The organism is Pseudovibrio sp. WM33 (genome assembly GCF_001623165.1).
In the GTDB taxonomy this organism is placed as follows: Bacteria; Pseudomonadota; Alphaproteobacteria; order Rhizobiales; family Stappiaceae; genus Pseudovibrio.
This window is the reverse complement of the sequence record NZ_LMCK01000009.1, coordinates 1-57,537: the sequence shown is the minus strand read 5'-3', so window position 1 is coordinate 57,537 and position 57,537 is coordinate 1. Positions and strand designations below refer to the sequence as shown.

Below are 57,537 nucleotides of genomic sequence, written 5' to 3'. Positions count from 1 at the left end.
ATCTTGTCTCGCCCTTCCATGCCGGAGATGTGATCGTCACCGTCGAGACCTTTGATCAGCTCGCTGGTTTGCGTCCCTGTCAGCACATCATCCCCGGATGTGCCAAGTATGGGCGATGCTGCCTGCTTGATGGAAATGAGATGGCTGTCCGTATCTGTATCGCCATCCCCATCTTCAACTGAAATGAAAAACTGCAGTGTTTGGTTTTGGGGAAAGTCCAGCCCCGTGTCGGCTGTAAACTCCCATGTGCCATCGGAATGGATGGTAAGTTCACCTTGCTGCGTGTTCAGCGTGGTTTGTGTGTTAGGAGCCAGATTGACGATGTGTTGGTCGTTTACGTCCGTGTAGACAGTCACTTGCGCGTATCCATCAGCACCAGAGCTGAGTGAGAAGGTATCGTTGATTGTCTCTCCCTCAGTTACGACGTTCTGTGTGTCTGAGATGTCGATGTCTGGATTGTCATCTTTGATTGAGATGTTGGTGATGCCCAGAGCAGTGCTGCCGTCTGTATCCGTTGCGACAATCGGGACACCTAATATTGTGAAATCGCTGGTTCCGTTGGTCACATGCGGAAAATCTGCAAGCAGTGTGGCAGTTACTTGAACTGAACCCGTGGTTCCTGCAGCAATGGATGCGCTTATCAGGGCCAATTGAATAATGTTTTGGCCATTAATTGAGCCTGTGAATGTCTGTTTATCAGCTGAAAGCGCCCAGTTGATGGAGGTGACGACAGCGCCGCTGTCATCACGGACCTCGATACTGGATGTGTCTCCAATCGTGAAGCTTATGATATTATCAGAACCAGCTGTGAAACTCAGTGTATCACTTTGTGTTTCTGCTGTGCTTGCTGGTTTTGATCCAATTACATCTCCTGTCGGCTCATTGTTACCGACCTGATCTCCCAAAGCACTCTCATCAAGACTTAAGGCGATAATGTCGCCACCGAACGGATTTGTGCCATCGGTGATCTTGATAGTCTGGGTGTCTGACGTGGTGTCTCCATCAGCATCCGTTGCGGTGATGGTGAAGGTTTGCTCTTGCGGACCGTTGTTGTCCAGATTGGTAGCAGCTTCAAAGGAGTAAGTGCCATCCGGGTTGACGGTGAGGATACCCTTAGGCATGTCAAAGATAGCAGGGGTGTTTCCAGATAGAGAGACGGTCTGGTCGATCTCACCAGAAATGGAAACGGTGACGTCAGTAACGCCATCAGCTCCGGAAGTGAGCGACCACGTACCGTTGAGTGTGTTGCCTTCTGCGACTGAGGCTGGTGTTTCTGCAATGTCCAGCTGTGGTGCATCGTCAATGATGTTGATCTGAATGTCAGCTGTGACCATGTCTCCGTCATGGTCTGAGGCGTCTATGGTGATGCCGTTGATGTTGATAGGATCTCCGCTTGCATCATGGGGAAAGGCATCTGTCAGCGTTGCTGTGACCTTTACCGAGCCTTGTTGACCTGCTGGGATGGCTGAAGCATCCAATGCCAAAATGATAGCAGGGGTGCCGTTTATTGAACCAATAAGTTGACCATTCGAGATTGCCCAACTGATATTGAGGGCCGCATCTCCATTGGTGATAGTGATGCCTGAAGGATCACCAAATATGAATGTAGATAGGTCATCAGAGCCCGCAGTGAACGTCAGAGTGTTGGAGGTGTCTGTCTCAGCAGTGCTGGTTGGATTTGAGCCAGTGATGTTGCTTGCTGCCAGATCAGTTTGATCCTGCGTTGTATCGAGTGCTGCTTCGTTGACGATGAGGATCAGATCTACTGCTTCACCGGGCAAGTTGTCTGGTGGTGTTGGTGATGTGCCGTCGATGATGGTGATGGTCTGTGTGTCTGACGTGGTGTCTCCATCAGCATCTGTTGCGGTGATGGTGAAGGTTTGCTCTTGTGGATCGTCGTGGTCAAGATTGGTCGCTGCTTCAAAGGAGTAAGTGCCATCCGAGTTGATGGTGAGTATGCCTTTGGGCAGCGTGAACGTGGCAGAGGTGTTGCTGGAAAGGGAGATGGTCTGGTTGGCTTCTCTGGGCACTGAAATAGTGACATGGTTGACGCCATCAGCACCTGAGGCAAGGGACCAGGTGCTAGCGAGCGTGTTGCCCTCTGCGACGGTGGCTGGTGCGTCCGCAATATCAATCAGAGGAGTGTCATCGAGGATATTGATGGTGATGTCACCAGTTGCCTGATTGCCTTCTTCATTGGTCACACGGACCTTCAGGAGGTCTTGCTGCGCACTGTTGCTGTGATCACCTGAGGTGCTGAGAGTGTAGGTCCAGTTGTAGGTTCCATCTGGATTAACCGTAATAGCGTAGGTCCCATGGGAGGTTGTGATCTGGCCGCCATTGGTGACATCTACCCAGACATTTTGAATGGGATCGCAAACTTCGAGCGTCTGGAGCGGGGAGGAACCGCTTTGGATGTTCATCGGCCCAGCAGTTTGAGTGGCGGCCTGTCCTGCTGCAGTACCAGACGCGAGGCCGGACTCGTACACATCATCAGTGTTGCCTGCGAAAAAGGCAGGTGTCACTCGCGGATTGGATAGGTCTGGCGTGGATGTGGTTTGCTGGTCAGGTTCGAATGTGCCATCTCCAAATTCACGTTCGAGAACCTCTTCATTGAGCTCTGAGGGCAACAGAAGTGGGGTGATTGGGAAAGCTGGCTGGACGACGATTGAGATTGGCTCGAAGTCATTTCCGCTGCCAATGAGTTCATCGTTGGCAGGTAACGGAGACTGAGGCTCATGGTTGTCGCTTGAGGGCTCAGAAGCGCTTGGTGCACCCGATGAGGTCTCTGGACCAGCACTTGGTTCTGCGTTTCGCGCAGCTGTAAATGCTGTTTGAATTTCCTGCGCGGTGAGGAGTTGATTTTCAATCTCAATGGAAGGCGGATTGTTGCTGTGACCTTCAATGATCAGACGTGTGCCATCTGACAGGGTGATCTCGGTGGTGCCATTGGCGGTCTGGATGTCTGCAAGCTCCAAACCTGATGGCAACAGCAGAATTTCTCTGACAGGATCCCATTCCACTTCGTTAAGAAGCAGGTTCATGCCACGTGGTTGGCCATCTAACTGCGTTTCTGACGTTGTTTCAATGTTATCAGGAAGTTGGATAATGAGCTGGCTGACATTTGACGTTGTTGAACTGGCCTCTTGTTGAGATGCATTCTTCAGCCCTGGGGCCTGTTCAGGCGTTGTTTGATTGCTTGGAAGCGCTTGAGGTTCACCGGTTCTGGTATTCGGCATGCAAGGCTCCCTTTGCAAACTGGAACAGGACGTTAGCGCGCCTTTTCTGAGTGAGAAGACAACGTCTCGCTGAAATTGTGCTGCCGAATTCTAAATCAAATGGAGTTCAAATTTATATATACATTATACAATACGCATAACTGACAATATTAGAGGCCGCGTCTGTTGAGTTGAGGTTGCTATTACTTTTTGAGTTATTGATATTTATTACACTTAATTGCGTGAGGAATGACATTATATTAAAATAAAGTAAATTAAAGCTTCAGTTGCCCGGTTGTCTCAAGTATTGCGTAGAGGGCGTGTGTATGAAGTTGTTTGCGCCACTTATTCTTGGCGTTGCTGCCGTTGGCTTGTTGAGCGGAGCAGGCCACGCGATGTCTCTCAGAGATGCAGTTAACCTTACTGTCTATAGCAATCCTGAAATCGGAGAAGCGGTTTTTGACCGCAATGCGATTGGCTTTGAGCTGAAACAAGCTAAAGGCGAATGGTTGCCGCGTCTTGATCTTGAGTTTCGCGGGGGTGCCGAATGGGCTGATCGCAGTTTTACCCGTCAGCGGGATCAGTTCTTTTATGGCCCTTATGAAGTGAGAGCGACAGGTCGGCAAAAGCTTTTTGATGGATTTGCGACGACCTATGAGATTGAGCGTCAGAGAGCTCGTCTGGATGCCACGTCTTTCAGAGTTTGGGAGCGGTCTGAGTTTATCGGTCTGAGTGCGGTGCGTGCCTATGTGGAAGTTTCCCGTCTTTTTGAAGTGAAACAGTTTGCTCAACGCAATATTGCTTATCACTCCAAAGTTGCCTCGGATATGCGGGCAGGTTTGTCTCGCGGGGTTGTCTCCGTTGCAGATGTTCAGCAGGCAAGTGAAAGGGTGTTTGCTGCACGGCTTGCATTACAGGAGGTTGTTGAAGAGCTTGAACTTGCTGAAGCCACATTTATTGAGGTGGTGGGCAAGCCTGTAGGACGCTTGGGGGGCGTCCCCAGTGTTTCACGACGCATTCCTGGCACGCTTCCTGATGTTTTGAATGTAGCACGGCGGAACAATCCACTGATCGCGTTGCGCAAAGCCGATGTAGATGCTGCAAATGCGCAGATTAAGATTGCAGAGGCAGATTATTATCCAAGATTGGATCTGGAGCTTTCCTCGCGTGTTGGTGAAAACCTGAACGGATTTCCTGGCGTCAATAATCAGGCTACAGCGCTGGTTGTCATGCGTTGGAACCTCTTTAATGGCAATATCACGAAGAACAGGCGTGCTGAGCAGGTTGAGCGGGCGGGTGAGGCACGGATGAGAACGGCGCGGGCTTTTCGTGAAGTTGAGCGGGAAACGCGTGCTTCCTGGATCCGGCGTGTTGAGCTTTCCAAGCAGCTTGCAATCATCAAAAAACAGCTTTCAGCATCACAACAGCTTCTCATTTCATATGAAGGCCAGTTCACCGTTGGACAACGAACTCTGCTGGATGTTTTGGATACACAAAACACAGTCTTTTTTACTGAAGTCTCCGAGATTTCTGCCCGCTATGCGCAAACCTTTGCCAACTACCGATTGCTGGCAGCAATGGGCGGTTTGCTGGAATCGTTTGATGTTCAACCTCCTGCCCAAGCCGAAGCGGGCTATCGTAAAGTACGGGATGATGAGGAAACAGAGGGCTGGCTGCCGGGGAAAGTGTTGCCAGGCGTTTCAGCTCAGTGGGCGCGTGGGACACCTGTTGCCATGCCTAAACCGAAACAATGAGGGAGGGGATTTTGGGCAGACTTAAATTTGCAACGGGCATGAGCGGTCCTGCACTCCTCATCTGGGGGGCTGCCATGTCTCTTTCGGTATGGGCAGGAGATGCTGTCAGCGCGGACCTTGCCGTTGCGACCTCTGATTATTATCGCGGTGGTGTGTGCTACAATTTCAACCTGCGACACCCCGAGGAGCTGCACAGCGAAATTTCTGTTCGGGTACGTGATTATTTTGAGGAGGCAAATACCGTTGTTGTCTCTGCGCAGCGCAGCTCAATCGTGCAGTTGCGATTTGATTGGGCGTTGGAAACAAGAGACTGGTGTGGAGTTGCCATTGGCTACATGAAAGATGCGGTTTGGGATGATGAAGCTGTCAATCGCTGTCTTTGTTTTCGCGAATACATGAGAGAGTACTAGAGAGTATCTCCGAAAAGTGGAAACCGGTTTTCGGATAAAGATACGCAAAAACAAAGACTAAAACAGTTCATGTGTTTCAGCTTAAATGCGAACTGCTTTAGTTCAGCGGCTCATCGCCGTTCTTCTTCTCGTGTTCCAGATCAATCACACCGCGTTCAAGCGGGCCGTTGTAAAGGATGTTTTTGTTTTTATCGATCCAGACGAGAATTTCGGCAACAGCTGCAAACATGTCTTGCGGAACGAGCTCTTCAATCTCCACTTCCGCATGCAGCATACGAGCAAGCTTTACATTGGCAAAAATTGGCACGCCTGCCGCCTCAGCTTCTGTACGCATCTTAAGCGCAGTCAGATCAAGCCCTTTTGCCACCACCAATGGTACAGCAACCTCGTCGGGGCGATAGGATATGGCAACCGCGTAGTGCGTCGGATTAACCACAACAGCACTGGCTTTACGGGTGTTCTCAAGATTGTCGCTCATGAGAATTTCCTGAGAAATCCGCTTACGTTGCCCTTTAATTTCAGGACTGCCCTCAGACTCCTTGTGTTCCCGCTTCACTTCATCCTTCGTCATCTTCAGACTCTTGATGTGAGTGTGCTTCTGGAACATGAAATCAAGGATCGCCACGCCAACAAAGGCCAGAAACGATATCCCGAGGATCAGTTTCATAATCGCACCACTGATATTAGCGATGCAGGGAATGCCGCAGGAGAGCGAGTTGATGTAAGCACCAATCGCGTACTTCACGGTGAAGTAGAGCATGGTGCTGAGCAGGGCGATCTTCAGGATGGATTTGAGAACCTGCACCACCTGCTTCATGGAAAAGATGCGCTTAAACCCTTCGCCTGGACTGATCTTGCTCAGCTTGGGCATGATACTGTCAACGGCCCAGAGAAAGCCAAACTGTACAAAATTCCCAAAGATCCCTGCCGCAATAGCAACACCAATCAGCGGCAGCACAATGTCCATGAAGGTCGAAAAAACACCAAATACCCCCTCTCCGGCGGAAGAAGAAAAGTCTCGCCGTGCCGCCAGACTGGCCATGTCATCCATCAGGCCAACCAACTTGGAGAAATTTCGGTCCCACGCAAACCAGAGATAAGCAATCACCGCGAACAGCGAGATGGTGGTTGTGACCTCAGTACTCTTGGCCACCTGCCCTTTTTCACGAGATTCACGTTCTCGTTTGGGGGTGGGAAGTTCGGTTTTTTCACCAGAAGTCTCCCCACTCATGGACGGACCTCAAGCTTTTGATCCTGATAGATGTCCTTGCCTTTTTCAAAGATCCCGAAGATCTCGTCCGTAAACAGCTTCAGCTCAATCTGGTGCTCGGCAGCTTCTGGCAGCAGGAATGATAGATAGAACGTCAGCAGAATGACGGCCACGCCACTCTTGATCGGCATGGCAAGAATGAACACCTGAATTTGCGGATCAAACCGGCTGATAATCGCCAGTGCAAACTCTGCAAGGAACATCAGGATCACCAATGGTGCAGCCATAACAAACATCAGGCGCATCGCATTGTCGAAGATCGACAGGATCAGCTCCGGGAAATCCTCTGGCAGAACAGGAATAAACTCTGTCACCGGAAAGATCATGTAGGAGTTATAAACCAGTGTCAGGATGAAGAAGAACCCTGGCGTCAGGAAGAGATAGAGAATGAACGCACGGGAGAACAAATCCCCGACGGGCGAGCTCTCGTTCCCCAGCATGGGATCAATACTGGAGGCAACCGCAGCACCGCGCTGGTTGTCAATCAACGTCCCGGCGGACTGGACGGCCCAAAGCAGACAAGAGATCGTATAGCCAATCAGAAACCCGATGGCATACTCCTTGAAGAAGTAGACAACAAACATCGATCCAGTTGGCGAAAATCCGTCCACATACTGCAGGTTATAGGGGTACAGCGGGATCGCAATCACCATCACAACCACATTACGCGCCATGCGCGACATCAACGTGGCATTGAAGATCTGTGATGTTGCAAACACCGCAAAAATGCGCGGAAACGTCAGCAACAAAACAAGAAATGCATCACGATGAACTGTGGTGATCTCCGCAAGCAGGTTCATTGGCGTTACCTGACCAAGGTCGGGAAATCATCAAACAAGGCCTGCGTAAAGCCAATGGTCTCCGAGCCAAGAAAGCTGGACATCATGAACAGCGTCAGCGCCACGGCGATCAGCTTGACCCCAAACTGGATTGTCTGCTCCTGCATCTGCGTCAAAGCCTGCAACAGCGACACGGCAAGGCCGACAAGCGAGGCAACAATGATTGGCGGCAAAGACAGCATCATCACAAGGATCATCGCCTCGGAAATGCGGTAGACGGCGTCTTCAGGGGACATAAGCTACTCCTCTCACATTTCCGGCTAAACGTAGGTCTTGATGAGGCCAAGGATCAGACGCGACCACCCATCCACCGCCACAAACAGGAAGAGTTTAAACGGCAGGGAAATCGTCAGCGGCGACACCATCATCATACCCATCGCAAGCAGGATGTTGGAAACAACAAGATCAATCGCAAGGAACGGCAGATACAGCAGGAACCCGATCTCGAAGGCCTCACGCAACTGCGAAACCGTATAGGCTGGCAGTAGGATCGCAATGCTGTCCTCTGTCATGCTTGCAGAGATATCCGCAGGCCACAGCTGACGCGAGGCCTCAAGGAAAAACGCCTTTTCCTTACTGTCCGCATGCTTGGCCAGAAAATCCTCAAGCGGCCCCTTCGCGGCAACAAAGGTCCTCTTCATCTCCTCCACCGTGGTGATGGAGTAGTTCCCTTGCTCTACGATCTCAAATGTCTGCAAAAAGACCGGCAGCATGATGTAGCCGGACAAAATGATAGCCAGCGCATTCAACGCCATATTAGGCGGAATCTGTTGCACGCCAAGCGCGTTACGCACCAGCAGCAGCACCACCGAAAGCTTGATAAAGGATGTGGCGACGATGGCCAGAAACGGAACAAGGGCCACAACCACAAGCACTAATATGAGCGAGAATGGATCAGACGTCATCAGCAAATCTCAGATTGGGCGCCTTTGGGCACCTCTGGTTATGTTAGGCTTTGGCGTGACCGAAAGCAGCTTTAAAGGCCGGTGCCCCGGTCAGTTTTAGAAATGCGCAGCGCGACCCGTTCATCAATCTGCACCAGATGCCCCTTGGCAATGCGCTTGCCCGCAGCACGCACATAAACCGGTGTCTCTTCATTAAGTGCAGGCACATCAATGTTCACCAGAGATCCCGCCACCCAGCTTTCCAGCTCAGCAATAGAGATCTCGCGCTCATCAACTTCAAACCGCACAGGCACTGTCATCTGCGACAGATCAATGGAGCCAATCTCCTCAGCAACACTCGCCTGCTCTGCATTCGCTTCTTCGGTTAACTCACTCATACCGTTCACACTCTCAATTCGTTCGCAGCCCCATCCCTGCTCAACCAGCACCAGATGATGGCGGCTCAGCGGCCCGTCCACGGTGATGCGTTGCCCCAGCGCAGGCGCATCCAGCACCACCAGATCTCCAATGCGCAGACTGGAAACTTCAGCGGTTGACAAAGGTGCTTCACACAGCGTCAGGCAGATGGAGGTGTTCAACTGTTCACGCACCGCGCGCCACGCAGGCTGCGCAGTCAATGGTAAATCTCCAAGGAAACTGGAGAGCGCATCAGGCCGCACACCAACTTTGGCCAGCACAGGCGCACCGCCAATTTCGCCATACCGGACAGCAAACCAACTCAGTTGCTCCAGTTCACGCGCTGGCAACAAGGCAGAAACAGGCTGCAACGGCAGCTCACTCTGGATCTTCCTAAAGTCAGCAGGCAACTCATTGCGCAAGTTAGAAACAATGCCTTCAACCAGAGCATTGCGAAGTCCGTCTTCCAGCTCAAGAACATCCGCATAAGCGAGCGGCACATTCAGCTGTGCAGCAAACGGAAAGTCCTCAAGCACCAGCAGAGCTGTTGCACCAGATGCACTGCGCAGCACACTCCCTTGCGCAAACGAGGACGGCGCATCGCTCACCTGAAAGTTTAGCGTATGTGTGCTCTCAACCGTAATGTCCTGCTCCGCATAGCTCAAAGCTGCGTTCCAGTAGGCCAACGGGTCTGTTTTGGATTGATAATTCAAGGATGTCATGAGCTCGTGCTGTTCCCCGCAAAGATGGAGGACAGACCTCCCATTGAAGACGAACCAGCATCAACACTTTCAATCTCCTGCTGTTCCAGTCGATCAAGAATGCGGATTTTCCGGTCAGGAAACCGTTGCTGCAAGGTGCTCATAAGCCCCTGCGCTGCGGCTTGAACTTCACCAGCAACCCGGTCACCACTCGCGCGCTCCAGCACAACAGCCAGACCGCCTTGCGTTGTCATCAGTTTCAGTCCGGCAAGACCAAACCTGTTTGCATCAAGGGTCAGGCTCAAGACGCGCCCGTCGCTTTTGTCTGCCATGGCCTCTGTGCGCATAGCCTGTTCAATCTGGTTCGCAATCGCACTCATCGCCTTATCAACCCGCGCCTCAGTACTAACCTGACGCACGGAGCTGAACAGCTCGGACGGATTGGAAACGGAAATACTGCGGGCTTCAGCGGGATCAGAGGCTGCTAGCAACCGCGCGTGGCTCAAATCAAGCGGATCAGTCTGTCCCTGCTCGGAACCTTCACCGTCTTCCTGAAAAGCGCCCTTTCCTTGGACCGGAACAGACTTGCCTTCAGCGCTGCGCAGCTGTTCCTGAAACAGGCTGACATCCTGCCGGTTCAACCCATCAGAGAACCTGTTGCCCTGCTGTTTGCCAGACATTTTGCCATGTTCACGAGGTTGCTTGCCACGTATATTTTCAAGATTTTGCTGCTGCTCAAGTGGCTGCGAACCCTGAGAAACTTTCATAATTCCACTTGCCTTCGCCCGGAAAACTGCTCCTCGATCTCCTGCTCCTCCGCAGCCTCCATCAAGGCATTGGTCTCAACCCGAAGATCATCCGCAACCTTTCCATACTTATCTTTGATGCGAAGTGCTTTTTGATACTCAAGGCGGGCAGCATCCGCATTTTTAAGCGCGCGATCATAAACATAGGCCGCGCGTTCCGCTGCGTCCTCCAGCTTTTTGACCGCGCTTTCAAGAATCTGCGCCTGCTCTTTCACTTTATCGAGATCATCCGTTGAAATGACCTTCTTGATGATCTCCAGATAAAGCGCATCCTGCTTGGCTGGCAGCGCGGCACGTTCATCTGCCGCAACTTGCCGCTTTTGCTCCAGCTGCTCTTTGGCACGCCGAACTTTCTCCAACTCAGCGTTGAGCGTCCGTTGAGCTTTCTGCTCCTTAAGAGTTTTGACGAGATGAAGTTTTTTGATTTGGTTGATCACGCAACAGTGCTCTTCAATTTGCTCAAGGCCTCATCAAAGCCATTGAACTCATCAGTACGCTGCTGCAGAAACTCTTTGATCGGCTTGTTCTTAGCAATCGCCAGATCAGCCTCAGCATCAGCCCCCTTTTGGTACTCACCAATCTGCACCAGAAGCTCAACCTCCTCATACTTCGCCAGCAACGAGTTCACCTTGCCGGACATCTCACGATGTTCAGGCGTGGTAACCGCCGTCATCACACGGCTTTTGGAATTCAGAATATCAATGGCAGGATAATGGTTGGCCGCCGCCAGCTTGCGCGACAGCACAATATGCCCATCCAGAATGGAGCGAGTCTCATCCGAAACCGGCTCGTTCATATCATCGCCTTCCATCAAGACTGTATAGAACGCAGTGATCGAGCCTTTATCATTCATCCCTGCACGCTCCATCAGGCGCGGCAGCGTGGCAAAAACAGAAGGCGGGAAACCACGACGGGTCGGCGGCTCACCAACAGCGAGGCCAATCTCACGCTGCGCACGCGCAAAGCGGGTCACGGAATCCATCAGCAACAGCACGCGCTTGCCCTGATCGCGGAAGTACTCTGCAATTGAGGTTGCAACAAACGCTGCTTTCGAGCGTTCCAAAGAACTCTTGTCAGAAGTGGCAACAACCACAACGGACTTCTTCATCCCCTCAGGACCAAGATCATGCTCGATGAATTCGCGCACCTCTCGGCCACGTTCACCAATCAGCGCCAGCACGGTCACATCAACAGCAGCGCCCTTCACCAGCATCGCCATCAACGTGGACTTACCACCACCAGCAGAAGCAAAAATGCCCATACGCTGGCCTTCGCCGGTGGTCAGCATGCCATCAATGGCACGCACACCCATTGGCAGCGGCTTGTCGATAATCCGGCGCTGCATAGGATCCGGCGGCTCCTGATTGACCGGATAATGCGTTGCAGGCGTAAACTCCCGGTCCAGCCCATCAATAAAGTTGCCCATGCCATCCAGAACCCGGCCAAGCAACCCGTCACCCACAGGAACAGATTGCACATGCCCGGTCGGACGAACTTCGGTGTCCGGCCCTACGCCATAAAGCTCGCCAATGGGAGACAGCAGTGCTTCATCATCATGAAACCCAACCACTTCTGCCATGAGTTTGCGACCTGTTGAGCGCGTGTAAAGCTCGGCAATTTCGCCAATCTCCACCTTTGGCACCACGGCATGGATGAGTGTACCCACCACTTTGCGGACACGGCCCGTCAGCGGATAAGGATCAACATCAGTTGCAGCTTTGACAAGGGCACGACCAAGCCCTGACACTCCAGACCCAATTTGATTACGACGATCTTCAACGTGTTCGGCAGGTTCAATGAGAGATGTCATGACACCTCCAAAGACCGCTTGGAAGGTGCCTGAGCAGACGAAGTACGACGCAGGATCTCTTCAATTTCTTCCAACCGAACCTGCAAGTTGCCATCAACGCGGCCAACAGGTGCGTCCAGTACAATGTGAGCCCCCTGCAAGTCACCATCCTCGACAATCTCAAGAAACTCGACCTGCTTGAAACCATCAGTGATCGCACCACTCATGGCCATCGCTTGGGAATACATTTCCGGAGCAACATGCAACCGCACACGCTTTTCAGCGCGTAGTGATTTCAGCATACTGCGAGCCATCAGGCGAACGCGCTCAGCATCATCAAACTCATCCAGCAAACGACGCAACAGCGTGATGGTCACCGTGACAACATCATGCTCCACGTCACGCAAGCGCGTGTCGAGCAGTTCTTGCTCACCAAGGATGCGTTCACAGGCTTCAGATTGCGCTTTACGCACACCATCTTCATAGCCCTGCTTTTGCTGTTCTTCATAAACGCGCGTCGCATCCTGCAGAATTTCCTCTGCCTTGCGCTGCGCATTTGCAATGATCTGGTCAGCCGTTTCAACGGAAGCAAATTCAGCTTCCTTAATGATGTGCGTGCCAGGCGTCAGGTTTGCGCCCAGCTCTTTCAGTCTATAAATGCTCGCCATTGTGGCAATCTCCGACGCAAATACTGGACAAAATGCTCTTGCTGCTCTGCTCGCATCACCTGCAAACGAGCGCTAAGTTTTTCGTTGAGTTCATTGGAAAAGCGAAGACGAACAAGCGGCTCAAGTTTCGCATCAACAGCACTGACGAAAGCCAAAATGCCCTCGGCACCAACAAGTGTCAGCGCCTGCAAAGCCTCTTCATCACTTCCACTGCATAGATGATGGAATGCTTCATCATTCTCGCTTTCATAGCCAAGTGAGCTGAAGAAGAACGCCACATCGCGAATGGCAATATCAAAGACCTCTTCACCAAACAGGGCTTCCATACGCTGGCAATCATTCTTCAGCACAAGGCGCCCGATCATCTCATGAAGTCTGGCAATCGCAATGATGCGCATGACGCCGCCAAAATCTTCAGCACCCAAACTGCACAACATCAACGCGAGCCGGGCCAGTTCTGAGACTGCCAGAGTTGGCGTGACCGCCACATCAACAGCAAGCGCAGTAAGCCCAAGCTTATGCGAGACATGCGTGTTCAAAGGCCTCTGAAAATCTTCCTGCCCAGCCAGACCACGCAGCACGTTCAACTCAAGGCCAGCAGCGGTCAGGTGGTCATCATGCGCAAAGGAAAGAGGGTTCAGTAAAGACGCAGCAAGTCTGGCCTGAAGCGGCCAGACCGCGGAGTGATGTGGAGTGCCTGTCATCATGCCAGTCCCCTGCTACTAAGCAAGTTCTTCAGGCAGAAGCTCGTCGTCGTCTCCACCCTTGGCTTTTTTTCCGCCGGAGCTGATCTGCTTGAACAGCAAATAGCCAACGCCACCAATCAACAGCAGCAGCACGACGCCCACAGCGCCAAGGATCTGCCAGAACATACCGGCGTCATCACGCGCAATGCGCAAGCCCGGGAACACGGCCTCATACTCTTGCGCTGAGCGCTGTGAGATTGGCTTCAGCTCACGTGCTGGAACAAGCGCAACAGAAACGCTGGCATATTCAACACCCTCAATCGCATTACTGACCAAGCGCTTGATCTGAGGGATCAGAAATTCAATATCAAACTCTGGGCGATGCTTGATGAAGATCGCGGCAGAAGAAGGCTTCACCTCTTCGCCAAGATCCGCTTTTTCCGGCAAAACGATGTGAACGCGGGCAGAAACAATACCATCGATTTCGGTAATGGTCTCAGCCACTTCCTCACTCAACGCGTAGATAAAGCGAATACGCTCCTCAAATGGTGAGGAGATAATGCCGGATTTCTGGAAGACCTGACCGAGCGTGTCACGCGTACGTTTCGGCAAACCATTCGCATTCAAAATTGTGACGGCACGCTGAATATCGTCGTCATCCACCTGCAAGGTGACAAGACCATCGCCCAGACCAACTTTCTGAGCAGACACACCATTTTCCAGCAGCAGGCTGAGCATGGTGTTTGCCTCCTGCTCAGAAAGGTTGGTGTAAAGATCTGTGTTGCAGGCGGCCAAACCAATCACCATGCCCACAATTGTAATAAAACGCCGAATATTCATTTAGACTTTCACTATACCTACTGAATGCGCAGTCTTAATCAACGCATCAAAGCGTCCAAACCTTGCGTGGTTTTGCCTGCAATCTTCGAGCTCACATCAACCAGCAAAGAGTAGTTCGCCACTTCGATCTGCATGTTGATCAGTTTGTCAAAATGACTAAGTTGGCCACCTTCAGAAATTGCATTGATGTTGGAACTGGTCTCAGAAAAAACACCCCTGACCTTGGCCAACCCGTCAATAACGAAGTTGCTGCCCGTCGGATTGACGGAAGCGATTTGTGTGGGTGCTGATACCGCTGCCACATTCTGGGTAGCATTAACTTGCTCCACTCCGCCAATGACCACATTGCCATTCACGATTTGCCCGGTCACTGGCGGCTGTACACCTCCAGCTGCGCTAAGCGCTGTTTGGAACTGATCCTCGAGCCCGGTAACATCGCCTGTAGAACCACCGGCTGATGGAGCTCCCAACTGCAGCGCCTGCTGCAGTTGGGAGGTGAGTGCGCTGTCCAATACTGTTGCCATGAATGCTCCTCACGTACTGCTGAAACTAAGGTAACCTGAGCTAAACGTCCTTAACGGGACATCATCGCGCTCACTGGATTAGCAAGGTCATCTCTGGAAGACAAAGCCTGCGCAGCAATCTCGGCACACGGCGTACCAGCTGCCATCTCACAAACTTCACTCAGGATTTCGCAGGCCGTATCAACCTCACCCTTACGAAGTAGCGCCAGTCCGCGATACGTCTGGATGGTATCTGTCGGCGGCGCATTCTCCAGACAGAGCAAGGCCTCATCCACATTGCCGCGCGTCATCGCAGCAAGGCTCCGCCCCAGAGGTCCAGCCTCCTGGTCCGGACGCATCACCTGAAACGCTTTGAAAATGGAGTCAGCATGCTCTGCAAGACCATAAGAGACAGCAATAAAGCCGAGCTCCGCGATCACCTTTACGGTTTCGCTATCAAAATCTTCTGCGTTCATTCCACCCTCATTCCAAAGCCTGCATGCGACCCGCTACCTTCAAAGAGCAAGCCGCATACGTATTCTTGCTGTCAGTCGATCGAATAGATTTCGCTACTCAAACCTAACGACCTTCCCAGCGAGTCCCCTGATGAGGTGGAACTGGTGGAGGAGTGTTACCGCCCTTCAAATTGCTCGGTTTAGGCAATGGGACTGGCTTTCCATCCGTCGTAAAGTTTTCGTAAATCGCCTGATCATCACCAAGAAGCACATCAGAATAGTCACTGCTGTTCTCTACAGCACTCTCTACCCCTGAATTTACGTAGAGTGGCTCATTGTTCACAGCGCCGACCATCTCCCCCCACTGAGAATTCACCTGAGACTGATCGATAGTCGCGTAAGTCTCATCAAGCAGGAAACTGCCCGACTCTTCCAACGGTCCGCCATTAAAGTTCAGCTTGTTGTAAGGGTTCTCATTATCGATGACCTGACGGTCGATGTCAGCCAACACGCGAGCAGATTCCTTAAGCTGATTAGCGGTAAAACGCTCAACAACTGGTGCCCCCTCTTTCGTGCCAGCACCCTTATTGATTGCAGTATAGAGCTGATTGCCAAGAGCATGTTTTCGCTGCCCTACTTCGTAACGAGGACCGGTCTGCACTTCAGCATATAGCTCTTCTTCAACCACCCCATCAGCGCCAGACAGACTGCCGCCCACACCCGACACATCGGCATAAGGAGCTCCATAGAACGAATTCGGCAAAACAAGCGAACCAACAGTATCAATAAAATGACCAGACCCACTGTTCACGGAGATCTGTTCATAGGCACTGGCATCCGACAAAGCCTCGCTAACCAGCGTATTGATCGTCGTGCTCAATTCTTTCAGAGCACTAAAACGCACGTCATTGCTGTGATATGTCGGATTGCTTTGAACCTTGTCAAAGGCCGCGGTCAGAATATCACCTGTCTTCGCCTGATGGTTTTGAAGCCCACCTTTTTCCAAACCCGCAGAGATCTCATTCTTTGCCAACTGTGTAAAGACATGCCAGTTGTTCAGCTTTTTGTCGTGGGTTTGCAAAGCATTCCCAAACAGTTTGCCACCAGTCAGTTTGGCCAAAATCGCCTTGGAAACCTTACTACTTCCATCCTTTGTGTCTGCGCTGTAGATGGTGTCACCATCTTTGATATCACCGCCAGTAACGCGAACCTGCGCATTCTCTTTAACGAACTCCTTGTTCGCCGGGTGATCGATCTGCGCCAAAACATCAGATAATTGGCTACTACTGGAAAAGTTAACTCCGGTCATTATTGCCTCCGCATTCCATAAGCCTCTAACGGCTCGTTACCTGTAAATTCTTGAGTTTAGAATGCACTTTTGAGACACGCAGCTGAGTGCCGTTGGTCACAGCCAACGGTATTTCCTGCAGAAAAAGCACTAAAACACGACTTGGTTATTCCTCGTTATCTCAATAACTTAGCGTTAAGTGCCAAACAGCACAAAGGCCGATCCATTCGGAACCAGCCTCTCAGAACTAGACAGCATGTAAGGAGCAGGAGTTAAGCAACTACCATCTGGCGGGCAATTGCTCTCTTCTCAAGCTCTTCCCAGACCCGTATTTGCTCATTAAAGTTGCGCATCTGATCGTTAGAGGCCGAAATACTCTCCCTATCTGCAGATCCAAACGCTTTGATCATGATTTCAGCCAGAACCTCATCAGAGATTTCTTCCTGAATGCAGCCACTTGTCCGCACGAGATACGCCAGATCAAGCTCGATCTTCTCCTCCGCTTCATCAAATATTTTCGCTGCAATGGAAAAGACCGGAGCCGATGGAAGTACGTCCATAAAGATCCTATTAATGCGCGTGAGTTCACCAAAACTCAAAGCAGCTTCTGAAAGGCCCTCTATCACCAAACGCCTGCTGAATGATCGCCATCATATACTCAAACACATCGCAATCATGCGCTTTGATCTGGTTTTCAATCAGGACTTCAAAGTCATACCAGGTCCCGGCATCTTCAACATCATGCACTTGCTGCTCAAATGCCTCTGCTTTTGCAGTCAAAAACCTGCCTCTGATGCCAAGCTTTCCTACCACCTTCCAGAGAGGCTGAGAGAGACTGAAAGCGCGCGGCTTCACCAGCTTGGTTTGAAAGACAAGCTCATCTTCAGTTCGCCCCCGTGCCTTTTTCAGCGGAGGAATAACAAGATCAGACTTTCGGATTTTCAGATCATGCTCACTACTGAGAAGCGCATTCAGCAGGTCGTTAAGTGTTGGCCTTGAAGGAAGAACAAGGTCAATCATAAAGCATCATTCCAGTTTTGTTGTTATTGTGTTGGTGCAGTTGAAGCACTGCGAACCGTGCGAATTGCATGTGAGTTTTTCGTCTGGTAATCCCGATCAAACGACAGCACTTTAATCCGGCGTTCTGCGACTTTGGCTTCCTGCACTTCGCGTTCAACGGCATCATCTTCAGCGCCAGCAAACGCATCCTCAACACGAATTTCGTGCCCGCCTTCATCGGCAACGTCACTCTCTTCACCAACCGGTGTAATCTTGGCAGCCTTGGTCTTCAGCTTGTCGCGGCTATAGGCTTTCTCGCGCACAGCTTCATCCTCATCAGGTCCACCCGTCTCCACTTCCCCCTTCTCATCAAGCAATTCACGCGATTGCTGGAGGGATAGTTCAGTGGCTGAAGCCTCATTCATGCTGTTGAAGCTGGACTCAAACGCAGGCTGATCATCATGCGGCACCTCTGCAGGCGGCTGAACATCTTCCGTTGGACAAACACCTTCTCCGTGATGAGGGATGTCACCATGCGGGCCGTCGTTACTATTCGTCGGCGATGAAGGCTGTTGCTCCAGATAATCGTCCAGATTACGCCGCCCCAACCCGGCATAAGAAAATCGGAAGTCATCATCACTGACATATCGCATCTGATTAACCGCCAGTTGAAAGCCGAGAGACGACATCAGCAACGCGCTGGAAACACCAACGGTCGCCTTTGGCTCTTCCTTGAAATTCTCGGGCAGAACAGTCACAGCGCCCTGGTTCTTCAAATAGGAACTCAGTGTCTTGAGGGAGGAGAATTTCAGCCCCTTTGGATTGTTCTTCTCTTCCTCATAAACAAACTGGGAGATATAGCTGATGGCCTCATCAAACAGGTCCTGACGTTGATCCACGGAATCTTCATAGAGGCTCTGCGCAGCCTCATTCCTCAACAACTGATAAAACACATTCCAGTTGGAGACCTTCTGCTCTGGCCGGTCTGCTTTATTCTGAAGAAAGCGAGTATGGCGCGTCACAGCGCGGCACAGTCCAAGCACTTTATCACTTAGCCCGTCCCCGTTTTCACGAGAGACTGTGGCCTTGTAAAGCACCTCACCATTTTTGCTCGCGCTTCGGGTCAGGCTCACGCGGGCATCCTGAACCGACTTGCCCGAAATAGCAGCCTCAAGGCGTGCGACTACATTGGTGTAACGATCATTTTGAGAAAAGAGGATTTCAGTCATTGTGGCCCGCCAGATACCGACAGCCGCCAAACCACCCTCCTCAGGATCAGTCACAGAATACTGTCTTAAATTTTTGGAGAAAGAAACGTTTAAGCCCCATGGAAGGAGCTAGGATTTTTAGAGGCTTATCAGGGAAGCTGGTTCAAACAGGTCTTGTGCATCATCGTCATCTGCACTTTCAGCCAACCCGCCCATTTCGCGAACAATCTTCAGCCAGCCAGCAGAAACATCAGCGAATGCCAACACAAATTTGGCAAGTTTTTCAGCATCCCAGGCAACAGCACGAAGGTCGTTATGCATGACCAGCGCATCGTTTTCGATCAGCACCAAACGCATACCGCCAGACTGAAAACTTTGCGTGTTATAAACGAGAACCAGCTCCAGGATCCGGTCTCTCTGCACCGCCGTCAGCTCACACAAACGAGCCGAAACACAGATACGATCGCTGTCTGTAACCAACTTGAACTTCAAAGAAAATGCATCCAGATCGACAACACGAATAGATGGTTCCTGTTCATCTTCTTGTGGTTTCACGCCTAATATCTGGCATGCATCATTGAGCAATTTATCGAGCATTGGGGTACTCCGCTTCCTTACTTTCTTGCAGACAACACTGCCAGAAAACAAAGAAACCCAAAGTGCTAAACGATACAGTTTGAATAAGATGCAATCTCAATCTGCATTATTTTTCATTTATTATTCAAAAGCCCAGCAGATATAAGAAGAATGAATTTCTCTCACCACACTACAACTTTAAAAAGCCCCCCCAGAACACCAAAGCGTTCCAGGGGATATATCTGTCAGTTCAAAGCAGCTTAGAAAGAAGACAGCTCACGGCGCAGTTTTTGCGTAATGTTCTGCAGTTCAGACTGCTTGCGAACAACACGCGGTGTAATCATCACCAACAGCTCAGTCCGCTTTGTGTCATTCGTGGTGTTGTCCTTAAAGAGTTCACCAAACACCGGGATCTTGCGAAGGATCGGCACACCAGACTCACCCTTTTCTTTGCGCTCCTGAATAAGGCCACCCAGCAAAATGGTCCGTCCGGATTCAACAACGATATCCGAGTTGATGGTTCTCGTTGCAATGGTCGGTGTCAGCGATGATTCAGTCTTGTTTTGCACCACATTACTCACCTCCTGCTGGATCTGCAGCAGAACGGAGTTGTTGGAACGAATATTCGGCTCAACCTGCAAAACAATACCGGTATCTTTGACATCCACTTCGTTGGTCACAGTCACGTTACCATCATTGCTGGAAGACTGACTGCGAGACGCAAACGGCACCTGATCACCAATCACAAGACGCGCTTTACGACCGTCCAGAACGGTAAGATAAGGGGACGAAATCACCTTCACCTTGGTGATGTTCTGAAGTGCCTTCAACACCACATCAACGCCAACAGTATTGAGGGAGAGCGCACCACCAGTGGCCTTAGAAGGACGAGAGGCACCTTCAGCAACAGCCCCAACACCACCCGCAAAGTTACCTTTACTCAGGTACCACTGAACACCATAGGAAAGGTTGTCATTGATGCTCACTTCAGCGATCGTCGCCTCAATCACCACCTGCGAAAGTGGCAGATCCAACGCCTGCACCACGTCGCGGATATGCTTGAACTCTTTATAGGTTGAGTTCACCAGCAGCGCATTGTTCCGAGTATCAGCAACAATGCCGACTTTCTTGGGAACAGCAACTTTGGCACCACGCGTCTCGGCAATATCGTCAAACAACTTGTTCGCGTTGTTAAATCGGTTGTTGATTGAATCTCCACCTGGATTTACGGAAACTCCAGTAGCAGAAACCGGGAACTTGCGCGCAGAAGAGCCATTGTTTTGAGAAGCCTGCTTCTGTTCATTAACTGGCGGAGCAACAGAGCCACTCCCCCCTGCACCCTCGAGGATTTGCGTGAGCTGCGTTGCAATTTCATTTGCAGGCAAATACTTCAGCGAGATGATCCGCACCTTAGGCGTATCAAGAAGATTATAATCCACTTCCTTCGTAATCCGGCGCACACGCTGCAACATCTCGTGGCTCTGCACAGCCACAAGCAAAGACTGCTGTGTTTCAAGCGGAATAACGGTCAGGGGCGAATTAACCTGATTGGGATAGAGCTGCTGGAACAGTGTTGTGATCTGCTTGGCAACCTGACTTGCTGAACTTTGCTGCAAGCGCAACACAGACACAATCGTCTTGTCATTGTCGCGATTGTAAAGGCTGTTCACCAACTCTTCAGCCGCACCAATATCTTCTGGTCGCGCCCGGACCGCAATCTTGTTCGATCCCTCAACTGCAACAGCAGAAGCACCAGCTGGCAGGATAGCCTGCAAAACCTTCGCCGCATCACCTGGGGAAGCTGAGCGAACAGGCAGAATCCGAAGCTTCAGATCGCCCGCAGACCCAACACCAGAAAACTGCTCGATCGCCTGAATGGTTTCAGGACGGCCAATGTGGAAGATCTGGTCAATGAGCTTCAGAATATAACCATTGCGACCCAAAAGCACACGAACCAATGACAGCATCTGGTCTTTGGCAATTGGTTTTTCCGTCTGGAACGTGACAGCACCTTCCAACGGCTCGTCAATCACATAGTTGACCTGTAAAATCCCACCCAGCGTTTGCTGAATGAAATACTCCAAAGTTTCACCACGGAAGTTCAAGCGCACCACATCAGAGGTTGCCTTGGCATCACTGGCTTGCGCAACGCTGATTTCCTGGCGGTTGGTTCTGTTCAGTCGTGTGTCCGCCAGCAGAACCTTTGCTTCTTCATCATTGAAGTAGAAGGCCGCGCCAGGTCTGCCTTTCTCCGCATTTTCACTGTTCACCCAACGGGTGTTGATTGCACGACCCAATACGCCACGCGTATTGGATGCCAATCTTGGTTGACCTGAAAGGGCAAGATGATTTTCGCGCTGGTTTTCTTCTGAAAAGAACCGCTGAAGCTGGTCAGACAATCCCGCTGGCGGGGCTGTATTATCCCATTCCTGATCAGCTGGCTGGGTTGTAGTACACCCCAACAGGATCAAAGAAATAGAAAGCACCCCTGCTGTCTTGCGCAGCATTGAACTTAGTTTAGCACCAATCATTTCAAACCTATGCGTTCAGCACAAGCGCCCAACACGATCCCCGGAGCTAAACGAACCCGGGGCTATCGCACTTGTGCTGCCCGAACTATATTCGATTACGTTAAACGCGGCCGTTATCTAAAAGCAGCTGAAGTCTGCCGGTCGTATCCGAAGTGTCCTGACCAGTAACGGACTGCTCCGCCACAGAAAGCGATTTGGAGATAGAGCTGGACACATAACCAACCAAGCGTAGGGCGTACTCAGCTTCGAGAAGCGTCATCAAAGCCTTCTCATCCTTCACACGATCCTCAGCAAACACACGCACTTCCTCGCGCAGTTCTTCAATAATGGTGTGACGCTCATCAAACTCAGGCTTGGTCCCGTTCAGCTTGCTGGCAGCATCCGTCAGAGCACCTTCCAGCGTAGACTGACCGTGTTCGTCCATCTCACCAGTCTTCGGAGCACCAGCCATTTCCTCAAGCACAGTACGCAGCAAAGATTGCACCGCATCACTTTCACTCAGGTCTGCAAGCTTGGTGTCCAGCTGCTGGACGGTATCAGCAAGCGCAGTCTCCACCTCACCGATGGAGCTATTGATCTGGGCAATCTCACCATTCAGGCGGGCAACTTCTTTAGGATCCTGAAGGAGCTCGCTATCTGGGTCATCCGGATCACTTGGAACAGTTGCTGGAAGATTTGCCAGCTCATCTTGCTTGGACGCAAGGCTGGTCTGCAGATCAGACAACTGGTCTTCCTGTTCCTGCTGCTGCAAGTCCAAAGCCTCAATGTCAGCTGCAATATCTTCTTGCAAAGCAAGCGCCTGTAGCAGCTCAGAGCGTGCAGAACGCACCTTCTCAGATTGCCCGATAAGATTTTGCTCTTTCAGCGAGGTCTGGATTTCCTCAAACCGGGCAACAACCTGCCCGACCAGCACTTCCAGATTTCCGCTGTCTGGCGGTGGCTGCAGACCGAACGCTGCCGACACCCCGACTGAGAGGAGCTGACTGGCAGACGGAATAGACTCAACACTCTTGTTCGCGGCCGGGCGAACAATCTGTGCACTGTTATCAATGGCATTGGATACAGATGAAGAACCAATTGGCGAAACTGCAGTCATCTCAGACTCCTTGAATTATCTCTCCCTATATCTCGCAGATAACCCAGAGGTCGTGTTGTGCCTTAAAACACAGAACCCGCCCTCTTATGGACATTATTGGGACAATTACGGAGTGAAAAAAACGTTACTTACATATGTGTGCTGAACGTACAACACCTGCAGCATCCTTCTGATCAAACACGAAGAATGAGATCAGCACCCAAGCAAGCTGCAGGATTGACACCTAAAGACCGCCTTAGGAGGAATTGTCGTCACCAGAGCCAGCAGTCTTCTTCGCAAGGGCCGCCTTGAGGGCAGACAGAACGCCATCTGTGAGAAGCATGAAAGCATAAGCGTAGCCAGGCCGCCGCTTATGCTCATTCAACCGAGGAAGCTGCGTATAAAGACGTTGCAGCAAATGATACCGAGTCTCGATTTTCGCAATCAATTCATGCAAATCGGCAGGCGAGTAAGAGGTCACCTCAAAGGTTGTTAGCCCGATGCGGTTCTCGTCAGAAAACGTCAGGCTCGGCTTCTCATAGGCAAACCAGCGAGACAGATCAAACTGCGCACTGTATTTGAGATACAGATGATCAGCTTCCTTCAGGCGATTGACCGTCCGGGTCGCCCGTTGTTCATACTCAAACCTATGGTCTTGAGAGAGCACTCTGGTCCGCGCTAGTTCGTTCCCATACTGCAACGCAACCTGGCGATCCACTGACATCCTACCGGCACCAAGCGGTTTGACACTCTCGATCTTTCGTGCAGATGTCAGCAGGCCAGCCGTAAACGACAGCTCCCGATACAAAATCCCTATATCACCGGAAATCTTGGCGAATTTCTCCGCCTGCGTTGGACCGGCAAGCTCAACAATTCCGTTCTCATCCTCACCCAGATCATAGGGCAGATGTAGATAACCGGAAGTCGCAATCATGACACATCACTGTCTCGTGCAGCAGATTTTATCTGCGCCTCCAATGCGAACGCAAGCCGCTTGGAATACTCGATGAGTTCAGGAACAGGCCGCACCTTCATCAGCTGATAAAAGCGTACCAGCTCCACAGTCGCCTCATCCAGCTCCAGTGACCACAAACAATGCTCAGCAAGCCTGAGGGCAACTGCCGGATGTGCCTCATCAAGCAGCTTTGCTTTGCGGAGCGATCTCTTGGCATCCTCCCCGCCAAGTGGCCAGTCTGCATGGCTCAACGCCAACCCAAGCCAATACTCAACATTGTTTGGATTAAGCAGACAGAGAACCTCAAACTGCTCCTTTGCAGATGCTTTTTGCTGCAAGTGCAGAGCCTGATAGGCAAACTGATAAAGAACCTTCTCCAGCTTGCCATCAGCCTTCAAAACAGCAGAGAGCCCCTGCCGGGATTTGATAGCCTCCAGAACGGCCTGAGCACTTACATCACCTCCGCCGAGGGCTTGAAAAACAGCATCAAGATTGACATCTGTCTCCACTGGCTGATCTGCAGAGGCGGCAAAAGCCGGAGTATTGTCTGTAACAGGTGCGAGTGGCATCGTTTATCCCCGGCCTCAAAACTCGATAAGTGCAGTAAGTTGAACTCAGGCGTTGCTCAGCCCGGTCAATAGCTTTTGAGCCGCTTGATGGACCTCAGCATCCTTGCGGTCCTTGGCATATTTCAAAGTATCTTCAAGGTCTTCCTCAGCCTCAGTGATGTGGCCCAAAGCAAGACAAGCAACGCCAGAGAAGTAGTATGGACGCGGGTTGGTTGGGTCGAGCACCATTGCAGCAGAAGCTGCCTGCATAGCAAGTGTGTACTGCTGCAACTGCACTGCACAGTTCGCCAACCCAAGCTGAACATCCACATTGATCGGCTCAAGCAGAACAAGCCCAGTGTAGATCTCCAGCGCCTTCTCAGTCCGCCCTGTATCCATCAAGCCTTTGGCCATCACCAGACCCGGATTGATGTCATCTTTCGTAAGCCCCAGACTACGGCCAATTGCACCTTTTGCGATTGCCTTGATGTCTTGTTCTGGAGAGTTGCCCAGTTCTGAAACGAGCTCAGTCATATCGTGCCTCTTTGCGGCTTAAGAATATAAGAATGTTTGAGGGCGGCAGCGCGGCATTAAAGGTGAAACACCATGGCGCCATCCAGCTCATCAGAAAGAGAGGTTTGCGCAGCACCCAGCAACGGATTGCCCTGAAAACCACTTGGGTCCGCTGACACCAGCGGCTGATAAAGGCTAACAACAGACAAGAGCTCCTCAACCAGTCCGGTCAGCTTCTCCAGCTCTGTGTACCCACGAAAGCTCACCGAAAGCACAAGCTCTTCTGCGCCATCATGAGCCTTGCGTAAAACCGCCAGTGTTCTGAACTGCGACAGGCAGGCTAGATTTAAATGCAGGATATCTTCAATCTGTCGGCCTCGGGTTCCCACCGTTTCACTCAGTGAGCCAATAACCGTCGTAACTTCAATACCGCCACCATCAAGGGCATCGGAAAACACGAGTTGGACACCGTCAACATTCATCGAAGCGGTGTTCTGCTCGGAAAAAATCGGAGCACCTAATCCCAGCTTTCGCCAGAGTTTATCCAAGCACCCTGAAAAGTTTAAGGAGAACAAGAGAAATCCTCTCTGAGATGCGCAAGAACAGCAATCAATCACCAAACGCGAAAAACAGGCGTGCGTTGAGGGTAATAAACGCACACCTGCTTTTGTGGCTTAACCGCGAGTAATCGCAGCCGCCCGTTCGTTTTCGATTTCGCGAGACTCTTTCTCGAACTGAATGATCGCACGGATGATATCGTCCAGAGCTTTCTGGATGGATTCAGCCTGATCATTTTCCTTACGAACCTCTTCAGCAGCTGCTGCCAGCTCCTGAGAAATCGCTTCATCTTCTTTTGCATTTGCCTGAGTGAACGCACTCGCAGCCTGAGAGGTCGTGTTACCCAAAGTGTTGGCAACACCACCAATCGTCGCGATGGACTGCGCACGAGATCCGGATGCACTTGCGACAGCATCAAAACCTTTCGCTTGCGCGCGGTAGTCACCAGCACGCTGCGAATAGAAGTCATTCAACTTACCACCCTTGCCAGACGCAACATCAGCCGCCCTCGCATCCATCTTGCCAGCCTGTGAGTTGGCATTTGCGGAGTTCTTCGCCGCACCCAGGCCTTTTGCAGCAGTACCAATTGCAACTGCGGACGTCACAATGGAGACAGCAGAAGAAACAACAGTCACAACAAGACTGATAATCGCACCTGTACGGGTCTCTTCAGCAGCATCGCGGCTCTTCCCAGCCTGAGCGTGCATCAGAGTCTTCACAGCCTCACGTGCAATCAAACGGGACTCGAGCTCGTTATTGCGCTGATTGACTGCTGACTTATAAAGAGCCCGCGCAATCAGACGAGACAGGTTGCCTGTGGTGTCGACTTCGTCGACAGAACCGATTGCAACAGCTGCCTCTTCCAGACGACCCAGCGCCTCATCCGTTATCGCCTTGTCAAAATCCACGCTTGCAGCAAACTGCGGCAAAGACACGAGTGACAGGAATGTTCCGTGATGTTCTGGTGGCAACGTTGCCAGACGCGCTTCTACGCTTTGCTGGAATTCTGTTGCCCGCCCTTCAGAAACGGCAAGTTTGCCGTCCTGAAAGAAACTGGGCGGCAGATAATCACGATTGTAATTGGCACCTAAGGTTGCTGACATAAATATCTCCTTTTAACCTGCAAACTTTGTTCTACTCAGCGTATCAGCACGCTCATTCATGGAACTCACGGTTCCGTCCAATGCATCTGCGAACTGTTCGCCTGCCTTGGTCAGAATGGAGAGTAGCTGATCAATGATCTGACTGAGCAACTGGATAAACGCATCAAGATCTCCAGCATCTGCCTGCAATTCTTTGGACTGCGCTATATCCTGACTTGCGGTATAAGAAACAACACCAGCCACTACCGAACCTACACTAGTACCAACCTGGATAATCGCAGAGGTAATAGAAGAAAGTGACTGTATCAACGCAGCAATACCGCTTGCCTGACCACCAGGTACGAAGAAACTTGCAATACCAATAACGATACCAACAACAGCAGCAACCACCTTAAAGGCAATATCCAATTTACTAATAGTTTCTTCAGAAGCACCAGCAGCCGTTGCGATGTGCGCAGCAATACTTTGGCCGGTCGCAGCTTGCACCGTCGCATCAACAGCCATAATAACCTGTATCACCCCGGCAGCAATCATTAGCCCGCCAAGAGCCTGCAAACCAGGAACCGCAGAGAGTATAGATCCTACCACAAGAGTAAGAACGGCGGCAAGCCACTGGAAAGCTAGAGCTATTTTCTGCCAGATACTAAGGCTCTTCTGTTTTTCTTCAGCCTCTTCCTGCTTACGAACGGCTTCTTCCTGCTTAATCGCCTTATCCTGCAAAGCACCCTTTTGCTTTGCCTGTGTTAGGTTCACCTTATTTTTCTCAACCGCTTCCTGAGTACCTTGCATTTTGTCCAAAACGGACGCAACAAGCACTTCAATATCCTGAAAGCTGGAAGTGGTCAGCGGAGTATCCGGGCCGACTTTGGAAAGGCTACCTGAAAGACGCGTAATGTGCTGCGCAAACGCAATCGTTGCAATCAATGGCGTACCACCAACAGATGCCAGAGTGCCTGAACCAACCGAATTCACACCCTTCACATCACCAGCTTTGCCAGTCATTTCAGAGGTCGTATCAAAAATATCACCCAGACTGTTGCTATTCAGGCCAAGGCCCAGACCTTTAGGAAGATCCATATCTATTCTCCATGCTCAAAAAATTGGGATCAAAGCTATTGTCAGACCAGTTTCTGGCGTGCACTTTTCATCATGGTTTGCGCATACTTCTTGTCGTCATAATTTTTAACGGGGTCATCAAACATGCGCAGCGCGGCTTCAAACGCGTCACCAGCTTCCTGGTATTCCTTTGCAGCCAGCAGACATTCACCAAGACGCAAATACCCCTGCGGGTTGGTCGCATCCATACTGATGAAATGCAGATAGAGCTTCACTGCCATGCGAACGTCACCCTGAATCTGATAGGTCATCGCGAGGCCATAGGTGTACTGCTCTTCCATCGGAGCAATCTGCACCAACATGATAAAGAGCGACTTCGCCTTCTCGACCTGACCGACAGAAATGTTCCGGCGAGCCATTTCATAGACGGCTGCGAGCTCTTCCTTTGACAAACCCAGCATCTCAGATATGGAGACACCCTGCTTCAACAACTGGTAGAATGTTTCATCTTTGAAACCCAGTGAATCAACGTGCTCCATTAGAGGCTCAGCGATCTCTTTAATCGTCTCAGCAAAGAGCTCTGGTGTTTGTTTAGGCATATCGAGAAGTGACATGGCGCTCTTTCTTTATCTCTGACTAATTCAGCATTTAAAAAAATAATAAAGCGCAATCAGAAGGTGTTCTGTGCCAAACAGAACACAAGAATAGGCAATACGCATTGTGCAGTGATTTTTTATGCATCACGAACATGTGAGCACAACCAACAGATCGATCTGCCACCAACAAAAGGCAGTTCAGTCTGCATAAGAGGAAGAAGAAAACCTTCCCCTTCGATCACAATCTGGAGTTATTGGGAAAGTTTTTGCCGGCGATTACCAAGATAGATATCAATCGCATCCTTAGCCTTATCGGCATCATGGAGCGTATAAAGGCAACGCGCACGAATGTAATGGCGCATGGACTGCTCATCACTGCGCGTATATTTGCCAAACTGCTCAAGTGGATCCAGCAGATCCAGCTCTCGCAGACTTTCGAGTGCCACGTCAAAACGGTTGAGAAGGAAAAGCAGAACCGTACGGGCCAGAAGCACGTCTTTGGAATGATCCTCCATCACCATCATACCCTGCACCATGGTGAGCGCCTCTGCATACTTGCAGTTTTGCGTCATGATGTAGACACTGAGAAGAAGAAAGTCCCGCTGCCGACTGTTAAGCGCTGTCATCAAATTTACCCTTGCAACAACATGGCAAGTGCGGCCTGCAGGTCTTCATCAAGCAAAACATCACCCATCAACAGATCTGCAACACCTTTTAGAACACGCCGCCGCTCACCCTGCTCTCGTAAAGCTGCCGCAGCGAACAAACGCTGAAGTTCCTTGCGCATTTCGCTCAGCTCAGTCGGCAAAAGAATATCTGTTTCAGATAAATCCGGCAACAAGAGAGAAGGCAGACGCTCATCCAGCGTCGGACGGTGCAGAACTTCATTTAAGGGTCGTACTTCTGGCAAAAACACAGGAGCAAGCTTTTTGCCCTCTGGCAATTGAATCTGGTCTTCAACCTTCCAGTTGGAAACCTCATTCACGCCAATTGTAATTGATGCAACCCGCATTCCGAAACCCATACCCAGTCAAAACAAAATACATCCTTGACTTACATGCCAAGGCCGCCATCACAAAAAGCAGTTTTATGAGAAACCACGTGCAATCTGAATGTTCAGATCAAAACTACGACGCACAGTACCAGTCGCCTGTTCGAACGAACGGTTCTGTTCACGGTTGTCCTGATTGATATCGTTGGTCAGCAACTGAGGATTCAGCAGTGTCACCGCATCACTCAACTGCGTTGAGAAGCGCTCCCATTGTGTACGTTTGAACTTATTCAGACTTCCGCTACCGAATGGACCATTATTCAAGATATCATGACTTGGCCGCGTAATACTGAATTCCTTCTCAACAGGATGAGGACGAGCCGCAGCCCAATCTTCAAACATTAAGACTACCGCTGTAGAGTAACTGCTAGATAAGCCAAGGCTTTGTTGTAGATCCCAAGTTTCTTGGTCAGCATCTTTGCCCGTTTTCTCAAACTTCTTGAGTGTCTCATTCACAATTCGCTGCATCTCCGCATAAGCCTGAGACAGCTGGTTCAACTGAGTTAACTGCTCAGTTCTCATCGTAATGATTGCCTGCTGTTTTAAGCTAGCCTGATTCTGAATAAGCGCCACCAGCGTCGGCAAATCCAATCGAGAGATTGTGCCATCTGAATTTGTAATTCCACCCGCCGACAACATCTGTTGCTCTGCTTGTTTTAGCGCCAGGATACGCTGCTCCTGCTTGATAAAGACAGCATACCCACGCTTAATCGATTTGTTATTGTCTGGGGTCACAAAGTCATCTGCCAATTTCAGCGTACCATGTCGATTTGGTGTTTTCACATCAAAGTAGGCATGAGCTCGCTCAAAACGCTTCACTATTTCCTGCATTTCGGTGGCCAAATCCGAACGAGAATAAATTCCGGCGTTAGGAACATTGTCTCTCAGCATTATCAACTGATCTTCATAGACCTTTCGATCAGCTTTGAATTTCCTTACATCTTCATCGTCAGCTCTATTTTCCAGTGTCTTGCTTTTTATATCATTGATCTCTTTAGAGATCTGGATCGTGATCTCAGCACGGCTGGCCGCCAGATCTGTTCCATTTTGTGGCAACAAATCTAACAGCGGCGCAATCTTGTTCAAAAAGACGGGGTTGCCTGCCAACCGCTCCTGTTCTGTTTTTGAGAGCTGGAATATACGCGACTTTGTCAGCTCGTTTACAATAGTCACACTGCGCTTATCATCAGAGCGAATAACACCAACCTGATTGGATCCCGAACCAATAACAGTCCGGCCTGCCTGAATATCTGCATCTGAAAAGTTATCACGCAAATAACGCAGCTGAACAGCCGGATGCCAGGACACAAATTGCTGCGGTGATGGACTGCTATAATTCGCTGGCAGATCCTCATCAGCAACAGTATCAGCCGGATCCACCAAAACACTCGCTACATAAGCGTTGTACTTACTCGGGTCCGTCGCATAGTCCCGCGTCCCCGGAATAAACAATAACGGATTCTCAAAATCAGGATCTGCTTCCGGTAAGTTGGATAAGAAACTATCCCAAACACTGGTCTGCGTTTCTGCAGCCTGCAGCGCAGGGCCTTGCCCCGCCGCCCTTTCCTGAGCACCATCACCAGCACCACCGGAGGTGGCTTTAGCCGTGTCGTCATCTTTTGGAGGAGCAAGAGTATCTGGGTCCACAGTGGTAGATGAGCCGGAGCCAACACCATTAATCATTTTCATCTCCTCACATCACAAAACAAGGCGAGTACGACCCGCATTCTTTTGGGGCTTCGCAAACTGAGACCGCTCAGCACCGCTATTGTTTTCGTTGTCTTTCAATCGCTTCGTGAAATGCTCAGCAATCGCGTCATACCCCTGCAAAAAGCCATCAAAGCTCTTCGAAGCAAGCAGTCCGTTAATCAAACTCAGCGCGACCGGATCTTTCTGAACGGCAGGAAGATCAACCAGCTCCTGCAAGCTCGCAACCATCTGATAAGACACATCTTGCCATTCATTTTCTGAAGGCCAGCTCTTCTCAGCATTACAAAGGCTTAATGCATCATCCAAATAGGCACTCAACGCACCTGCATCACCACTTACAGTGAACTGGGGAAGCAACTCTTCCTTGCTGGATCCGGTCTTCGCCATACAACATTCCCATCAAAACACTATACGCCCTCTATAAACGGGTAGACCGGGGCACCGCTGTTTCGAACGACACACCTTCAAAATCGAAATTTAGCAATGACAGAATTAGCAAAATGGATGAGCCCACTTGTGTCGCCCGACACAAAGCAATTTCACTAAAAGAAGTATGAAAATGACATATTCTTATTCGTAGTATCAGCGGAGGACTTTTCAATGAGCTTAGAGGTCTTAAGATCAACGATTGCCACTCACAACGCTGAGTCGCCGGTTGGCGCTCCACTGGTTGCAGAAGCCACAGGACAGCGCCGCGCTGAGCGCGTCATGCAGCTCAATACTCCATCTAAACTGAAGGACGCTGCTGAAGAGATTGGCCAGGCTGTATCCCCACGCCTCGACAAAAGATCACTGGAAAGCCGTTCAATAAGGCAAGGGCAAGGCGCTAACATAGAAGCAATCACGCGGATTGCCGACTATTACGACAAGCTGCCTGACATGCCCTCTCAGGATAAACTGCAAGGTTTAGTTCAACGGCTACAGGATTATCAGCACAATCAGAGCACCAATGGTGAAGGTTCTGGACAACTCAGCCCTCAGGACGTGTTCGCTTTTCTGCAGCAGTTTGATGGTGACGTAACTCACCAGTATGCCGCCTTGCAGATCGCCATTGAGCATTTTGAGACCACAGGAGCAAATGATGCTCTTCTGGGCGCTCTGCTCAATGCCCGCGAGTACATGGAAAGCGGTGAGACTGGTCGAGACGTGCGCGCAGGCTTTGCAGTCGCGGAACTTGCCCACGACAAAGCCGAGGATTTGGGAACCGATCCTGCAGTCATCCGTGAGCACTACCGCGACATGCTGCGCAGTGAAGCAAACTTCGGAATCATCTTCGATAAGTTCAATGACCTGATCGCACGCACGCATTCAATGCATCACGACGTAAACGGCAATGAAAGCTCACCCCTCACCTCATTTGATGATGTTGTGGATCTGTTTACAACCGCCGCAAGTCAGGGCCTGGAAATTGCTGACACACATGATGAGCCTGCTCATCTGGAAGCGGTCCTGACCGAGCTGGGCAAACTAAAGAGCCTGCGAACCGTCTATGAGGGCGTGCATGTCGCGACCAAACTGACAGGTCGCAGCTTCTCAGAGTTCACACGTGTAGTAGAAGAGCTGGGCACAGAGAAGCTGGTAAGCTCACTGTTCCATTATCTGGGCAAAGCAGTGACATCACCTACTGACGCACAAAGCCTTGTTGCGCCACTCGCCCCTGCTGGGGCCAGCGCATCGTTGAACTACACTAACAACCTGCTTGCATTGCACCGTGAGGTTCCTGACACCATCCTCACCAATGAGAACATCCGCAATCAACAACTCGAGACATTACTGGTGCTGTCAGAGCAGCTGACAATTCTGGAAGAAGAGCAATATCAAACAGCAACCGACGCTACGCCGGTTGATAACTCCGCCCAGGTCAGCGCCGCGTCAGCTACTGTTCACTGACCCGTCATCGCTATTACAATAGCTGCTGCAACATGAAACCAAGGAAGAACAAAGGAGAGGATTGAATGCAGTTTTCAAGTGCCATCCAGTCAAGCCTGGAAGCGTTCGCAAACAATATGAAGATCCCCTTTTCTCCGCAGATGGATGGAAGTCTGTCCTACCTCCTTTCACAATCCGGTGAACTGACGTTTACCCCTGTCGAAGGTGGCAACAGCGTCGTTGTCAGCCTTGGTCGAACCACAACAGGTGACCAAAATTCAGCAAATGAAGCTCTTTTGAGCCGAGCTGGCTTCAAACCTGAAATTGGAACCAATCTGCATACAGGGAAATCTAAAGATGGAACGTTACATCTGGCGGTTTTTTACGAATCAGGACAACTTAGCCCTGCAAAACTCGAGCAAACGGTCGATTATCTGATAGGTGAATTGAGTTCACTATAAAAACTACAATCAGTGCATGCAGGTATACACCAGTTTCAATCTTATAATGTCTCACACTTGTTCACATTACGGAGGGAAATCGTGACTTTTTCGCACTTAAAATCACAATCCCGAGGGATACAGTCAATATCCATTAAAATATAAGTTAGATGATGACAGCCAGACTTGACTCGCTTATTAGCTGTCTCAATTATAGTTTTGTCCGTGTTCTGAAGCACAATTCTTCGCAATTGTGTACGAGTGAGATTGGGGTGGAATATTGGTAGAGTATAATAAAAAAAAGACGAAGTATATTTGCTCTGCGGAGACCAGTATATCTTCATCCTCTAAAATAGCTGCACTTATTTAAGTAAGAGGACACGGTACATTTCTATGGAAAAGGCAGTATATGATGCAAGCCTGGGTAGAGGCGCATCAAGAGCTCATAATACTGGCACCTCATCCTCAGGTGAAAGCAGCTGGAAAGAAAACGCAGCATTGTTTCAAGAGCTGAATGATGAATTATGTGCATCTTTAGAGCAATCAGCAATTCGCCAAACCTATTCAAATGGCGAGAACATCTATCTTCAGGAAGATGATGCTGAATTTCTTTACATCATTGAGAGTGGACATGTTCGCTTAAGTCACTTGCGCGAAGATGGATCTACCTTCCTTTATGCCATCATCACAGCAGGCCAAAGCTTCGGCGAATTAGGTGTCTTTCAGCGATCTGTTCACGCAGATACAGCTTGCGCGTTAGGAAACGTAGTCGTTCACAAGATCAGACGCTCTGCATTTCATGTCATCAACGAGCAGAGTGCCGAGATCTGTCGCGCGCTGGCTGTAGTTGTAGCGAAACACTATCGCTCCTACATCGAATCGACACGCTGCCTGTCACTGCCAAGCCTCTCAGCTCGCCTGGCACATTCGTTGTTAAGCTTGCTTGAGTCGATCGGCACACCTGCGGGCGATAACCCAAAGGACAAGTCAGTGATCTCTGGCGCAATCGTTACCCAGAGTGACCTGGGTGCAATGGCGCGCGGAACACGCAGCAATATCAACCGCCGCCTGAAAGAGTGGGAGCGCGCTGGCATCATAAAAATTAAGGATCGTTCTATCACTGTGCTGAATAGGACAATGCTGGAGCGGAACTTGCTCAATAATGAATCAAACTTTTAAGAAGCTGGTAAGCGTTGCAACAAAGGACTAACGCGTGCAAGACGAAACCCCCAATAACGAGATGTATGTCACCGATCTGGAAGAGACTTTAAAAAGTCAGCAAGGTTCAGAACATGCCCAAAAACTCGAAAAGAAATTGGACGCTCTTTCCTCTTGGATACGTGAAAAGTCCAATGAGCCTCAAACTGAGGTTGACTACCAACGTATTCAAACAGTGATAAACGGCATCACAGCAGCACAGGACGTCCTGCGCAAATTTCCAGTCCAGAATTAGAGCCGCGTAAAAGCAGGAGTTTCAAATGGTCAGTTTTGTCACAGGTATAGATACCCCGTATACTTCAACCGTTGAGAAAGCATTAGAAAACAAAGCTGGTATGAACGCGCTCGACATCAGCGTGCGCTTTCAGTCAGAGATGGACAAGATCAATGCCAAGATCATTCAAGCTCAAGACTCTAACTTAGCAGAAACAGAGAAGATGTTCACGCTACAGCTGCTCGTGAACACCTACACCACCATGGGTCAGACACGAACCAGCATGGTGAAGGCGCACGCCGATATGGTCAAAGCCTGCGCACGTAACATTGCCTAAATCATTTTAAAAGGCTCTCTTCCGGTGGCCAAAGCGAGTGTGGAAGAGAGCCTTTGTATATTCAGGTCCATGAGACAGGTTCGGTCTTCCCGAACGCTGACATTCCATGGCATTTTCCAGTTCGCTTTTGGCAAATAGTCAATCTGGCGAACTCCAGCGCTTGTTTAGGTGGGACGGCGAATGGGTAAACTCATCCTCAAAATTCTTGTAGGCCAACAGGCTGGCGCGGAAGTCATGCTCGAGCCGGGTGAGTATACACTTGGTTCGGACAGAAACGACGATTTGCAACTGGCAGATCTGAGCGTTGCCGCAAGCCATATGCAGCTACGCCTGCAAGACAACAAAATCGAAATCTCTGCAAAGGCAGGAGATGTCCGGACAGAAAACGGTGTCTCTCTAAGTAGTGGCAATGACGAATGGGTCGAGATTGAGCCTCTTGATGTCATCAGCATTGGTGTCATCAAAATTGCACTTGGCGCCAAAAACGCTCAATGGGCAACACTAAGCAAAGCATTGAATGCTCCCCATGAAGATGACGAGCAAACAGCAGAGAACTCTGCAGCAAACTCAATCCTTGGCGAGAATGCAAAGCACGTTGACGCGATATTTGCTCCAATTGCAAAACACCGCAAACGCATAGCTTTTGCAACAGTTGCAAGCGCCGTCGTTCTTGGTGGTTTTTACCTCGTTGGCTCGGGCAAAATATCTCCTCGCACAGCAAGTGCCCTCCCTAATGGCGGCATTGATGCAGTGCGTATCGCTCTGGCAGATCTCCCCTTTGCAGAAAGACTGAGCCTGCGTCAGGACGTGGATGATCAGATCTATCTGACAGGCTATGTCAGCGAACCTGTTCAGCGCCGGGCAATCACAGAGGCAGTAGAACGCACTGAAGTACCTGTCCGCTTGCGCGTGCGCGTCATCGAAACACTGAAAAAAGATATTGCCGGGTATCTGCAATCTCGTGGATCCAGTGTGGACTTCGCACTTGCAGACGATGGGGAATTGACCCTCAGCGGATCAGTCCTCGATAAAACAATTGCTGATCAGCTAATCGCGGACTTACGCGGGTTGAATGGCATCTCTGGCATAACATCAAACATCAAAACTGCTGATGATTATCTTCTGGATGTGCGCAAGCTAGCAAAACGCGCCTTGATTGATGACACCATCATTTTCCGGCTCGATGATGAAACTCTTGAAGTCAGCGGTATCATCGCAAGTCAGGACATTGATCGTTGGTCTGGCTTCTTGCGCTCTTACTCCAGGCAGTACGCCGCATTTATTCCGCTGCGCTCTCTCGTCAAGTTGGTTCAGGAAAACGGGCAGGTCGTAGATCTCAAGGCCAATTTCGATGGTGGTATTGAACCCCTGCTTGCTGCTGTTGATCCACTCACGAATGAACCAGTAGAAGAGCGCCAAACCAAAGTGTTGGAATTGGCGCGGGCAATCAAACAGCAAGACGGTTTTGTACCTAATCAACCAAATCAAAAGTCCTCAAGCCGCCTCGCCAAAAGCAATGCGGCAGGACAACGCAAAACTAGTCCTGAAGCACCCGCAACGCCGCTTCAAAAAGCAACTGAACGTTTGCTAAGCAGCATCGGCATTGCATCTGCTCAGGCATCAACGTCACCAACCGGTCAGCCAACTGTATTAGAAGCAACAGATGCAGGCCAGCAAACGACAAACGGGAAGCTGGAAGCTAAAAGCGAAAAGCAACAGGACGTAATCTCTCAAAGTAAAGCAGATGTCCGGTTCCAAAACGTCGCTCTGGACGATCCTGAGCTTAACGAAGCAGCTGAAGTCGTGTTCCTTGCTTGGATGGAATCCGCGAAGGCCAAAGGCTTGATACCTGAAGAGCTAAAAAAGAACTTCCTGCCCTTGCTTGTAACGCCGCCCTCTGAGGGACCTCTCTGCTCTGAAAACCTTTCAGTACCAGTCTCACAGATCCCTGTGACTGTACTGTGGCTTGATATCCTGAGCAGCAGCGAAAGCCTCGCTCTCACAACGTTTCCTGAGGAACGCCAGCGCTACATTCTGGAAGCTGCAGTCAATCCAGCTGCAACACGCGACTGCCTGATCAGATCAGAAAAAAGCAACAACATTGATTTGATCCCCTACTCCAACTTCATCAGAGAGAGCTTACGAAACCCTGGTTTCATCCGCTTCCTGACGCGGGACCTCTCATCTCCGTCTCTGACTGTCACCGGAGCGAGCCTGATCGGCGAGCGTTATGTTTTGAACAGCGAAAACAAACGCTACAAAATCGGCCAGTCCATCGACCAAAGCAGCCGCCTCCTTGCCGTTGGCGAGCTGGGTGCTTTGATCCGCGAGTATGAAGGATACTCTGTCGCGATATATGGCGATCAGACAGCCTGGGTCGTCCGCGAAGCAAACGCGAGGCAGTAAGCCATCGCTCAACAAACAGTAGAGCACTTACTGTACAAACATACGAAAAGCCGGGTCTCATATGAGACCCGGCTTTTTCTTAGGCCACAACGTCTACTTGACTGTAAGAGCCATCATCATCCAGCACCACTTTAACGAAGTGGTTCAATCTGGAAACCCGCAGCTTGAGGGAAGATCGATGTGTTCCCGCGGCGGTCCGCTCTTGATTCAGCTGGTGGAGTGATGTTGAACATCGCCAGCAGGTTACCGGTGGTACCTTGCAGCTGATAGGTAGAGAACTTCAGAATATATTCTGCAGAAATCAGATCGATGCGGCTGTTAAACAACGCGTTTTCAGCGTTCAGCACATCCAGCAATGAGCGCTGACCAATGTTGTATTCCTGACGGTAGCCGCTCACAACACGCTGGTTGGCAGAAACGGTTTGACGCAGAGCGGAGATGCGCTCGCGTGTTGTTTGAACAGACGCCCATGCTTGCTCAACAGCTTCATCAGTTTCGCGGCGCATACGATCAACACGTGCCTGTGCTTCTGCATGCTGTTCAACCGCACGGCCACGCATCGCACTATCATAACCGCCATTGTAAAGGTTCCATCTCAGGCGAACCATGATGCGGTAGTCATCACTACGTCCTTCATAACCATTCAGGTCATCTCCGAAATTGGCAGAACCATTCAGAGTAACTCGTGGCATGAAGGAGGAGTTGCTCTGCTCAACCGCAAAACCAGCAGCGTCCGTGTCAGCCTCAGCCGACAAAATCAGCGGATTACTCTGGCGGGACATGGCAAGTGCAGAAGACAAACTCTTTGCAGCAGCTGAGTTTGCAGCAGAAACAGCACCCAAATTGCTCGGAGCAACACCAACGACGCGGCGATACTTCGCCATTGCATCCAGCAATGACTTACGCACGCTTGCTGTAATCATGCGAGTGGCGGCAACGCGTTCCTGCACCTGAGCAAGATCAGCAGCACCAGTTTCACCACCATCGTAACGTTCTTTCACTTCGCGCGCGAGACGCTGGTGAAGAGCGGTGTTCTCTTTGGATTTGTTCAGAATCTTCTGATGGCGCACAACATCGACATAGGCTTCAACAGCATCAAGTGCAATCGCTTCAGAGCGTTCCAGAACACGCAGAGCAGCACCATCAACACGGGCGCTCTGGCGATAGATCTCATTCACTGAGCCAAAGCCGTCAAACAACAGCTGCTCTGCTTCAACACTCACCTGCTTGGCTCCACGCCATTGCTCAGTGGTGTTGGATTGTGCCCTGCGCAAGCGCTCCGCACCAAAAGAAGCATTCACACTCAACTTCAGCATGAACGCACTTTGAGAAGCACGCAATTCCTGATCACGTACCCTTCTGTTTGCAGCGAACTCTACAATGTCTGGATTAGTGAGAACGGCGGTTTCAACTGTATCGCGTAAAGACGCAGAATGAGCAGACGTCACCCCCAACGCGCACATGAACAGTGCAACAGAAGTACCTCGAAAATGCATTGCCTACACCCCAATGACTTTTCCACTTTGGCGACACTTCTATAGCGGCCAAAGACAGCATCTCACTCACAAAACGAGGATTATTGGCTGAACTGGAAAGTAAATATTATTAGGTAAATTAAACTAGAATATTTCATCTAGTACCTTTCCAGACAAAGTAAGTCACACCCTCAAAACGTGTAGTTGAACTTGTAGAAATCGCTTTTGAACAGACAATAAACTTTTATTGCAGCCACTTAAGACAGTTAAGGATTAGTTTAAATTTCAGTTGTTAGGACTGGTTCTATATTAGTCCACGTCTATCCCCCCTCAATTTTCATAAAGTCTCCCTCACAAAAAAAGAGGCAGATGCCTCAACATCCGCCTCTTTAAAATCTGCATCATTTGCAAAGCGCTTAGTTCAGCAGCAGGTTTGGAATGTACAGAGCCAGCTGCGGAATGAACGTGGTCAGCACCAGTGTCGGCAACCATGCAAAGAAGATGAACATCAGCGTCGGCTTCAGCATCTTGTCAACCGAGGTATCCGTCACCTTGGATCCCAGATACAGCAGTGGAGCAGTCGGTGGCGTAATGTTCGCCATGCCCAGGTTCACACCCAAAACAGCCGCAAAATGGATCGGGTCCATACCAACGCCCTGCACGATTGGAAGCAGCAGCGGCGTTGAAAGCAGGATACCGGAGATATCATCCATCAACATACCGATGATGATCATCACCAGATTCACCATCAGCAAGATCATGATTGGATCTTCAGAGACGGAGTAGACAAACTCCTCTGCAATCGCCGGGATGTCTTCAAAAATCAGGAAGCGGCTCACGATCAACACCATGAAGATCATCGCCATAACAACACCAATGGTGATACCTGAGTTCAAAATGGTTTCACGGAAGGTTTTCCAGGTCAGGCCACGGTAAACGTAGATCGCAACAGGGATCGCATAAACAACAGCAACGCCAGCGGCCTCCGTTGGTGTCATGATGCCACCATAGATCCCGCCGAGGATGATGACAGGCATCATCAATGCAGGAAACGCTTTCAGGCCGCGACGCTTAAATTCGTAATTGAAGTCATCTGGACGCTTTTCCAGATTGATGTCTTTATGCTTGCGCAGCATCACCTGGTTTACAATGATCAAAAGCGTAATGAGGATCAAACCAGGAATGACGGTGGAGAGGAATGCGCGTAACACGGACTGCTGTGCGACCCAGGCATACAAGATGTGAGAAGCACTTGGTGGGATCAACAATCCAAGGGGTGCAGCGCTGACGATCAGCGCAGCAGACTGTCCTTCAGGATAGTTAGCTTTGCGCAGATGCGGCATCATGATGCCACCAATGCAAGTCAGTGTCGCGTTTGCACTTCCGGAAATTGAACCGAATACACCGGACGCAAGCACTGTCGCAGCAGACAAACCACCTTTGATGTGCCCGACAAACAGCTCTGCCATGCTGACAAGAGGCGCAGCAATACGTCCCTTTTCCATAATGCCACCAGCAATGATGAACAACGGAATAGCCAGCAGAACCACATTGTTCATTTTCCAATGGCCGGTTGGTAGATAACCGGCAACATCATGGCCGCCCATATAGGCAAGGAAAATAAGAATTGCGCCAAATGCTAGGTGTACGCTTACACCAAGCAGCAAAAGGCCGCATAGAATGGCAATTGACCCAACAATAATCATTGCGCTGCCCCTTGAGCTTTTATTGGTTCTTCTTCAGGGTGTACGTTTTCCGCAATTTCGCGGGGTTCCCGTTCCGGCCATTTGGGACCGTTTCGCAGCAGCAGATAAAAATGCAGCACGGCGAACATGGTCATGAACAGGAAGCCCAGGAAAATAGCTAATCGAGGCGCAAAGAATGGAATCTTCAGCGCAACGGTCGTCTGCCACATTGGGTAGGAGGCAAGTTCTTCCTCAAGCATGAGCCAGCCCCAATACGTGACCGCACTCAAAACGCCAATTTCAATGATTTCTACAGTCACCTCACGCCACCATATGACGCGCGGGTTTTTGATCAGAAAGCCAAGCACGTCTGCGTTGACATGCTCTTTGCGTGCTGAGGCGACAGCAGCAGCCATGAAGAACATCCAGAAGCTGACAGTCATCAGCCATTCTTCATAGGCAAAAAGGTTGCCACCAAAACCATAACGGACAATCACAACCATAAAAAATGTGAGCGCCATGATTACACCGCCGGCTGTAATCATGAAGTTCATCAGTTTAATGACGCCGTTCAGCGGTTTAGCCACTGGCCTTGGAAGTTCGCTCGTCAGAATACTCATCTGATATTTGCCCTTCGTTTCTTGAAACCAAATAAGTCATAGAAAAGGCCGGCGCAGGGTATGCGCCGGCCTTGAAGAGAAGGGCTTATTGGAAGTCTTTCTTCAGACGGTCAATGGTGTCCTGACCAACAACTTCAGCCATTGCAGGCCAAACTTTTTCGCGTACACGCTCAGCAAGAACTTTTTCCTGCTCAGGGGTGAAGCTCAGGACTTCATAACCGGATTCTACGAGTTTCTGCTTGAAGTTCGCATCGTTCTCTTTGTTGAACTGGAAGTACTGCTTGGAAGCTTTATCAAACGCAGCTTTCACAACAGCTTTCTGCTCATCATTCATCTTGTTCCAGGTTTTCAGAGAACCATAGAAAGAGTTGATTTCAGAGATCGCGTTGTACTCTACGAAGTACTTACCAACATTGGACTTTGCGAAGATGGTGTAAGCAGCCTGTTTGGTGCAGCACAAGGTGCCGTCAACAATACCGGACTGCATTGCAGGGAACATATCACCCCAAGCCATGGTGGTGGTGTTGTAGCCCAGAGTTTCTGCCATGTCTTTAACAACAGCAGAAGACCAGACACGGATGTTCATGCCTTTGTCGCCAAAGCCTGTGTAGTCTTCAGGCTTTTTGTTCGCAACAACACCAACAAAACCTTCAGGGTTGTGGTTGAACAGCTTCAGACCGAGGTTCTCAAGACGCTCATTGATGATCTTGTTGTACTCAGAATCTGGGTTCAACATCACGTTTTCCAGATCATCCCAGCTGGTGAACAGGTATGGCATGGACATGATGTCGAGCACTGGATCTTTGTGGGAGTAGATGAACGCCATCACAAAGTCCACGTTACCGCGGATGGTGTCTTCAACCAGAGACTCACCGGAACCGAGCTGGCTTGCAGGGAAGACAGAAACTTTCAGGCCAACATCAGCAGCCTCAATTTCCTTTTCGATCTGCTTCAGCATTTTGGTGCCTTCGTGATCGACAGGTACCGTACCAGCGATTTTCAGACGCAGATCAGCAGCGTATACGGAGGACGCCAGTGTCAAAGCAATTGCACTTGCTGCACCTACGCTCAATACGCGACGGAAACCCTTTGATACAGTTTTAAGGCTAGGTTTGTTCATTCTTGTCTCCCTAATAACCATCCAGATACGCATCTATTGCTTATCATTGGCTCCCGGATGGCCGATTATGCCTCTCGCAACACATGCGACTTGCGTCAAATCGTGTCACTCAAGATTTTTAGATTGCTACAGCTCAGGGGCCGCGATCAGAAACATCTTTCATTGCTCTTGATGAGTGATGTCCCTGTAAGTGCTTATCCCCTTGTGCCGAATAGATGCGAAGAACTGGCAATAAAGCGCAGTGCGTTTCACATGCATACTTTTACTAACTCGGGAAACATACTAGATATAATTCAAATGATCCATATTTTTTTCACTATTGACCATTTGTCACCTTATGAACTAGTCATATCTACTGAATTTGAAGAAATTTTGGGCGGAAAGCTCTTCAAATTATAGGGTTTTAGGCAAACCAAATGGCGGCAGCAATTTTCTGCATCAAAAAAAGACACTGATATATCAATTCAATATCGGTCAAAAATCGAGAGGAACATCGAAGATGCAGAAACGCTACACGCAAAAATCGAGAATTTTGAGTGGCTGATACATTTGATCCATTTGCACCAAAAAATTTAAAACAATGATTCGTTTGGGAGGGGAAACTATGACGAAAAGCTACCAGGAGACGGTTGATCAACTCACGAAAGCCTATCCAAATCTAAGCAAGCAGCTCAAAAAGAGCGCGGCTTATGTCTTGGAATATCCAAGTGATGTTGCCACCCTGTCCATGCGTCAGGTTGCAGCCCGTGCAGACGTCCCTCCTCCCACCATGAACAGACTTGCAAAATCTCTTGAGTTTGGAACCTACAATGCCCTGCGTGATGTCTATCGCGGCGGGTTCGAGGATTTTTCCTCCAACTACCCATCCCGAGCCGGAGAGCTACAGGCCACACATGGAACCTCAGATATTGAAGCCTCTTTGCAAAGTTTCAAAAGCGCAGCTCTTGGCAATCTGAAGCACTTGTTCGACACCGTCGACCGGGATCACCTCCAACAAATCGTCTCGTCACTGGCCACCGCCCGGAACGTGGTTGTTGTTGGTATGCATGCATCCCACTCACTCGCAAATTACTTGCACTATGTTGCCTCCATGTGCTTTCGCAACTGGCGGCTCATCAATCGCAAGAATGGCGAAATCGCAGATCAGGTTGAGTACATCAACGCCGATGACGTTGTCGTCGCAATCTCCCTGAACCCATGCGCTGCTGACACTGTACTCGTTGCAAAACGGGCGTATGAAGTGGGTGCAACGGTCGTCGGCATCACCGATACCAGAACATCTCCTCTTGCCACTTATTCAACCGACCTCCTGCTCACACCTGTTCAAAGCCCGCATTTCTTTGAAAGTTACGTCGCCACTGCGGCCCTTCTGGAAATGATCCTTGGCTTATTGGTGGCAGATAGCGGGCAGGTCGTCATCGACAACATCACAAGGCTGGAGCGCTGCCGCAATGAACTCGGCGAATACTGGCCAGACCAATAAACCAATAAGAACTCGGAATACCCTATGACAAAGCTCAGTCTCCTTGCCGGTCAGATCAACATTCCTGCGATGACCACAGCAGACCAGCGAGACGCACATGTGCGCTCCGTGACCACCAAGTTGCATCAGCAACTCACTGTAAAGACACATGACCTGGTTGTTCTACCTGAGCTTTCGACCGTTGATTACTCCAGAGCTGCCTTCGCTGAACTCGGCGTGCTGGCAGAAGACCTGAACGGCCCCTCCGTCAAAGCATTTGGCGCTTTGGCAAAACAGCACAACACCACAATCGTCTTCGGCATGCCGCGCAAAGAAGAGGATCACTATAAGATCTCTCAGGTCGCTGTCGGGCCGGACGGAGCTGTCATTGGCTGCTACGATAAGCTCCACATTTGCCAGTATGGCGCATCTATGGAGAAGGAATACTTCGAGAAAGGCGACCACCTTTTCTCATTTTCCGTAAAGGGCATAAAGGTTGCACCAATCATCTGCTACGATATCCGCATCCCTGAACTCAGCCGCACACTGGCCCTGCAACACGGCGTTGACCTGATCCTGCACAGCGGCGCGTATGCCCGGGATGAAAGCTTCTTCAGCTGGCACGACTTCGTGGTCACCCGCGCTCTGGAAAGCCAGATCTTCTTCCTCAGCCTCAATCGCGCTGGCGAGAACTTCGGTAATTCCACGTTCTGTCCTTCCTGGACAGATGAGAACACACCACGCACAATCTTCCCTCAAACCAACGAGCATTTTGAGGGCTTTGAGCTGGATACGGCTGTGATTGATCAAGCGCGCGAAGACTACACATTCCGCAAGGATTTGCTGGAAGACTACTCCCAACTTAAGCATCAGGAACCTGAGCTGCTCAACCAATAGCTAGCTCTATTCCCATCAGTTTTCCCTCTAGTATCGTTTGCAACAAAACAACTTTCTGGAGGGGAAACACGCCATGACAGATCTGCCAAAGCTTACGGACGCAACGCTTACGCTTGAAAACCGCGTTGCCACACTCACCATGAACCGTCATGACCTGCGCAACGCCCTCACCGGCTCTGCGCTGATTGACGACATCGTGACAACGGCGGAATGGGTCAATATCTGCCCTGATGTCTCAGTTCTACTTCTGACGGGTGCAGGCTCAGCCTTCTCCTCAGGTGGCAACATCAAAGACATGGCAGAACGCGGCGGTGACTTTGCTGGCAATGTGGCTGAGGTGGAGAACCACTACAGACGCGGCATCCAGCGCATTCCTCTCGCCCTGCAAAATGTAGAAGTGCCGATCATTGCAGCCGTCAATGGTCCTGCCATCGGAGCGGGCTTTGACCTTGCCAACATGCGCGACATCCGCCTGGCTTCCACCAAAGCCAAGTTCGGAGAGACCTTCCTGAACCTTGGCATCATCCCCGGCGATGGCGGCGCATGGTTCATGCAGCGCTTAATCGGCTACCAGCGCGCAGCAGAGCTTACCCTGTCAGGACGTGTTATCAACGCCCAGCAAGCCAAGGAATACGGCCTTGTGTTGGATGTGTACGAGCCAGACGACCTCATGGCAGAAGCCAGCAAGATGGCTCAGCAGTTCGCCTCTCAGCCCCCAAAGGCCACGCGCCTCACCAAACGCCTGCTGAAGATGGCCCAGCGCACTGAGCTAAAAGACTTCCTCGACCTGTCCGCGTGCTTTCAGGGCATGAGCCACAATGAGCCCGAACATCTGGAAGCTGTGCTCGCCTTTATGGAAAAGATGAAATAGGCACCAAAACGAGAAGAGCGCTGCATACTGGCGGATACCCGGCAGCGTACAGCGCTCATCCAACAAACAAGAAATGACTTACTTCGCAGGCCTGCGAATGGAAGGCTCCGCTTCCAAGACCAGCGGATTGAGCCCCTCTCCGCCATCTTTCACAATATCAAACAGTTGCAGCCGCATCCGCGGCTCCCAAAAATCGTTGATGTGATCGGCAATACCTGCAACCGCCTCTTCATGCGGCTTATGCTTGAAGAAACCAGCGATCTGGTTTGCCATGTAGGTGAGCTTTTCTGGTGCCATACCCGAGCTCTCCTCCCTTTTAAACTCTCAGTTCCATTGCGCGCAGACTGCACAAGCCTCTCTGAAATCAGAGGACACTTATGCAGCCCAGCGTCAAATACACTTATTCCGCAGTTTCAATCCGGCGAGACCGAGCGGCATGTTCCTGATACTCTTCCTGCCAGTCTGTCTGACCGTTGGAAAGAGAAACCTGAACCGCCGTCACTTTGTATTCCGGACAGTTCGTCGCCCAATCAGAATAGTCGGTCGTCACCACGTTTGCCTGTGTCGCCGGATGGTGGAACGTGGTGTAAACAACACCTGTTGAAACGCGATCCGTCACATTCGCCCGCAAGCTGGTTTCGCCAGAACGGCTCATAAGCTTAAGCCAGTCACCATCTTTAATGCCGCGCACTTCTGCATCATGCGGATGAATCTCCAGCACATCTTCCTCATGCCAAACTACATTGTCTGTACGCCGTGTCTGAGCGCCAACATTGTACTGGCTCAGAATGCGGCCCGTGGTCAAAAGCAGCGGGAAGCGTGGACCGGTCTTCTCATCCGTCGCAACATAGTCGGTCCGAATGAAACGGCCTTTGCCACGCACAAACCCGTCCAGATGCATGGTTGGCGTGCCTTCCGGCATTTCCTCATTACAAGGCCACTGAACAGAGCCCTGCTCCTCCAGAAGGTCGTAGGTCACATTGGCAAAGCTTGGAGTGGTTGCCGCAATCTCCTCCATGATCTGAGAAGGATGAGTGTAAGTCCAGTTTGCTCCCATGGCATTTGCAAGCAGCTGGGTCACTTCCCAATCCGCATAGCCATTGCGCGGTGCCATCACTTTGCGTACGCGGTTGATACGCCGCTCAGCATTGGTGAAGGTGCCATCCTTCTCAAGGAAGGTGGAACCTGGCAGGAACACATGCGCATAGTTCGCGGTCTCATTCAAAAACAGATCATGAACGATCACACATTCCATGGCAGCAAGACCAGCAGCAACGTGCTTCGTATCAGGATCAGACTGCAAGATGTCCTCACCCTGCACGTAGATGCCCTTGAACGTTCCCTCAACAGCTGCATCCAGCATATTCGGAATACGCAAGCCCGGCTCGTCAGAGATGGTCACACCCCAGATCTGCTCATAAATATCGCGCGCATCAGCATTCTTCACATGGCGATAGCCCGGCAGTTCATGCGGGAACGACCCCATATCACAGGAGCCCTGCACGTTGTTCTGACCACGCAGCGGGTTAACACCAACGCCTTTCTTGCCGATGTTACCAGTCAGCATGGCAAGGTTCGCAATGCCGATAACAGTCGTGGACCCCTGACTGTGTTCCGTCACGCCAAGACCGTAGTAGATCGCACCATTCCCGCCGCGCGCATAAAGCCGTGCCGCCCCGCGTACTTCCTCAGCAGGAACACCCGTCAGCAACTCAGCAGCTTCCGGGCTGTTGGCTGGGTTGGAGACGAACTCAACGTAGTCCTGAAACTCATCCATATCACAGCGTTCACGAATGAAAGCCTCATCGAACAAACCTTCAGTCACGATCACATGTGCCATCGCAGTCACAATGGCAACGTTCGTTCCCGGACGCAGCGCCAGATGGTGCGAGGCCTTGATATGCGGAGACTTCACCAGATCAGTCCGGCGCGGATCAATCACGATCAGCTTTGCGCCCTGACGCAAACGCTTCTTCAAACGAGAGCCAAACACCGGATGCCCGTCTGTCGGGTTTGCCCCGATCACCAGCACCACATCGGAATGCTCAACACTGTCAAAGTCCTGCGTCCCCGCAGAGGTGCCAAACGTCTGACCAAGGCCATAACCGGTTGGTGAATGACATACGCGTGCGCAAGTGTCCGTGTTGTTGTTCTCAAACACGGCTCGTGTCAGCTTCTGAACGAGGAAAGTCTCTTCATTGGTACAGCGAGAGGACGTGATCACACCAACAGACTCTTTGCCGTACTGCTGCTGAATGCCCTTCATCTTGTTCGCCGCAAAGCTCAGGGCTTCATCCCAGGAAACTTCCCGCCATGGCAGATCAACGCTCTCACGAACCATCGGGTTGAGGATACGGTCCTGATGCGCCGCATAGCCATAAGCAAAGCGGCCTTTCACGCAGGAATGACCACGGTTCGCCTTGCCATCCTTATACGGCACCATGCGCACCAGCTCATCACCGCGCATCTCTGCCTTGAAGGAACAGCCAACACCACAGTAAGCGCAGGTCGTCACAACAGAACGTTCCGGCTGTCCGATATCGATCACGGACTTTTCCTGAAGCGTCCCTGTCGGACACGCCTGCACACAGGCACCGCAGGACACACACTCAGAATCGAGAAAACTCTCAGACATGCCGGCGGTCACGCAAGAGTCAAAGCCGCGCCCGGTAATGGTCAGCGCAAACGTACCCTGCACTTCCTCACAGGCCCGCACACAGCGCGAGCAGACAATGCACTTGGCAGGGTCATAGGTGAAATAAGGATTGCTCTCGTCCTTTGGCTTCCAGCAGGCATTCACCTCACCGCCGCCATCACGCATTTTAAAGTGGTTCTGCGCATCAGCGCCATAGCGCACATCGCGCAGACCAACCGCTCCGGCCATGTCCTGCAGCTCACAGTCACCATTGGCAGCGCAGGTTAAGCAATCCAGCGGGTGATCAGAGATGTAAAGCTCCATCACACCACGGCGCAGGCCCTTAAGGCGATCTGTCTGGGTGCGAACCTGCATCCCCTCTTCCACCAGCGTGGTACAGGAGGCAGGCGTTCCGCGGCGGCCTTCAATCTCCACCAGACACAGGCGGCAGGAACCAAAGGCGTCAACCATATCCGTCGCGCACAATTTGGGAACCTGAATACCAGCTTCCATGGAAGCCCGCATCACAGAGGTTCCTTCAGGCACGTTCACATCAAAACCATCAACGGTGATAGTGACAGTCTTTTCAGCGGTCGATTGAGGAGTACCAAAGTCTGTTTCTTTAATCAGGGTCATGGGTTCACTCCGCCGCGTCCGTTAATGGCTTTACATGAAAATCCTGCGGAAAATGCGTCAGAGAACTCATCACAGGATAAGGTGCAAACCCGCCAAGAGCACACAGCGAGCCCATTTTCATCGTATCGCAAAGGTCAGTCAGCAACTCCACTTGCTGCTCCGGCTGATCCCCTTCGGCAATCCGGTCCAGCACTTCCACACCGCGCACAGACCCAATACGGCACGGCGTACACTTGCCGCAGCTCTCAATGGCGCAGAACTCCATAGCAAAACGTGCCTGCTTGAGCATATCGACCGTATCGTCAAACACCACGATCCCCGCATGGCCAATCATGCCATTACGCTCAATAAACGCCTCATAATCAAAGATCGTGTCAAACAAAGACGGCGGGAAATAAGCGCCCAGCGGACCACCAACCTGAACAGCCTTCACCGGACGACCGCTCAAGGTGCCGCCACCGATATCGTAAATCAGCTCGTTCAGTGTCAAACCGAAAGCCGTCTCAAACAACCCGCTGTTCTTAATGTTGCCAGTCAACTGGATCGGGATAGTCCCGTGGGAGTAGCCAACACCATAATCTCGGTAGAACCGTGCGCCGCGATCCATGATGATCGGCACAGACGCCAGCGACATCACGTTGTTGACCACAGTCGGGCAGCCAAACAGGCCTTCAATCGCCGGAAGCGGAGGTTTCGCCCGCACAATACCGCGTTTGCCTTCAAGGCTGTTGAGCAGCGAGGTTTCCTCACCGCACACATAAGCACCAGCCCCTTCACGCACTTCCATATCAAACGCATGATCAGAGCCCATCACGGAAGCTCCGAGAATACCGGCTTTGCGCGCAATCTTGATCGCGTCCTGCATAATCGCAACCGCATGCGGGTATTCAGAACGGGTGTAGATGTATCCCTTAGTCGCACCAACCGCGATCCCGGCAATGGTCATGCCTTCGATGAGAACGAACGGATCGCCCTCCATGATCATCCGGTCAGAAAACGTACCACTGTCACCTTCATCTGCATTACAGACGATATATTTCTGCGCACCTTGCGCCTTCAGCACAGTGTTCCATTTGATACCTGTCGGAAAACCAGCGCCACCGCGGCCACGCAGACCACTGTCGGTCACGTCCTGCACAATCTCCGCAGGCGTCATCTCAAGCGCACGCTTCAGGCCAAGAAAACCGTGATGCATCTCGTAATGTTCAAGAGAAAGCGGATCAGTGATGCCACAGCGAGAGAACGTCAAACGCGTCTGTCGCTTCAGATAAGGCATCTCTTCGGTCAACCCATGACACAAAGGATGGTCACCACCATCCAGCAGGCCCGCATCCAGCAGTCCGGCTACATCAGATGGCTTCACCGGACCATAGGCTATCCGGCCCTGCTCGGTTTCAATCTCAACCAACGGCTCCAGCCAGTGCATACCGCGAGATCCGTTACGGATGATTGTCGCATCCACACCGCGCGCGCGCAGCTCTTCCGCCAGCGTCTCAGCAACACGGTCAGCGCCAACCGCCAAAGCAGCAGCGTCGCAAGGAACGTAAAGGACAGCCCCCATCACTTCACCTCCTCAACAAGCTTCAGCACAGCCTCTTCATCAAGGCGGCCATGCAGGTTGCCATCCATCATGGCAGCTGGTGCACACGAGCACAGGCCAAGGCAATAGACCGGCTCCAGCGTCACCTTCCCATCAGGCGTGGTTTCGTGCCATTTGATGCCAAGGTCTCTTTGAATGTCATCTGCAAGCTTTTCGCCGCCCATCGACTGGCAGGCTTCTGCACGGCAAACCTTCAACACGTGGCGTCCGGCAGGTTCTGTACGAAAGTCGGGGTAAAAACTCATTGTGCCATGCACTTCAGCACGGCTCAGGTTCAACCGATCTGCGATCTTTAAAAGCGCATCCTCGGGAACATAACCAAATTTCCCCTGCACATCGTGCAGGATTGGCAGGAGCGGCCCTTCCTGATGTTCGTGGACATCAATAATCGCGGCCGTTTCTTTTTCTATATCCTGCGATTGCGTCTGCAAGGCCATAAAATCCTCCCTCCTCGCACGTCAATGCTTCGTGTTGGCACAATATGTCGCAGGCAATCAATATGATATATCCGTTGGGCGATTGCACATCCCTATCAAGGAAATCACGTAGAGAGCTCTTTGCCCTGCGAAATTCTAGTAATTCTCTTCAAAAAAATGTCCAAAAGCGGCGCACGAGGCTCACGCTGCGTCGCAATCAATCCAACCATAATACTGGCATAAGGATCAGAGATCGGGATGATCTCAAGATGATCAGAGGCAATTGTCTGCGCCACAGCCTGCGGGATAATCGTCCCCCACCGCCCGGTACGCACATGCGCCAGCAGGCACATGATGGAATCTGACTGCAGCACAGGCTTTGCCACCACATCAACATCATGCAGGATATTGTTGATGATACGCCGGCATTGCATGTCACTGGTCAGCAAACACAACGGGACCCTGCTCACATCCTCCAGCGTGGCATGCTCGCGGCCAGAAAGCGGCCCACCTTCAGCCACTACAAAGCAGTAGCGCTCCCGATAAAGAGGAATTTGTAAAACCCGCCCCAAAGGCTCGTTGTCCAGATAGGTCAGCCCCACATCAATTTCCAGATTTTCCAGCTGCGCCAGAATCTCAGAGGACGGACGCGAGAACACCGCAAAATCAACGCCCGGGTTTTCCTCGCTAAAGCATGTGGTGAGTTCAGGAACATAGGTCAGAGCTGTGGGGATGGAGGCAATCCGCAACGTACCCGATTGACCATCACTGACCGCCTTCAGCTCCTGCTTCATGGTCCGCGTATCAGCCACAAGCTTGCGGGCCCATTCCAGCACCCGCTCCCCTTCTGGCGTCAGGCCCTGAAAACGCGAGCCACGCAAAACCAGCAGAGCGCCAAGCTGTTCTTCAAGATGTTTGATGTTGGCCGAAAGCGTCGGTTGCGTCACACCACACTCGTCCGCCGCCTTCCCAAAATGCTTCTCACGCGCCAACGCAATAAACATCTCCAGCTTATCGATCATGGGTTATCCTCGCAAACGTTCCCGCAACACCATCCATCAGCAAGTACCAGTCTGTCAGGCCAATACCGCTCGGGATTGCTCATATCCTCCTACAAGCAATCCCTTAGATGTTTTTTCTTAGCTCTGAAATGAACTAGCATATTCAGAGCAAGAACGATAACGCGGAACATCAAGAACACGGCGCGGTTTGGATAAACTCTGCAATCAGACGTTCATACCGATGAAGCTTACACCAGCGACCATGAATATGGCGGCCAGCATGCGGCGCACCCAGTTGCCTTCGCCCAGGACGACAAAACCGATTAAGGCGGCAAAAATGACGGAGGTTTCGCGCAAAGCTGAGACAGCGCCCAGCGGTGCAAAGTTTTTGGCGTAAAGCACCAGACCATAAGCAATCATGGAGACAAGACCGCCCGTCAGGCCCAGTGCCCATGTTCTCCTGGAAAGGCTTGGCAAAACAGACCACCGCCGCACACCAATGAAGGCTGCGATAAAGACCTGCAAAAACGCACCCCACGCCCAGTAACTCAACGTGTTGCCAGAAAGCCGGACACCAACACCGTCAACCAGCGAGTAAGCGGAGATACAAACACCTGTGGCAACCGCGAACCCAAGCGCCGCACCGCCAACACCTTGCCGCAAGGCAGACCAGCTGGACATCTGAATACCAAACCCGATCAAGCCAATGCCAAACCACGCCCAAAACGGCAGCACTTCGCCCACAAACAGCATGGCCCATAAGGAAACCAGAGCCGGGACAATACCGCGTGCGATGGGATAGACCACACTCAGGTCCCCATGACGGTACGCCTGCCCCAGCGTGTAGTAGTAGACAAAGTGAATGCAGGTGGAGAGCGCCACATAGCCAAAACTCTCAGGTGCAGGCAAAGGCAGGATCATGATCATGACACCTGCCGGGATCATATGCCCAAACGCCACAAGTCCGAGAGTAAGTGTACGGTCACCCGCTGTTTTAACAATCGCATTCCAGATCGCATGCAACAGTGCTGCTGCAAGGATTATCATTATGATGGATAGGCTCATCAATCAAAACCATTCGTAGTGTGGAAGCCTGCCCGGCAGCTTTAAAAAAGCTCCATCATCCGATCTGCGACTGACCTCGCAACACCAGATAACCGGCTTCCATCTTGTTTTATCTATCTTTTAAAATGCTGTAATTTCGAAGGTTTTCGATTTCTGCATCTGATTGCCTGCGTGCCGCTTTAAGCAGATCACAGGCGGGTAGTCTTGTTTCAACTCAGCTTTTTCGGGAGGCTATGAAGCTTTGAATGCCCCAGTCCGCAAAGGCAGTCACAAACGGTTCGTCAAGCGGGCTGTCGGTCACCACATAATCCACCTGTCGTGGGTCCGGTCCTACATACGGTGCTGTCTCACTCAGCTTGCCATGATCAAACGCAACCAGCACCTGATCCGCTTTCTCTGCAATGGCAGCACTCAGTTGGGATTCAACACTACTTTGATAGAGAAACCCCTTGCTGGCAGAGACCGCATCAAGGCTGAAGATGGCCATATCAAGCGCGAACCGCTGTACCTGACAATAGGTGTCGTGACCAAAGGTTCCCCGGTCATTGACCTGCATTTCACCACCAAGCAAATGCACGCGGTTGCCGTTCACATTCACCAGTGTCTGCGCAACACCAATGGAGTTTGTGACCACCGTCAGGTTCCTACGCAATCTCAGGTCTTCCGCCACATATGCCGTGGTGGAGCCGACATCCAAATAAACGGTCATGCCATCTTCAACCACATCACACACAACAGCGGCGATCAGCCGTTTTTCATTGGTTCGCTGTGAAATACGGCGAAAGAAGCTTGGATCATTTTGCGAGCTCGCCAGATAGGCCCCGCCACGCACCCGCTCAAGGTCTGAAGTCATCGACAAAGACTTCACCGTCCGGCGCACAGTTTCTTCAGAAACATCCAGTGCCTTAGCCAGATCAGCATTGCGTGCCGATCCGCCAAGTCGTTTTAAAACTTCCAACAGTTCCAGTTCGCGGTGGCTATGAGACATCTGCCCCTCACGTTTGCGCGGATAATCACGTTCTGTGACTGCCTTACTCCACAATTACAGTCAAATTCCAACACATATGTCGATTTATGTTGGAATTTGTGTGTAGCTGTGGATTATTTGCTGGCAAACGACCACAGTTACATCTCTCTTTCATATTGCCGGAGTAACGGTCTGTCGGACTGCGCCACACCTGTGGCTTTGGGGGATCAGGAACATGCAAAACAAACGCAATGTGCTTTTTATCATCATCGACCAGCTGCGCGCGGATTGTGTGTTCGGTGAACTTGGCAAACACGTAAACCTGCCAAACCTACGCGCGTTCATGGAAGAGAGCGTCACCTTTACACGTCACTTCTCCGTCACCAATCCATGCGGCCCCTCCAGAGCGTCACTGCTGACAGGGCAATACGCCATGAACCATCGTTCCGTGCGCAATGGCACACCGCTGAGGCACGACACGCCCAACATCGCAACGCAAATGCGCAAGGCGGGCTATCTGCCCATGCTGTTTGGATACACGGACACCTCACAGGATCCCCGTGCCTTCCATCCGAACGACCCAGCAGTCAGAACCTACGAATACCCGATGAACGGCTTCCATGAGATAACGGAGATGCGCATGGATATGTCCTATCCATGGCAGTCTCACCTCATGAACCAGGGGTATAAATTTGAGAAGTACTGGGACGTCTACAAGCCCATCTCACCCAAAGGCAAAGCCCCACGCCTCAACGATCCTGCGCTCTATGCAGCTGAAGACAGCGACACGGCGTTTCTAACAGATGCCTTCCTCAAGACAATGCCAGCCTACAGTCAGCAAAGCTGGTTCGCGCATCTTACCTACATTCGTCCGCATCCTCCGCTCGTCGCCCCTGCCCCGTATAACGACATGTACGATCCGCAAAACCTGCCGCTCCCAGAGCGACTGGAAAGCGCAGAAGACGAGCAGGCCCAACATCCGTTCTTCACCCCGGTCATGCAAAACAACAGCGCAGCCAGCTTTGTTGAGGGCTTCCCGGATCTGGAACCAACAGACGAGAACATCCGTACCCTGCGCGCAATCTATCTCGGGCTAGCCACAGAAGTGGATCACCATGTAGGCCGTGTTGTGCAGTTCCTCAAAGACACAGGACAGTACGACGATACCATGGTGATAATCACAGCTGACCATGGCGAAATGCTGGGCGACCATCACAGCTGGGGGAAAATGACCGTTTATGATGCGGCCTACCACACCCCTCTCATCATCCGCATGCCAGACGGAGAGCACGGAACGCAGGTCTCAAAGATCACCGAGTCCATCGATATCATGCCAACCATTCTGGAATGGGTCGGGCAGGATGTTCCAGGCTCCGTGGATGGCAAGTCCCTGCTCCCGTTCCTCCAAGGTGAAACACCTGAGAACTGGCGCACGGTCTCCATGTCAGAGCTGGACTTCGCTGACCCGTTACAGCCAACACTCTGGCAGCAACAGCTTGGAACCAAACTGGACAACTCCTGCCTGAGCATCTTGCGCGATGAGCGTTTCACACTTGTGGAGTTTGCAGCAGATCTGCCCCCCATGCTGTTTGATGCTAAGGGCAAAGGTGAAATGGAAAATCTGACGCAAAAGCCAGAGCATGCTCTAACACTGGCACGTATGACCCGCGAACTCCTCCGCCATCGTATGAAGAACATGGACAAGACCCTGTCCAACTGGATGATCACCACAGACGGCCCGAAACACTGACCCAGGAACGGGGCATCACACCATGCCCCGTTTTTCACCACAAACAGACAGCAGCTGATCAACGCTGTTTAATCTCCTCAATCATCGCCTTACCAATCTCAGCGATCACCGCATTGCGCTGCCTAAAACTCGCATCACTGCCCATCATATAAACCGAAGCCAAATATGGTGCTCCTGCATCCGGCCAGATAACACTGATAATCCCACGCGAACCATTCTGACCTCCACCGCTCTTGTCTGCAATGCGCCAGCCCTTCGGCAGATGCTTTCGGATCAACTCATCCGCAACCTTGTCATCCACCATCCACTGCTGCAGCTGTGCGCGGGAAGACGGAAGCAACACATCCTCAAACAGCAACCTGTCCAATGTCTTGAGCACAGCAGAAGGCGAAGTAGTATCACGGGGATCTCCGTGCCTGGCTTCGTTCATAGCTGGCTCATTCCGGTCCAGACGCGTCACCCGATCACCAAGCCCACGTAAGAATCTGGTCAGCCCTTCCGGCCCATCAACGCGTTTCAAAAGCAAGTTTGCAGCACTGTTATCGCTCATGGTGACCGTCGCTTCACACAGCTGGCCAACACTCATTCCTGAAGCCACATGGTTCTCCGTAACAGGAGAATAAGAGACAAGCTCGGTTGCCTTGTAAGTGACAAGATCACCAAGGTTCTCTTCACCGCGATCAACACGGCTTAAAACGGCTCCGCAGAGCAATGCCTTAAACGTGCTGGCCATAGGAAACCGCTCATCCGCCCGATGCTCAACGGTCCAGTCAGAACCGGTATGGCGCAGCACCACACCAATGCGCCCTCCAACCTCAGTCTCCAACTGACCGACTGTGTCCATCAGTGGCCCAGCCTCACTGACCAAAGGCAAGCTCAACGTGAAGGCCAACGCACATGCAAACCGTCTCATAGGAACGCAGCTTTCCTCTAAAAAACGCAACATTCTCCAATTCCTTTCATGACAAGCAGCGGCCCCATCAACAAATAAATTTCATGAAACAAGTACAGTGCAACCCCTGCCGCAAAGCAGAACACTCAGCAGCATAAATTCGCCAAAACCAGCGCTTAAGCTAGAAATTTCATGTGGTGGGCACCGGTATAATCAGATGCATCCTCAGACCTAAACACTTTTAGGTAGAGCCACAAACGACTAATTCTCGACACAAATATTAGAAAAACTAATAGGCATGGACCGACCAAACATCCCCCTCAACGCCCTCCGCGCCTTCGAAGTCGCCGCCCGGCAAGGCAGTTTTACCCGCGCTGCGATCGAGCTGAGAGTCACACAAGCCGCTGTAAGTCATCAACTTATCGCGCTGGAAGAACTGCTCGGTACATCTCTTTTCCACCGCACACCAAAAGGTCTGGTCCTCACCGATGAAGGCACAGTCCTACACCCCATCCTCACCCAAAGCTTCGACAGGATCGGAAATGTCCTCGATCGTTTCCTTGATGGTCGCTATCAGGAAACTCTCAATGTGGGCGTTGTGACCACCTTTGCAACTGGCTACCTCATAGAGCGCCTGCCAGATTTTCAGCAAAAACACCCCGGTGTGAACCTGCGCCTGTTCACCAACAACAACCGCGTCGATATAGCGAAAGAAGGCCTTGATATTGCGATACGATTTGGAGAAGGTCTCTGGCCTGGTCTGCAAGCGACACCATTGCTTACAACACCTTTAACTCCCTTGTGCTCACCAGATATTGGAGCGTCCCTTAAAACTCCTCAAGATCTCACCAAGCACATTCTTTTCCGGTCCTACCGTTCAGATGAATGGGAATTATGGTTCCAAAACGCATCAACGTGAGCCTCCCCCTTTGAAGTGGTCCACGCCTATAGTTA

Annotated in this window: 57 protein-coding genes (1 of these 57 only partly in view); 13 read left to right on the top strand and 44 right to left on the bottom strand. The window is 51.1% G+C overall.

Annotated features, from left to right (window positions below; all coding sequences use genetic code 11):
• On the bottom strand, positions 1-3,239 hold the 5' portion of the coding sequence (locus tag PsWM33_RS02010; RefSeq protein ID WP_063299043.1) for a beta strand repeat-containing protein. It extends 340 nt beyond the left edge of the window; only the first 3,239 of its 3,579 coding nucleotides appear in the window; its start codon is at positions 3,237-3,239; its stop codon lies off the left edge, out of view.
• Between the two features lie 305 nt (positions 3,240-3,544).
• On the opposite strand from PsWM33_RS02010, the gene PsWM33_RS02005 reads away from it, so the two are divergent.
• Together PsWM33_RS02005 and PsWM33_RS02000 are read left to right on the top strand one after the other, a co-directional pair.
• Positions 3,545-4,972, top strand: a complete 1,428-nt coding sequence (locus PsWM33_RS02005) for a TolC family outer membrane protein (protein WP_063299042.1) — start codon at positions 3,545-3,547, stop codon at positions 4,970-4,972.
• A gap of 11 nt (positions 4,973-4,983) precedes the next feature.
• Positions 4,984-5,382: a hypothetical protein gene (locus tag PsWM33_RS02000; protein WP_208991951.1), complete on the top strand. Its 399-nt coding sequence runs from the start codon at positions 4,984-4,986 to the stop codon at positions 5,380-5,382.
• A gap of 97 nt (positions 5,383-5,479) precedes the next feature.
• Here the strand turns inward: PsWM33_RS02000 and sctU are convergent, their stop codons facing one another.
• The 31 genes from sctU to PsWM33_RS01850 form a co-directional block, all read right to left on the bottom strand.
• Complete coding sequence (gene sctU / locus PsWM33_RS01995) at positions 5,480-6,613, bottom strand: type III secretion system export apparatus subunit SctU (protein WP_063299041.1); 1,134 nt, start codon at positions 6,611-6,613, stop codon at positions 5,480-5,482.
• The gene (sctT, locus tag PsWM33_RS01990; RefSeq protein ID WP_057463728.1) at positions 6,610-7,452 is read right to left on the bottom strand and encodes a type III secretion system export apparatus subunit SctT; all 843 of its coding nucleotides are present in this window, start codon (positions 7,450-7,452) and stop codon (positions 6,610-6,612) included. The genes sctU and sctT overlap by 4 nt, the downstream gene beginning before the upstream one ends.
• Positions 7,453-7,457: 5 nt before the next feature.
• Positions 7,458-7,727 carry a type III secretion system export apparatus subunit SctS gene (gene sctS / locus PsWM33_RS01985; RefSeq protein WP_008546860.1) on the bottom strand — a complete coding sequence of 90 codons (270 nt, stop codon included), beginning with the start codon at positions 7,725-7,727 and terminating at the stop codon, positions 7,458-7,460.
• A gap of 24 nt (positions 7,728-7,751) precedes the next feature.
• Positions 7,752-8,396 carry a type III secretion system export apparatus subunit SctR gene (gene sctR, locus PsWM33_RS01980; protein ID WP_063299040.1) on the bottom strand — a complete coding sequence of 215 codons (645 nt, stop codon included), beginning with the start codon at positions 8,394-8,396 and terminating at the stop codon, positions 7,752-7,754.
• A 71-nt stretch (positions 8,397-8,467) separates the two neighbouring features.
• Positions 8,468-9,514, bottom strand: a complete 1,047-nt coding sequence (locus PsWM33_RS01975; protein WP_063299039.1) for a FliM/FliN family flagellar motor switch protein — start codon at positions 9,512-9,514, stop codon at positions 8,468-8,470.
• Positions 9,511-10,260, bottom strand: a complete 750-nt coding sequence (locus PsWM33_RS01970) for a hypothetical protein (RefSeq protein ID WP_063299038.1) — start codon at positions 10,258-10,260, stop codon at positions 9,511-9,513. The genes PsWM33_RS01975 and PsWM33_RS01970 overlap by 4 nt, the downstream gene beginning before the upstream one ends.
• Positions 10,257-10,736 (bottom strand): type III secretion system stalk subunit SctO, encoded by a 480-nt coding sequence (sctO, locus tag PsWM33_RS01965; RefSeq protein ID WP_063299037.1) that lies wholly within the window; start codon positions 10,734-10,736, stop codon positions 10,257-10,259. Before sctO ends, PsWM33_RS01970 begins: the two co-directional genes overlap by 4 nt.
• The gene (sctN, locus tag PsWM33_RS01960) at positions 10,733-12,109 is read right to left on the bottom strand and encodes a type III secretion system ATPase SctN (RefSeq protein WP_063299036.1); all 1,377 of its coding nucleotides are present in this window, start codon (positions 12,107-12,109) and stop codon (positions 10,733-10,735) included. Before sctN ends, sctO begins: the two co-directional genes overlap by 4 nt.
• Positions 12,106-12,756: a type III secretion system stator protein SctL gene (sctL, locus tag PsWM33_RS01955; protein ID WP_063297668.1), complete on the bottom strand. Its 651-nt coding sequence runs from the start codon at positions 12,754-12,756 to the stop codon at positions 12,106-12,108. The genes sctN and sctL overlap by 4 nt, the downstream gene beginning before the upstream one ends.
• The gene (locus PsWM33_RS01950) at positions 12,735-13,463 is read right to left on the bottom strand and encodes a hypothetical protein (RefSeq protein ID WP_063297669.1); all 729 of its coding nucleotides are present in this window, start codon (positions 13,461-13,463) and stop codon (positions 12,735-12,737) included. Before PsWM33_RS01950 ends, sctL begins: the two co-directional genes overlap by 22 nt.
• 15 nt (positions 13,464-13,478) lie before the next feature.
• Positions 13,479-14,282, bottom strand: coding sequence for a type III secretion system inner membrane ring lipoprotein SctJ (gene sctJ / locus PsWM33_RS01945; protein WP_063297670.1), 804 nt, complete (start codon positions 14,280-14,282; stop codon positions 13,479-13,481).
• 38 nt (positions 14,283-14,320) lie between these two features.
• Entirely contained in the window at positions 14,321-14,806 is a 486-nt protein-coding gene (locus tag PsWM33_RS01940; protein WP_063299035.1) for a hypothetical protein, read from the bottom strand.
• A gap of 50 nt (positions 14,807-14,856) precedes the next feature.
• Positions 14,857-15,261: a hypothetical protein gene (locus PsWM33_RS01935; protein WP_063297672.1), complete on the bottom strand. Its 405-nt coding sequence runs from the start codon at positions 15,259-15,261 to the stop codon at positions 14,857-14,859.
• Between the two features lie 103 nt (positions 15,262-15,364).
• Complete coding sequence (locus PsWM33_RS01930; protein ID WP_063299034.1) at positions 15,365-16,549, bottom strand: hypothetical protein; 1,185 nt, start codon at positions 16,547-16,549, stop codon at positions 15,365-15,367.
• A 251-nt stretch (positions 16,550-16,800) separates the two neighbouring features.
• On the bottom strand, positions 16,801-17,088 hold the full coding sequence (locus PsWM33_RS27865) for a hypothetical protein (protein WP_208991993.1): 288 nt from the start codon (positions 17,086-17,088) through the stop codon (positions 16,801-16,803).
• A gap of 25 nt (positions 17,089-17,113) precedes the next feature.
• Positions 17,114-17,548 (bottom strand): hypothetical protein, encoded by a 435-nt coding sequence (locus PsWM33_RS27860; RefSeq protein ID WP_208994355.1) that lies wholly within the window; start codon positions 17,546-17,548, stop codon positions 17,114-17,116.
• A gap of 23 nt (positions 17,549-17,571) precedes the next feature.
• Entirely contained in the window at positions 17,572-18,810 is a 1,239-nt protein-coding gene (locus PsWM33_RS01920) for a hypothetical protein (protein ID WP_208994354.1), read from the bottom strand.
• A gap of 63 nt (positions 18,811-18,873) precedes the next feature.
• Positions 18,874-19,332 carry a type III secretion system chaperone gene (locus PsWM33_RS01915; protein WP_063299033.1) on the bottom strand — a complete coding sequence of 153 codons (459 nt, stop codon included), beginning with the start codon at positions 19,330-19,332 and terminating at the stop codon, positions 18,874-18,876.
• A 239-nt stretch (positions 19,333-19,571) separates the two neighbouring features.
• Complete coding sequence (gene gspD, locus PsWM33_RS01910) at positions 19,572-21,842, bottom strand: type II secretion system secretin GspD (protein ID WP_208994353.1); 2,271 nt, start codon at positions 21,840-21,842, stop codon at positions 19,572-19,574.
• Positions 21,843-21,942: 100 nt separating this feature from the next.
• A complete protein-coding gene (locus tag PsWM33_RS01905; RefSeq protein ID WP_063297676.1) occupies positions 21,943-22,938 on the bottom strand; it encodes a hypothetical protein in 996 nt (331 codons plus the stop codon).
• Between the two features lie 235 nt (positions 22,939-23,173).
• Entirely contained in the window at positions 23,174-23,851 is a 678-nt protein-coding gene (locus tag PsWM33_RS01900) for a hypothetical protein (protein WP_063299031.1), read from the bottom strand.
• Positions 23,848-24,441: a hypothetical protein gene (locus tag PsWM33_RS01895; RefSeq protein ID WP_063299030.1), complete on the bottom strand. Its 594-nt coding sequence runs from the start codon at positions 24,439-24,441 to the stop codon at positions 23,848-23,850. Before PsWM33_RS01895 ends, PsWM33_RS01900 begins: the two co-directional genes overlap by 4 nt.
• A 45-nt stretch (positions 24,442-24,486) precedes the next feature.
• Positions 24,487-24,954, bottom strand: a complete 468-nt coding sequence (locus PsWM33_RS01890) for a tetratricopeptide repeat protein (protein WP_063299029.1) — start codon at positions 24,952-24,954, stop codon at positions 24,487-24,489.
• Between the two features lie 56 nt (positions 24,955-25,010).
• Positions 25,011-25,415 carry a hypothetical protein gene (locus PsWM33_RS01885; RefSeq protein ID WP_208994352.1) on the bottom strand — a complete coding sequence of 135 codons (405 nt, stop codon included), beginning with the start codon at positions 25,413-25,415 and terminating at the stop codon, positions 25,011-25,013.
• A gap of 192 nt (positions 25,416-25,607) precedes the next feature.
• Positions 25,608-26,594 (bottom strand): hypothetical protein, encoded by a 987-nt coding sequence (locus PsWM33_RS01880; protein ID WP_063299027.1) that lies wholly within the window; start codon positions 26,592-26,594, stop codon positions 25,608-25,610.
• A gap of 12 nt (positions 26,595-26,606) precedes the next feature.
• Positions 26,607-27,671: a type III secretion system translocon subunit SctE gene (locus PsWM33_RS01875; protein WP_063297682.1), complete on the bottom strand. Its 1,065-nt coding sequence runs from the start codon at positions 27,669-27,671 to the stop codon at positions 26,607-26,609.
• Positions 27,672-27,712: 41 nt separating this feature from the next.
• Complete coding sequence (locus PsWM33_RS01870) at positions 27,713-28,264, bottom strand: hypothetical protein (RefSeq protein WP_063297683.1); 552 nt, start codon at positions 28,262-28,264, stop codon at positions 27,713-27,715.
• A gap of 233 nt (positions 28,265-28,497) precedes the next feature.
• Complete coding sequence (locus tag PsWM33_RS01865; protein WP_063297684.1) at positions 28,498-28,872, bottom strand: hypothetical protein; 375 nt, start codon at positions 28,870-28,872, stop codon at positions 28,498-28,500.
• A gap of 5 nt (positions 28,873-28,877) precedes the next feature.
• Complete coding sequence (locus PsWM33_RS01860) at positions 28,878-29,258, bottom strand: type III secretion apparatus assembly protein SctX (protein ID WP_063299046.1); 381 nt, start codon at positions 29,256-29,258, stop codon at positions 28,878-28,880.
• Positions 29,259-29,333: 75 nt separating this feature from the next.
• The gene (locus tag PsWM33_RS01855; RefSeq protein ID WP_208994351.1) at positions 29,334-30,980 is read right to left on the bottom strand and encodes a hypothetical protein; all 1,647 of its coding nucleotides are present in this window, start codon (positions 30,978-30,980) and stop codon (positions 29,334-29,336) included.
• Between the two features lie 15 nt (positions 30,981-30,995).
• Positions 30,996-31,394, bottom strand: coding sequence for a hypothetical protein (locus tag PsWM33_RS01850; protein WP_063297686.1), 399 nt, complete (start codon positions 31,392-31,394; stop codon positions 30,996-30,998).
• A gap of 213 nt (positions 31,395-31,607) precedes the next feature.
• Here PsWM33_RS01850 and PsWM33_RS01845 point away from each other — a divergent pair, with 213 nt between their 5' ends.
• From PsWM33_RS01845 to PsWM33_RS01820, 6 genes are all read left to right on the top strand, one after another.
• Positions 31,608-32,897: an HrpJ domain-containing protein gene (locus PsWM33_RS01845; protein WP_063299025.1), complete on the top strand. Its 1,290-nt coding sequence runs from the start codon at positions 31,608-31,610 to the stop codon at positions 32,895-32,897.
• A 65-nt stretch (positions 32,898-32,962) separates the two neighbouring features.
• A complete protein-coding gene (locus PsWM33_RS01840; RefSeq protein WP_063299024.1) occupies positions 32,963-33,337 on the top strand; it encodes a hypothetical protein in 375 nt (124 codons plus the stop codon).
• Positions 33,338-33,709: 372 nt separating this feature from the next.
• Positions 33,710-34,495 carry a Crp/Fnr family transcriptional regulator gene (locus PsWM33_RS01835; RefSeq protein WP_063297689.1) on the top strand — a complete coding sequence of 262 codons (786 nt, stop codon included), beginning with the start codon at positions 33,710-33,712 and terminating at the stop codon, positions 34,493-34,495.
• Positions 34,496-34,529: 34 nt separating this feature from the next.
• Complete coding sequence (locus PsWM33_RS01830) at positions 34,530-34,769, top strand: EscE/YscE/SsaE family type III secretion system needle protein co-chaperone (RefSeq protein ID WP_063297690.1); 240 nt, start codon at positions 34,530-34,532, stop codon at positions 34,767-34,769.
• A gap of 25 nt (positions 34,770-34,794) precedes the next feature.
• Positions 34,795-35,085 (top strand): hypothetical protein, encoded by a 291-nt coding sequence (locus PsWM33_RS01825; RefSeq protein WP_063297691.1) that lies wholly within the window; start codon positions 34,795-34,797, stop codon positions 35,083-35,085.
• Positions 35,086-35,265: 180 nt separating this feature from the next.
• On the top strand, positions 35,266-37,491 hold the full coding sequence (locus tag PsWM33_RS01820; RefSeq protein ID WP_063299023.1) for an FHA domain-containing protein: 2,226 nt from the start codon (positions 35,266-35,268) through the stop codon (positions 37,489-37,491).
• A gap of 131 nt (positions 37,492-37,622) precedes the next feature.
• Here the strand turns inward: PsWM33_RS01820 and PsWM33_RS01815 are convergent, their stop codons facing one another.
• From PsWM33_RS01815 to dctP, 4 genes are all read right to left on the bottom strand, one after another.
• Positions 37,623-38,987 (bottom strand): TolC family outer membrane protein, encoded by a 1,365-nt coding sequence (locus tag PsWM33_RS01815; RefSeq protein WP_063299022.1) that lies wholly within the window; start codon positions 38,985-38,987, stop codon positions 37,623-37,625.
• A 395-nt stretch (positions 38,988-39,382) separates the two neighbouring features.
• A complete protein-coding gene (locus PsWM33_RS01810) occupies positions 39,383-40,672 on the bottom strand; it encodes a TRAP transporter large permease (protein ID WP_063297694.1) in 1,290 nt (429 codons plus the stop codon).
• Positions 40,669-41,271, bottom strand: a complete 603-nt coding sequence (locus PsWM33_RS01805; RefSeq protein WP_063297695.1) for a TRAP transporter small permease — start codon at positions 41,269-41,271, stop codon at positions 40,669-40,671. Before PsWM33_RS01805 ends, PsWM33_RS01810 begins: the two co-directional genes overlap by 4 nt.
• 85 nt (positions 41,272-41,356) lie before the next feature.
• Entirely contained in the window at positions 41,357-42,391 is a 1,035-nt protein-coding gene (gene dctP / locus PsWM33_RS01800; protein ID WP_063299021.1) for a TRAP transporter substrate-binding protein DctP, read from the bottom strand.
• A 604-nt stretch (positions 42,392-42,995) separates the two neighbouring features.
• On the opposite strand from dctP, the gene PsWM33_RS01790 reads away from it, so the two are divergent.
• The 3 genes from PsWM33_RS01790 to PsWM33_RS01780 all read left to right on the top strand — a co-directional run bounded on the left by PsWM33_RS01790 (position 42,996) and on the right by PsWM33_RS01780 (position 45,621).
• Complete coding sequence (locus PsWM33_RS01790; protein ID WP_057463690.1) at positions 42,996-43,874, top strand: MurR/RpiR family transcriptional regulator; 879 nt, start codon at positions 42,996-42,998, stop codon at positions 43,872-43,874.
• A 24-nt stretch (positions 43,875-43,898) separates the two neighbouring features.
• On the top strand, positions 43,899-44,750 hold the full coding sequence (locus PsWM33_RS01785) for a carbon-nitrogen hydrolase family protein (RefSeq protein WP_063299019.1): 852 nt from the start codon (positions 43,899-43,901) through the stop codon (positions 44,748-44,750).
• Between the two features lie 73 nt (positions 44,751-44,823).
• Positions 44,824-45,621 carry an enoyl-CoA hydratase-related protein gene (locus PsWM33_RS01780; RefSeq protein ID WP_063299018.1) on the top strand — a complete coding sequence of 266 codons (798 nt, stop codon included), beginning with the start codon at positions 44,824-44,826 and terminating at the stop codon, positions 45,619-45,621.
• A 78-nt stretch (positions 45,622-45,699) separates the two neighbouring features.
• On the opposite strand, the gene PsWM33_RS01775 is transcribed toward PsWM33_RS01780, so the two are convergent.
• From PsWM33_RS01775 to PsWM33_RS01745, 7 genes are all read right to left on the bottom strand, one after another.
• Positions 45,700-45,918: a formate dehydrogenase subunit delta gene (locus PsWM33_RS01775; RefSeq protein WP_057463687.1), complete on the bottom strand. Its 219-nt coding sequence runs from the start codon at positions 45,916-45,918 to the stop codon at positions 45,700-45,702.
• A gap of 103 nt (positions 45,919-46,021) precedes the next feature.
• Entirely contained in the window at positions 46,022-48,892 is a 2,871-nt protein-coding gene (fdhF, locus tag PsWM33_RS01770; protein WP_063299017.1) for a formate dehydrogenase subunit alpha, read from the bottom strand.
• Positions 48,893-48,896: 4 nt separating this feature from the next.
• On the bottom strand, positions 48,897-50,453 hold the full coding sequence (locus PsWM33_RS01765) for a formate dehydrogenase beta subunit (RefSeq protein WP_063289342.1): 1,557 nt from the start codon (positions 50,451-50,453) through the stop codon (positions 48,897-48,899).
• Positions 50,453-50,929 (bottom strand): formate dehydrogenase subunit gamma, encoded by a 477-nt coding sequence (locus tag PsWM33_RS01760; RefSeq protein ID WP_057463683.1) that lies wholly within the window; start codon positions 50,927-50,929, stop codon positions 50,453-50,455. The genes PsWM33_RS01765 and PsWM33_RS01760 overlap by 1 nt, the downstream gene beginning before the upstream one ends.
• 104 nt (positions 50,930-51,033) lie before the next feature.
• Complete coding sequence (locus PsWM33_RS01755) at positions 51,034-51,930, bottom strand: LysR family transcriptional regulator (protein ID WP_057463682.1); 897 nt, start codon at positions 51,928-51,930, stop codon at positions 51,034-51,036.
• A gap of 204 nt (positions 51,931-52,134) precedes the next feature.
• Positions 52,135-52,974 (bottom strand): EamA family transporter, encoded by an 840-nt coding sequence (locus PsWM33_RS01750; RefSeq protein WP_193778349.1) that lies wholly within the window; start codon positions 52,972-52,974, stop codon positions 52,135-52,137.
• Positions 52,975-53,188: 214 nt separating this feature from the next.
• The gene (locus PsWM33_RS01745; RefSeq protein ID WP_063299015.1) at positions 53,189-53,962 is read right to left on the bottom strand and encodes a DeoR/GlpR family DNA-binding transcription regulator; all 774 of its coding nucleotides are present in this window, start codon (positions 53,960-53,962) and stop codon (positions 53,189-53,191) included.
• A 214-nt stretch (positions 53,963-54,176) separates the two neighbouring features.
• On the opposite strand from PsWM33_RS01745, the gene PsWM33_RS01740 reads away from it, so the two are divergent.
• The gene (locus PsWM33_RS01740) at positions 54,177-55,691 is read left to right on the top strand and encodes an alkaline phosphatase family protein (RefSeq protein WP_063299014.1); all 1,515 of its coding nucleotides are present in this window, start codon (positions 54,177-54,179) and stop codon (positions 55,689-55,691) included.
• Positions 55,692-55,749: 58 nt separating this feature from the next.
• On the opposite strand, the gene blaPSV is transcribed toward PsWM33_RS01740, so the two are convergent.
• Entirely contained in the window at positions 55,750-56,604 is an 855-nt protein-coding gene (gene blaPSV / locus PsWM33_RS01735) for a PSV family class A beta-lactamase (RefSeq protein WP_063299045.1), read from the bottom strand.
• A gap of 277 nt (positions 56,605-56,881) precedes the next feature.
• Here blaPSV and PsWM33_RS01730 point away from each other — a divergent pair, with 277 nt between their 5' ends.
• Entirely contained in the window at positions 56,882-57,502 is a 621-nt protein-coding gene (locus PsWM33_RS01730; protein WP_208994350.1) for a LysR substrate-binding domain-containing protein, read from the top strand.
• The last annotated feature ends 35 nt before the right edge of the window (positions 57,503-57,537 follow it).

Excerpts from the sequence above, each read along its gene's own strand:
- PsWM33_RS02005 (WP_063299042.1), top strand. The coding sequence starts at position 3,545 with ATGAAGTTGTTTGCGCCACTTATTCTTGGCGTTGCTGCCGTTGGCTTG.
- sctU (WP_063299041.1), bottom strand. The coding sequence starts at position 6,613 with ATGAGTGGGGAGACTTCTGGTGAAAAAACCGAACTTCCCACCCCCAAA.
- sctT (WP_057463728.1), bottom strand. The coding sequence starts at position 7,452 with ATGAACCTGCTTGCGGAGATCACCACAGTTCATCGTGATGCATTTCTT.
- sctS (WP_008546860.1), bottom strand. The coding sequence starts at position 7,727 with ATGTCCCCTGAAGACGCCGTCTACCGCATTTCCGAGGCGATGATCCTT.
- sctR (WP_063299040.1), bottom strand. The coding sequence starts at position 8,396 with ATGACGTCTGATCCATTCTCGCTCATATTAGTGCTTGTGGTTGTGGCC.
- PsWM33_RS01975 (WP_063299039.1), bottom strand. The coding sequence starts at position 9,514 with ATGACATCCTTGAATTATCAATCCAAAACAGACCCGTTGGCCTACTGG.
- PsWM33_RS01970 (WP_063299038.1), bottom strand. The coding sequence starts at position 10,260 with ATGAAAGTTTCTCAGGGTTCGCAGCCACTTGAGCAGCAGCAAAATCTT.
- sctN (WP_063299036.1), bottom strand. The coding sequence starts at position 12,109 with ATGACATCTCTCATTGAACCTGCCGAACACGTTGAAGATCGTCGTAAT.
- sctL (WP_063297668.1), bottom strand. The coding sequence starts at position 12,756 with ATGGCGAGCATTTATAGACTGAAAGAGCTGGGCGCAAACCTGACGCCT.
- PsWM33_RS01950 (WP_063297669.1), bottom strand. The coding sequence starts at position 13,463 with ATGATGACAGGCACTCCACATCACTCCGCGGTCTGGCCGCTTCAGGCC.
- sctJ (WP_063297670.1), bottom strand. The coding sequence starts at position 14,282 with ATGAATATTCGGCGTTTTATTACAATTGTGGGCATGGTGATTGGTTTG.
- PsWM33_RS01940 (WP_063299035.1), bottom strand. The coding sequence starts at position 14,806 with ATGGCAACAGTATTGGACAGCGCACTCACCTCCCAACTGCAGCAGGCG.
- PsWM33_RS01935 (WP_063297672.1), bottom strand. The coding sequence starts at position 15,261 with ATGAACGCAGAAGATTTTGATAGCGAAACCGTAAAGGTGATCGCGGAG.
- PsWM33_RS01930 (WP_063299034.1), bottom strand. The coding sequence starts at position 16,549 with ATGACCGGAGTTAACTTTTCCAGTAGTAGCCAATTATCTGATGTTTTG.
- PsWM33_RS27865 (WP_208991993.1), bottom strand. The coding sequence starts at position 17,088 with ATGGACGTACTTCCATCGGCTCCGGTCTTTTCCATTGCAGCGAAAATA.
- PsWM33_RS27860 (WP_208994355.1), bottom strand. The coding sequence starts at position 17,548 with ATGATTGACCTTGTTCTTCCTTCAAGGCCAACACTTAACGACCTGCTG.
- PsWM33_RS01915 (WP_063299033.1), bottom strand. The coding sequence starts at position 19,332 with ATGCTCGATAAATTGCTCAATGATGCATGCCAGATATTAGGCGTGAAA.
- gspD (WP_208994353.1), bottom strand. The coding sequence starts at position 21,842 with ATGATTGGTGCTAAACTAAGTTCAATGCTGCGCAAGACAGCAGGGGTG.
- PsWM33_RS01905 (WP_063297676.1), bottom strand. The coding sequence starts at position 22,938 with ATGACTGCAGTTTCGCCAATTGGTTCTTCATCTGTATCCAATGCCATT.
- PsWM33_RS01900 (WP_063299031.1), bottom strand. The coding sequence starts at position 23,851 with ATGATTGCGACTTCCGGTTATCTACATCTGCCCTATGATCTGGGTGAG.
- PsWM33_RS01895 (WP_063299030.1), bottom strand. The coding sequence starts at position 24,441 with ATGCCACTCGCACCTGTTACAGACAATACTCCGGCTTTTGCCGCCTCT.
- PsWM33_RS01890 (WP_063299029.1), bottom strand. The coding sequence starts at position 24,954 with ATGACTGAGCTCGTTTCAGAACTGGGCAACTCTCCAGAACAAGACATC.
- PsWM33_RS01885 (WP_208994352.1), bottom strand. The coding sequence starts at position 25,415 with ATGAATGTTGACGGTGTCCAACTCGTGTTTTCCGATGCCCTTGATGGT.
- PsWM33_RS01880 (WP_063299027.1), bottom strand. The coding sequence starts at position 26,594 with ATGTCAGCAACCTTAGGTGCCAATTACAATCGTGATTATCTGCCGCCC.
- PsWM33_RS01875 (WP_063297682.1), bottom strand. The coding sequence starts at position 27,671 with ATGGATCTTCCTAAAGGTCTGGGCCTTGGCCTGAATAGCAACAGTCTG.
- PsWM33_RS01870 (WP_063297683.1), bottom strand. The coding sequence starts at position 28,264 with ATGTCACTTCTCGATATGCCTAAACAAACACCAGAGCTCTTTGCTGAG.
- PsWM33_RS01865 (WP_063297684.1), bottom strand. The coding sequence starts at position 28,872 with ATGACAGCGCTTAACAGTCGGCAGCGGGACTTTCTTCTTCTCAGTGTC.
- PsWM33_RS01860 (WP_063299046.1), bottom strand. The coding sequence starts at position 29,258 with ATGCGGGTTGCATCAATTACAATTGGCGTGAATGAGGTTTCCAACTGG.
- PsWM33_RS01855 (WP_208994351.1), bottom strand. The coding sequence starts at position 30,980 with ATGATTAATGGTGTTGGCTCCGGCTCATCTACCACTGTGGACCCAGAT.
- PsWM33_RS01850 (WP_063297686.1), bottom strand. The coding sequence starts at position 31,394 with ATGGCGAAGACCGGATCCAGCAAGGAAGAGTTGCTTCCCCAGTTCACT.
- PsWM33_RS01845 (WP_063299025.1), top strand. The coding sequence starts at position 31,608 with ATGAGCTTAGAGGTCTTAAGATCAACGATTGCCACTCACAACGCTGAG.
- PsWM33_RS01840 (WP_063299024.1), top strand. The coding sequence starts at position 32,963 with ATGCAGTTTTCAAGTGCCATCCAGTCAAGCCTGGAAGCGTTCGCAAAC.
- PsWM33_RS01835 (WP_063297689.1), top strand. The coding sequence starts at position 33,710 with ATGGAAAAGGCAGTATATGATGCAAGCCTGGGTAGAGGCGCATCAAGA.
- PsWM33_RS01825 (WP_063297691.1), top strand. The coding sequence starts at position 34,795 with ATGGTCAGTTTTGTCACAGGTATAGATACCCCGTATACTTCAACCGTT.
- PsWM33_RS01820 (WP_063299023.1), top strand. The coding sequence starts at position 35,266 with ATGGGTAAACTCATCCTCAAAATTCTTGTAGGCCAACAGGCTGGCGCG.
- PsWM33_RS01815 (WP_063299022.1), bottom strand. The coding sequence starts at position 38,987 with ATGCATTTTCGAGGTACTTCTGTTGCACTGTTCATGTGCGCGTTGGGG.
- PsWM33_RS01810 (WP_063297694.1), bottom strand. The coding sequence starts at position 40,672 with ATGATTATTGTTGGGTCAATTGCCATTCTATGCGGCCTTTTGCTGCTT.
- PsWM33_RS01805 (WP_063297695.1), bottom strand. The coding sequence starts at position 41,271 with ATGAGTATTCTGACGAGCGAACTTCCAAGGCCAGTGGCTAAACCGCTG.
- dctP (WP_063299021.1), bottom strand. The coding sequence starts at position 42,391 with ATGAACAAACCTAGCCTTAAAACTGTATCAAAGGGTTTCCGTCGCGTA.
- PsWM33_RS01790 (WP_057463690.1), top strand. The coding sequence starts at position 42,996 with ATGACGAAAAGCTACCAGGAGACGGTTGATCAACTCACGAAAGCCTAT.
- PsWM33_RS01785 (WP_063299019.1), top strand. The coding sequence starts at position 43,899 with ATGACAAAGCTCAGTCTCCTTGCCGGTCAGATCAACATTCCTGCGATG.
- PsWM33_RS01780 (WP_063299018.1), top strand. The coding sequence starts at position 44,824 with ATGACAGATCTGCCAAAGCTTACGGACGCAACGCTTACGCTTGAAAAC.
- PsWM33_RS01775 (WP_057463687.1), bottom strand. The coding sequence starts at position 45,918 with ATGGCACCAGAAAAGCTCACCTACATGGCAAACCAGATCGCTGGTTTC.
- fdhF (WP_063299017.1), bottom strand. The coding sequence starts at position 48,892 with ATGACCCTGATTAAAGAAACAGACTTTGGTACTCCTCAATCGACCGCT.
- PsWM33_RS01765 (WP_063289342.1), bottom strand. The coding sequence starts at position 50,453 with ATGGGGGCTGTCCTTTACGTTCCTTGCGACGCTGCTGCTTTGGCGGTT.
- PsWM33_RS01760 (WP_057463683.1), bottom strand. The coding sequence starts at position 50,929 with ATGGCCTTGCAGACGCAATCGCAGGATATAGAAAAAGAAACGGCCGCG.
- PsWM33_RS01755 (WP_057463682.1), bottom strand. The coding sequence starts at position 51,930 with ATGATCGATAAGCTGGAGATGTTTATTGCGTTGGCGCGTGAGAAGCAT.
- PsWM33_RS01750 (WP_193778349.1), bottom strand. The coding sequence starts at position 52,974 with ATGAGCCTATCCATCATAATGATAATCCTTGCAGCAGCACTGTTGCAT.
- PsWM33_RS01745 (WP_063299015.1), bottom strand. The coding sequence starts at position 53,962 with ATGTCTCATAGCCACCGCGAACTGGAACTGTTGGAAGTTTTAAAACGA.
- PsWM33_RS01740 (WP_063299014.1), top strand. The coding sequence starts at position 54,177 with ATGCAAAACAAACGCAATGTGCTTTTTATCATCATCGACCAGCTGCGC.
- blaPSV (WP_063299045.1), bottom strand. The coding sequence starts at position 56,604 with ATGAGACGGTTTGCATGTGCGTTGGCCTTCACGTTGAGCTTGCCTTTG.
- PsWM33_RS01730 (WP_208994350.1), top strand. The coding sequence starts at position 56,882 with ATGGACCGACCAAACATCCCCCTCAACGCCCTCCGCGCCTTCGAAGTC.